Genomic DNA, 43,406 nt, shown 5'->3' with positions numbered 1-43,406 from the left:
GCACGTTTGAGCGCGGCGTACACCCCCACTCCCTGGGCGACCGGCAGCAACGCGGTCACGTACACCATGCAATCGGGGGCGGGCCGCGTCGTCACGGTCCGCTCACTGGGCGCCTTGGCCGCGCGGTCCACCACCGCCTGCGCATCCAACCGGTAGGCGATCTTCTTCGCCTCGGCCTCGATCCGACCGTCTCCCCACCCTTCGAGGCGGGCCATCTCACCGCACAATTCGGCGTCCAATTGCCTGCGGTGCTCCACCGACAGGCACGCCGACTCCCGCACGATGATCGTCGCCCGCCACTCGGTGAGCACCCCACACTCCAACGCCGCCAGCGTGCACGGCATCTCATGGACCAACGCCCGGGCCAACCCCAGATGCCGGCCACCCTGATTGGGTGACGCCCGCCGCGCCAGCGCGATCTCGGTGGCCAAACCCCGACCCCGCTTGGAGGCCGGCACCCCCTCGGCGGCCTCGCGCGCACGGCGCACAGCGTCCAGTTCAGCGGCCACCCGCGCCTGCCCCGCAGCGCACGCGGCTTTGGCCGTCTCCAACTCCGCCAACCGCGCATGCAACCGGGCCTCGTCCGCCCCGAACGGCACCGCCGCCAACTCCTCGAACATGTGTTCGATCATACTGACACCCACCGACAAGCCGGTTCCGGCTAGATTGCGGTCGTGACCCGCACCCCCGCGGGCCGGTTCGCGCCGAGCCCGTCGGCCGATCTGCACATCGGCAACCTGCGCACCGCAGTGCTCGCGTGGCTGTTCGCCCGCTCCACCGGTAGGCGCTTCCTGATGCGGGTCGAGGACCTCGACGACCGCACCCGCACCGATGTGGCGCAGCGCCAACTCGACGACCTCGCGGCCATCGGGCTCACCTGGGACGGCCCCGCGGAGTGGCAGTCACAGCACCGCGAGCGCTACGACGCCGTCGTCGACCAGCTGGCCGGCGCCGGCCGTATCTACGAATGCTACTGCAGCCGAAAGGATATCGCGCAGGCACCGAGGGCGCCTCACGCGCCGGAGGGTGCCTACCCGGGCACCTGCCGGGATTTGACCGCCGCGCAACGCGGTCGCCGACGCACCGAAACCGACCGGCCGCCTGCGCTGCGGCTGCGCACCGACGTGCACACCTACACGGTCACCGACCTGCTGCACGGCGAATACACCGGCGTCGTCGACGACTTCGTGGTCCGGCGCGGCGACGGCGTACCCGCCTACAACCTCGCGGTGGTGGTGGACGACGCCGCCCAGGGCGTCGACCAGATCGTCCGCGGTGACGACCTGCTGGCGTCCTCGCCCCGACAGGCATACCTGGCCCGACTGCTCGGTCACCCCGAACCGACCTACGCCCACGTGCCGCTCGTACTCAACGCCGACGGCGCCCGGCTGGCCAAACGCGACGGCGCGGTCACCCTTGCCGAGATCGGTGTCGACCGCGCCGTCGCGCAGATCGCGGAGTCACTCGGCCGGCCGGCAGCCACACTGACCGAGCTGGCAAGCCGGTTCGACCCGGCGGCGCTTCCCCGCGAACCGTGGATCTATCTGCCCGGGTAGCGATTTCGCTCAGCGGCCGGCGAGCTCGGCGAGGAACGCCTCCAACGCGGCCACGGCGACGGCGCTGATCTCGCGATCCGCCTCGGCGTCGGCGACCACCTGCGCGTCGACACCCGCGGCGGTGGCCGTCTCGTCGGGAGTGAGTTCGGCCTCGCGCCGTGCGGCATACAGCCGCACGCTCAGCGGCGCCTCGGGCGCACCTGCGGCACGGGAGACCAGCTGGCGGTAGGTGCGCCGCACGGCGCTGAGAACCAGCACCAGCGCCGACGTCTCCTTGGCGCCGCGGAGCGTGTCGGCGACGGACGCCTCGAGCCGGCGCAGGTCCGCCAGCAGTGCCGCGTCGTCGTCGAACGTCGCCGACGCCACGACCGACAGGGCCGCCGCCCTGGCGTTGATCGCACTCAGCGTCAGCTCGTACGAGTCGACGAGCACCGCGATACGCACACTCTCGGTGATGAATTCGGTCGTCTCGTCGGGTTCGTCCGGAACGGTCCCGCCCGAGTGCACCCGGTCGAGGGTGCCCACCGGCCACTTCAGCGTCTTCTCGATCCTGGCCCGCACGCCCTCGCCGGGCCAGGCGGCGCCGCGTTCGAAGGCGGCGAGGTCGACCGTGCCGATCACCCCGTCGTCCTCGAGGTCCTGGCGGGAGAAGCCGAGCTCTTCTCGCCGGGCCCTGACGGCGGCGCCCGCGACGGCGGTGCGCGGATCGATCTCGTCGGTGTCGATCTCCTGGTCGCCGTGCCGGGTCTGCGGCAACGTCGGTGGCTTGTTTGCGGAAACGTCGGACGGTGCGAGCTTGAAGGTGACGGCGATGCCGTCGGGATGGCCGATCCGGACGGTGAGGCCGTCGGTCACGGCGACCCGGCCCTCGATGCGTTCGCCGTCGAGGAAGGTGCCGTTGGTGCTGTGGGCGTCGGTGACCGTCCAGGCGCCTCCCGCGGGCTCGATGAGAAGGTGTGTGCGGGACACCCGCTGGTCGACGATGCGGATGTGGGCGGGCAGGTCGCGGCCGACGGTGATGGCGCCCGCGCTGGCGCGGATGGTGTGCGGGGCATGGTCGGCGCACATGATGGTGAGCTCAGGAGGCTCGCGTCCGGCCATTTCCTCCCGCTTCTTCTCGCCGCATTCTGTGCCGATGGTGATCAGGCACCGCTGACAGTGATTATGCACGCGAATTGCTGGATGCCGCGGGGAGTCCGTGCATGCCGACCCGGCCACGTCGTCATCGATGACGACGTGAGCAGAACTCTTCTTATGGCGCCGCCGGCTTGCTAGCGTCCGCCGGTGCACTCCCTACGAAGAGCCCTTCTGCCGGTGCTCCTGCTCGCCGCGCTGATGCTGTCGGCGTGCGCGTCCTCGGAGAACGAGAGCGACGAACCGATCGCCGCCGCGGGGGTGCTTCGCGTCGGCACCGAGGGCATCTACCCGCCCTACTCGTTCCACGACCCCGCGCAGGGCGGCCAACTCGCCGGCTACGACGTGGACGTGGCGCGCGCCGTCGGCGACAAGCTGGGGGTGCGCGTCGAGTTCGTCGAGACGTCGTGGGACTCCATCTTCGCCGCCCTGGAAGCCGACCGCTTCGACATCGTCGCCAACGAGGTGACGATCACCCCGGAGCGGGAGGCCAAATACGATCTCTCCGAGCCCTATTCGACCGCCGAGGGCGTGATCGTCACCCGCGCCGACGACACCTCCATCACGTCCCTGGCCGACCTGAAGGGCAAGCGCGCCGCCCAAAGCCCGACCAGCAACTGGGCGGACGTGGCACGGCAGGCGGGCGCGCGGATCGTCTCCGTCGACGGTTTCGCCCAGGCGATGGCCGTGCTCAACGACGGCCGGGTGGACGCCGTCGTCAACGACACCCTCAGCGTGCAGGCCTACCTGTCCGAACGTCCCGACGCTCCGATCAAGGTCGCCGCGAACACGGGCGAGACGAGTGAGCAGGCCTTCGCCGCCCGGAAGAACAGCGGCATGCTGCCCGAATTGAACCGCGCCCTCAACGAACTGCGCGCCGAGGGCAAGCTCTCGGAGCTGTCGCAGAAGTACCTCACCATCGACCTGTCCAAGCCGCCGCCACAGAGCACATGGCGACTGATCGCCGACAACCTCTGGCCGCTGGCCAAGGCCGCGCTCACCATGACCATCCCGCTGACGATCATCAGCTTCGCCATCGGTCTCGTCATCGCCCTGGTGGTGGCGCTGGGCCGGCTGTCGTCGAACTGGCTGCTGGCAGGTGTATCGCGCTTCTACATCTCCATCATTCGCGGCACGCCACTGCTCGTGCAGCTGTTCATCGTGTTCTTCGCGCTGCCGCAGATCGGCGTGCGGATCGACCCGTTCCCCGCGGCGGTGATCGCGTTCAGCCTCAACGTCGGCGGCTACGCCGCGGAGATCATCCGCGCGGCGATCCAGAGCATTCCCAAGGGTCAGTGGGAAGCAGCCGAGACCATCGGCTTCAACTACACCGGCGCGCTGCGGCGGATCATCCTCCCGCAGGCGACCCGCGTCGCCGTGCCGCCGCTGTCCAACACCCTGATCTCGCTGGTGAAGGACACGTCGCTGGCGTCGGTGATCCTGGTGACCGAACTGTTCCGGACGGCGCAGAACGTGGCGGCGCCGACCTTCGAGTTCTTCGCCCTGTACGGCACCGCGGCGCTGTATTACTGGGTGATCTGCCTGGTGCTGTCGTTCGCCCAGAACCGCTTCGAACGCCGACTGGAAAGGTTCGTAGCCCGATGACCGACTCCCCGACCGGATCTCAGACCGAGTCCGAGACCGACTACCGCGTCGTCGCCAAGGGTGTGTACAAAGCCTTCGGCGACAACAATGTCCTCAACGGCGTCTCGTTCACCGTCGAGCGGGGCACGGCGACCGCGATCATCGGTCCGTCCGGTTCCGGCAAGACCACGCTGCTGCGCACCCTCAACGCGCTCGATCGAGCCGATGCCGGGGTGATCAGGGTCGACGACGTCGAGATCGACTTCTCCACCCCGGTGCCCAAACCCGAGGTGCGCCGGTTCCAGTCGCGCAGCGGCTTCGTCTTCCAGAGCCACAACCTGTTCCCGCACAAGACGGTGCTGCAGAACATCACCGAGGGCCCGCTGATCGTCCAGAAGCGACCCCGCGACGAGGTCGAGGCCGAGGCTGTCGAACTGCTCGGCCAGGTGGGCCTCGCCGACAAACGCGACCAGTACCCGTACCAGCTCTCCGGCGGTCAGCAGCAGCGCGTCGGCATCGCGCGGGCGCTGGCGCTCAAACCGAAACTGGTGCTGTTCGACGAACCGACCTCCGCGCTCGATCCCGAGCTCGTCGGTGAGGTGCTGTCGGTGATCAAGGACCTCGCCGTCGAGGGCTGGACCCTGGTGATCGTCACGCACGAGATCCAGTTCGCCCGGCAGGTTTCCCAGCAGGTGCTCTTCACCGACCAGGGCATCATCCTCGAGCAGGGCACCCCCGACGAGGTGATCGGCGACCCGAAGGAGGAGCGGACCCGCCAGTTCCTGGACCGGATCCTCAACCCTCTGTAGAGAGAACCAGGTCGACGGCCCTCGCCGCGCTCTGCACCGCGCTCTCCATCGTCGCCGACCAGTCGGTGGCCGTCCAGTCCCCGGCGAGCGCGAGCGACGGCACCGACGTGCGTTGCGGCGGGCGGAGCGCATCGGTGCCGACCACCTGCGAGAAGGTCGCCTTCGGCATCTTGACCACCTGCGCCTGAACCACTTTCGCGTCCACGGCAGCTGGGTAGTAGCGACGCAGCAGCGCCAGTTGCTCGTCGACGATCTCGTCGTTGCTCTTGTGGATCTGCTCGTAGGCGCCGCTGGTGGTCAGGCAGTACAGCCACGCCCGGTCGGTGCGCCTGCCGTGCATGATCTGCCGGTCGAACACCTCGTCGATGATGCCGGTGCCGCCGATGAGCCCCTCGAACGCGGATTCGGTGCCCAGCGGGCGGTCGAGGTAGAGGTTGGTGCTGACGATCGGGGTATACCCCAGTTTGTCTGCCGCCGCGTAGATCTCGGCGTGCTCCGGAAGGTCGTCGAGCAGTCCGCCGATCGCCGAGTTGGGCACCGCGCAGATCACCGCGTCGGCCGGGACGGTGGTGCCGTCCGCCAGCAGCACCCCGGTGACGGCGCCGTCCTCGATGACGATGCGCCTGGCGACCGTGCGGTACCGCACCGTGACGCCACGCTCCTCGAACACCTTCACGGCGCCCGAGATGTACAGCGTGCCGAGATCCACGGTCGGGTAGCCGATGGTCACCGGGACGCGGTGCCGGAGGCCGAGGCGGATGCCGGTGGCCAGCACGTTGGCGAACACCCGCGCCGACTCACGCGACACCGGTTCGGCCGCGATGCCGAGGGCGAGCCAGTCCCACAGCGCTTCTCGCGCGGTGGCCGGCATCCCCACCCGTTCGAACCACTGCTCTGTGGTGAGGTCGGCGAGGTCCGCGGGCTGGCGCAGCGCCTGGACACCGAGGCGGATCGTGGCGCGGGCGGCACGCAACCGGTCGAGGACACCGGCGTCGGGATGCACACCGAACAGTGTTCGCAGCGCACCGATTCCGCTGGTCTGCACCGTGGTCTTGCGGCCGTCGGGCCAGCGCAGCGTCGAGCGCTTCGGGAACTCGATGTACTGGCGGGTGCCGACACTGGTGAGGTAGCGCCACAGGTTCCGGTATCCGCTCGCGACGACGTGCTGACCGTTGTCCGGGACGTCGTCGACGAGGTCGGCGCGCATCGCGTGCGTGCGCCCACCGAGCTGCCCGCGGCGTTCGAGCAGCGTGACGTCCCTGCCCGCCTCGGCCAGCCACACCGCGGAGGCGAGGCCGGCGAGACCGCCTCCGATGACGACGAAGCGGCGGTCGTCGTCAGGCACTCGTGCCCTCGGATGCGGCCAGCAGTTCGTCGCGGAACTTCGGGTGTGCGATCGCGGCCAGTGCCTCACCGCGCTCGCGGACGGTGAGACCTTCCAGTTCGGCGACGCCGTACTCGGTGACGATCACGTCGACGTGGTGGCGTGGCGTCGTGATCAGCGCGCCGGGGCCGAAGGCCGACACGATCCGCGAGCGGAGTTCGTCGTCCTTCGTGTACGTCGCGGGCAGGCAGATCAGCGAGCGGTCCGACACTTCGAGTCCGGCGCCAGCCACGAAGTCCTCGGCGCCGCCGATCCCGCTGAACTGGTCGCCGTTGATGGTGTCGGCGACGACCTGACCCTGGACGTCGATCGCGAGGGCGCCGTTGATCGAGATCATGCCGTCGTTGGCGGCGATGACCTCCGGCGAGTTGACGATCTCGACCGGGAGGAACGCGACGTCGGTGTTGCCGTCCAGCCAGGCGTAGAGGTCCTTGGAGCCGAAGGCGAACGTCGTGACGCTCACACCGTCGTACTGGCCCTTGCGCGCATTGCTGATCTTGCCCGCGCGGTGCAGCTTCATGCAGCCGTCGGTGAACATCTCGCTGTGCAGTCCGTAGTCGCCGCCATCGCCCTCGGCCAGCAGCGTCGCGATCTGATTGGGAATCGAGCCGATTCCGACCTGCAGGGTCGCCCCCGGTGAGATGAAGCCGACGGCGTGCTTCGCGATGGCCTGGTCGGCGTCGGACGGTTCCGCGTCGCCTCCCGGCAATTCGAGCGGCGCGTCGCTCGAGGCCACCAAGATGTCGATCTCGTCGACGTGCAGGGCGTGGCGGTGCTGCTCACCGAGGCCGAACGTGCGCGGGTAGGCCTCCGACACCTCGACCACCAGCAGCCGGTCGGGATCGGCGCCCGCGCGCCGCAGTTCGTCGATGGTCCCGCCCGCGTGCAGCGAGAGTGAGCACCAGCCGTCGCCGTCCGGCGGCGCGGCGACAGTCGTCATCACCCGCGGGCACTGACGCTCGAGCAGCGGCCCGAAGCGGCGGAAGTCCGCGGGCGCGAACTCAACCCGGGCTCCCGCGCCGAGCAGCGCCCGCTCGAGGGGGCCGTAGAACCCCGACCGGTAGTGCACACCCTCCCGGGTGAACAGGTCGGTCATCACGGCCAGCAGTGCGCCGAAGACCCGGAGATCCGTCCAGTCCTCCCGCTCCCCGAGTGCGCGCAGGAACGCGGGGGGCTGGCCGGGGCCGAGTGGGATCCCCAACGTGTCGGCGGATGTCAGTCGTGCGGCGGCCTGCTCGGCGGTGAGCTCTTGGGGCATGCGCCCGAAACTACAGTTCCTTGACGCCCCAGGGTGAGCCGTATTCGTTCAGCAGGTCGAGGAACGGTTGCGCGTCGAACGCCTCCGGCCCCAGCACGCCGCGCCCGCTCCAGGTGCCGTTTGCCAGGAGTTCAAGTGCGACAACGGGATTGATGGCCGTTTGCCACACAACACACTGGTGGCCGTACTCGGCCATCGTCTGTTCGTTGTCCACCACGTGGTACAGGTACGTCGAGCGCGGGTTGCCGTCCTTGCCGGTCCCCGTCACCCACAGCCCGGCGCAGGTCTTGCCCTTCATCTTGGGGCCGAGGGTCGCCGGGTTGGGCAGGCAGGCGGCGACGACGTCGCGGGGGCTGACATCGACGGGGCCGTTCGCACTGCCGACCGTCACCTTCTCGGTGCGGTCGAGGCCCAGCTTGTGCAGCGCCTTGAGCATGTCGATGAACTCGGTGCCGAGGCCGTACTTGAACGTGGCGCGCTTGCACTTGACCCAGCGCGGCATAAGCAGCACCTCTTCGTGCTCCACGTTCACGCACTCGACCGGTCCGATGCCGTCCGGGAAGTCGAACACCTCCGGCTCGCTGAACGGTTCGGTGACGAACCAGCCGCGGTCCGCCTCCCAGATCACCGGAGGATTCAGACACTCCTCGATCGTGGTCCAGATGGAGAACGACGGGGCGAACTCGTAGCCCTCGACGGTCAGGTTGGCGCCGTCGCGGGTGCCGAGCTCGTCGATCTCGGAGAACAGGTGGTCCGCGGCGTAGCGCGCGAACACGTCGGAGAGCCCGGGCTCCACGCCGATGCCGACCAGCGCCAGTCGGCCGGCCGCCGCCCAGTCCTGCTCCACCGCGAACTGCTCGTCGCCCAGCTTGACGCCGGTGAGCTGGTAGGGCTGGTCGGGGTGGCGCTGCGACAGGCTCATCGCCATGTCGAGATAGTCCGCGCCCCCGGCGAGGGCTCCGGTGAAGATCGGCATCACGAATCGCGGGTCGACAGCGTTCATCACGTGGGTGATGCGGTGCTCGCGAACCAGGTCGGCGACCGCGTCGGCCGAGGTCGCGTCGACCTGGGCGGCGCTGAACCGCTGGTCGCCGACCGACGCGACGGCACGCTGCGCACTGGCCTCGTTGTAGTCGCAGACCACCACCTGCTCGAAGAAGTCCCGCCGCACGGCGATCGAACAGAACGCCGCACCGACACCGCCGGCACCGACAAGAAGAATCCGCATGGGCAAGACCGTACCCAATGTGTGCGGATTTCGGCGAGCTTAGCGCCTTCCGGCGATGAAACCGTCGCATTACCGCGGAACGGCGACGGATTACGTCGTGGGGTCGCTCAGCGCGAGTAGTACCTCCCCAGCACGTGCTCACGCAGTTCGTCGAACTCACCGGCGACGATCGCCGCGCGGATCCGGTCGACCAGGCGGACGATGAAGCGTTCGTTGTGGATGGTGGTCAACGTCGCCGAAAGCATCTCCTTGGCCTTGAACAGGTGGTGCAGGTAGGCCCGGGTGTAGTGCGCGCAGGTGTAGCAGTCGCACTCGTCGTCCAGCGGCGTGAAGTCGCGGCGGTAGCGCGATCCGGTGATGTTGTACCGGCCGCCGGCCGAGTACACCGCGGCATTGCGGGCCACCCGTGACGGCGACACACAGTCGAAGGTGTCGGCGCCGGCCGCGACGGCGGCGAACAGGTCGTCGGGCTCGCTGATGCCGAGCAGGTGCCGCGGCTTGTCGGCGGGCAGCTCACTGCTGACCCAGCCGACGATGGTCGCGAGGTTCTGCTTCTCCAACGCCCCACCGATCCCGTAACCGTCGAAACCGAGGCCTTCGGCGGGGCCGGACTGCCTGCCGATGTCAGCCAGCCCGCGCGCCGCCTGCCGCCGCAGGTCCTCGTACTGTGCGCCCTGCACCACGCCGAACAGCGCCTGCCGGGGGCGCTGCGGGTGGGCCGCGGCGAGCCGGTGGTGCTCGGCGAGACAGCGCACCGCCCACGCGTGCGTGCGCTCCACCGACTGCTCCTGGTAGGCCCGGGTGTTCACCAGCGTCGTCAGCTCGTCGAAGGCGAAGATGATGTCGGCGCCCAGCTGCTGCTGGATGCCGATCGACACCTCCGGGGTGAAACGGTGGATGGACCCGTTGAGATGCGACCGGAACGTCACACCGTCGTCGTCGACGTGCGCCAGCCGCTGCTTGCCGTCGGCGATCACGTCGTCGGCCTGCAGCCGGTCGGTGTCCATGGCGAGCACCTTCTTGAACCCGACGCCCAGCGACATCACCTGGAACCCGCCACTGTCGGTGAACGTCGGGCCCGGCCAATTCATGAAGGCGCCGAGGCCGCCCGCCGCCTCGACGACGTCGGGCCCCGGCTGCAGGTACAGGTGGTAGGCGTTGGCCAGCACGGCTTGTGCACCAAGCTGTTTCATCGACTCCGGCAGCACCGATTTGACGGTGGCCTGGGTGCCCACCGCGATGAAGGCCGGCGTCTGGATGTCGCCGTGCGGGGTGTGGATGACACCGACCCGGCCGAACTGCCCCGGCAGCTCCGCCTCGACCGTGAAGAACCGCTCGTCCACGTCAGGTATTCAACACCGGCGGCCTGGGGATTTACGGCGCGACCCCACCGGCCCCCATACTCGGTGCTCGTGAACACCCGACTCGCTCTCACCGCCTGCTGCGCGGCCCTGGTCGCCGCACTGGCCGGCTGCTCGTCCGAGGCCCCGACCGGTCAGGGCAGGGTGGTGCTGGGCGGGAACGACGTCGGAGCGGTCACCGGCGTGCAGTGCGCGGTCGACGGTGCGCGCGCGACGATCACCCTGGACGGCGAGAAGAAGACGACCGTCGTGGTGGACGGAGGGGTGGTGGAGTCCGTCAACATCGGCGAGGTGGGATCGGGCGGCGCGGCACTGGCCTACCTGCAGGGCGTGGCGGCGACGCCGGCCGAGGTCACCCGCGACGAGGCCGGGTACACCGTGACGGGCACCGGCATGGGCACCGACCCGGCGAACCCGGACGTCCCGGTGGACATGCCGTTCGAGGTCGAGGCCACCTGCCCCTAGCCCGCTGCGAGGAACCTGACGATCGCCTCGGCCAGTTCCTCGCCGGCGTCCTCCTGCAGGAAGTGGCCCGCTCCGCGGATCGTGGGGTGGTCGACGCCCTGGGCGCCGCGCATCTGCTCCCGCAGGATCGGGCCCATCGCGCCGGTGATCGGGTCGCTGTCGCTGAACGCCACCAGCATCGGGGTCTCGCTGTCGCGCAGGGTGTTCCACGCCGCCCGGTTGGCTTCCGACGCGGGATCGTCGGGGGCGGTGGGCACCAGGCCCGGCATGGCACGCGGTCCCGCGCAATAGGAGTCGTCCGGGAACGGGGCGTCGTAGCCGCCGCGCACGGCGTCGTCCATCGGCCGGACGCATCCGGACTGCACGAATCGCCCGACGTCGATGGTGTCCATGCCCTGGATCGCCTCGCGGAACCGCCACCAGATGTCGGGCATCGGGACGTCGCCGGTGGGCAGCCCGCTGTTGGCGACGACGATGTGGCCGAAGCGATCCGGGTGTTCGGCGGCCAGCCGCAGGCCGATGAGCCCACCCCAGTCCTGGCCGACGAGTGTCACGCGCCGCAGGTCGAGCTCGTCGAAGGCCACCGCGCGCATCCACTCGACGTGGCGGGCGTAGCTGTGGTCCTCGATGCGGGTGGGCTTGTCGGAGCGGCCGAATCCGACCAGATCCGGGCAGATGACCCGATGCCCGGCCGCCACCAGGATCGGGATCATCCGCCGGTACAGGAAGGACCACGACGGCTCGCCGTGCAGCATCAGCACCGGATCGGCCTGTGCCGGACCGTCTTCGACCCAGGCCACCCGCAGCCGTCCGCCTTCGGTGTCGTCGACCTCGCAATACCGTGGCGGGTAGGCGAATTCCGGCAGATCGGTGAACCGCTCGTCCGGCGTGCGCAAGGCCTGCATGACGGCGAAGTTACCGGCACCCGTCCATGGCACGGCGAATTTGGAACAAACACGCACCACAGCGGTGGGGCAGGGCAATACTGCTCAGGATGGCCCGGCGTTGACGGGCCGCACAACAAAAGGAGAGCAGTGTGAATCGCGGTTTTGTGATCGCTGTGGGAGGCGCGGCGTTGGTCATCGCCGGCCTGTCGGGCTGTTCGTCGGATTCCAAGGAGAGCTCGGCGACGGAGTCGGCATCGAGCTCGTCGGGGACGGGTGAGACGAAGCTGACGGTCGACGGCCAGGAGCAGCAGCTGCAGGGCACTGTCGCCTGCACCTCGATGGGCGGCAACCTCAACATCGGCTTCGGCCAGGCCACCGGCGGCATCGGCGCGGTGATCAGCGAGGGCGACGAACCCGTCGTCCGGTCGGTCGGCCTTGGCAATGTCAACGGCGTGACGCTCGCCTACCAGGAGGGCACCGGCCAGGGCAATGCCGAGGTCGAGAAGGACGACAAGACCTACACGATCAAGGGCAACGCGACCGGCGTCGACATGGCCAACCCGATGGCGGGCCAGATCACCAAGCCGTTCGAACTGAGTGTCACCTGCCCGTAGTTCCCAGCCACAGCACGTCGGCGGCGTCCCCGATCGGGGCGCCGCCGTTTGTGTCTCCCGAGACCGGCGGAACCCGCCGAACAGCACGAGCCGAGGGCCTAGTCTGATGCGCATGAGAATTCTGGCCGCGCTGGCATTGGCCGGCGGACTGATCGCCGTGCCCGCTGCGACCGCCTACGCCGCGCCGCCGAGCACCACCTGCGACGGCGCGGACTGCGTCTCCTACGTCAACCGCGGCGTCGAACTGGGCGGCCCGTGCAACGGCGGCACCCGCTGGGTCTACGGCCTCGACGCCTCGGGCAACACGCTGAGGTGCGGCACCCCGAACACCTGGCGGGCGTCCGGACCGCTCGTCGGCATCCGTACCAACAGTTCGTCGTGCGAGGGCGAGAGCGGTGTCGCCCAGTCTCCCGACGGCCTGCCGCTGAGTTGCATCGGCGGCAGCTGGCGCCACGACTTCAACCCGTCGTTCTACTGACCTCAGGCGACCGAGTCGGAGCGCTGCAGCGCCGGGATCTCCGGCAAGGGCCGCTCGCACACCTCTCGCGCCTGCGCGTCGGTCATCCCGAACAGCCGCAGCACGTCGCGGGTGACGACGTCGGTGGCCGCAGCGTCGTCCCGCTGGGGTTGTGCCCGCAATAGATTGCCCAGCCCGAGCAGTGCCCCGCCGGCGACGGCCAGCGCCAGCTCGGGATCCTCGACTCGGAACCGGCCTGCCGCGACCCCGGCACGGATGTCGCGCAACGCCCGCGGGGCCAGGCCGCGATCCGAGCTGAGCAGCGACATCCCGTTGGCGAGCAGGACCTGGCTCTCCTGCGGCCGCGCCCGGAACAGCCGGCCCGTCAGCCGGAAACACGCTGCGAACGTCTCCGCGGGATCGTCCATCGAAGCGGTGTAGTCGTCGAGCAGGGCGCCGTGCGCGTCGAGCACCTCGGTCACGGCGGCCTCGAACAACTGCTCCTTGCTGTCGAAGTGGTTGTAGAACGAGCCCATGCCGACGTCGGCGGCCTGCGTGATCTCGAGTACCGGCGCGTTCAGCCGGCCGGCGGCGATGAACGCCTGGGCGGCCGCGACGAGTGCGGCGCGGGTGCGCTGTTTGCGGCGCTCGGAACGGCTCACCGGGGTCTCGGACCGACTCGACATGAACCTCCACCCTCCTGCGACCGCCTCACCATAGCAGCTTCAGTCAGATCTGAGGATTTCGTCAGCAACACTTGACTGAGCGTTGCGTCGCATGTGACGATTTCGTCACTAGACGAGGAGGTCGCCATGGCGCTGAAGCTCAGCCGCCCGGCTGACGTGCACAAAGAGCTGCACAGCGAGGACGGTGCACGCCGCGGCGAGCACCCCGGCCGGGCCCGCAACCCGGTCATCAAGGTGGTCGACATCGCGTGGCTCGAATTCGAGAAACCCGACCTCACCCGGGCCGAGGCGTTCGCCCGCGCATTCGGATTCCAGACGGCGCTGCGCGACCCCGACCGGTTGGAGCTCCGTGGCACCGACGCGGGCGCACCGTGCGTGCTGCTGCGCCACGGCGAGCGCACCCGGTTCGCCGGCCTGGCGCTGCGGGCCGCCGACGAGGTCGACGTGCTCCGCCTCGCCGACGCCGCCGGACGCCCGGTCCTGCCCCTCCCGGAGTCCATCGGCGGCATCGCCGTCGACCTCGTCGACCCCAGCGGCATGCCGGTCAAGGTCGTCGCAGGCATGCACGAGCTGCCCACCATGCCGCCGCAGCCGCCGCTGACCGTCAACGCGGGCCGGACCGTGCACCGGGTCAACGCGACGCAACGCCCGCCGCGGGTGCCCGCCCGGATCCAGCGACTGGGGCATGTGGTGCTGCAGTCGACCCGCTACCTGCAGACGCTGAACTGGTACCTCGACAACCTCGGGATGATCGTCAGCGACTTCCTGTACTTCCCCGGCCAGCGGGACCGCGGGCCGACGATGAGTTTCATCCGCTGCGACCGCGGCGCGACGCCCGCCGACCACCACACCCTCGCGCTGGCGCTCGGACCGTCGAACCGGTACGTGCACTCGGCGTATCAGGTCACCGACCTCGACGCGCTCGCCGCCGGCGGTGAATACCTCAGTGAGCGCGGCTATCTGCGGTCGTGGGGTATCGGCCGCCACATCCAGGGCAGCCAGCTGTTCGACTACTGGCGCGACCCCGACGGCTTTCTCGTCGAGCACTTCGCCGACGGCGACATGTTCGACGACACCCTCGAACCCGGCTGGGCGCCGTTCACCGCATCCGGGCTCTCCCAGTGGGGGCCACCGGTGACCCGCGACTTCCTCGGCACCACACCCCGGTCTGCGCGGCACGAAGCCGCGTCGATGATCACCGCCCTGCGCGACCGCAACGAGTTCGACGTCCACCGCCTGATCGGCCTACTGAAAGTTGCCAATTCATGACCACATCCGTGCTGCGCACCGCCGACGCCTGGTGGGTGAAGACCGCATCCGGCGCCGCGCGCATCGCCACCACCGCCGGGTCGACCGCCGAACTGCTGGCCGACCGGGCCGCCATCGACGCCGCGGCCGCGGGCGAATCCGTCCCGCCGGCCGACCTCGAGCTGCTCTCCCCCGTCACCGCGCCGTGCCGGGTGGTGGCGCAGATGACCAACTTCGAATCCCACGTCAAGGACTCGGGCATGGACCCGAAGACGGTGCCGCTCACCTTCTTTCGCAAGTCATCGGCGTCCATCAGCGGCCCCTTCGCCGACATCGTCAGGCCCTCGCACGTCCGGTTCCTGGACTACGAGGTGGAGATCGGCCTCGTCATCGGGCGCGACATCCCGGTCGGCACCCGGCTGTCCGAGGCCGACCTGCCCGGTGTGATCGCCGGCCTGGTGATCACCAACGACGTCTCCGCCCGCGACATCCAGCTGCCGCAGACCCAGTTCTACGAGGCCAAGTCCTACCCGACGTTCACCCCGGTCGGCCCCGAACTCGTCCTCGTCGACGCCGACGAGCTGAAGCGCTTCGGCGACCTGCGGCTGCGGCTGTCGGTCAACGGTGAGGAACGGCAGAACGCACTCGTCGAGGGCGACATGCTCTACCGCCCGCTGCAGGCCCTGCAGTCGCTGACCCGCTTCCAGAACCTGGCCGCCGGTGACCTCGTCCTGACCGGCACTCCGGCAGGCACCGCCCTGAGCGCCCCGCCGAAGCCGATCGAGATCATCGGGAGCCTGCTGCCGCCCGCGGTCAAGTGGAAGGCGTTCTTCAAGCGCCAGGCCGCCAACCCGAAATACCTGCGCGACGGCGACGTCGTCGAGGCCTCGGTCGCCACCGACGACGGCGCCGTCGACCTCTCCACGCAACGGCTGCGGGTGAGATACGCGTGACCCACGTCCCGGTCGCGGTGGTCGGCGCCGGCCCCACCGGCGTCGCCGCGGCCACCCTGCTGGCCCAGTACGGCGTCGAGGTGCTGGTGCTGGACAGGTGGACCGCGGTCTACCCGCAGCCCCGCGCCGTCCACCTCGACGACGAGGTGTGCCGGATCATCGCCCGGCTCGGTGTCGCCGACGAGTTCATGGCCCTCTCCCGCCCCGGTCTCGGATTGCGGCTCCTCGACCGCGATCTCACCGTGCTCGCCGAGTTCCGCCGCGACCCGCGCCACAGCCCGAACGGCTTCCCGCAGGCGAACATGTTCGACCAGCCCGAGCTCGAGACACTGCTGCGGGCCAACCTGGCGCGGCACCCCCGCGCGCGACTGCTCGGCGGTGTCGAGGTCGTCGAGGTCGTCGCCGGGACCGTCGGACCCGCACGCATCACCGCGGTCGACCGCACCGACGGACGCAGGCACGTGATCACCGCCGACTACGTGCTGGGCTGCGACGGCGCCAACAGCCTGGTGCGCGCGGCGATCGGCTCCGCGATGCGCGACCTGAAGTTCGAGCAGCGCTGGCTGGTGGTCGACGTCGCCACCGCCGAGGACCTGCGGCAGTGGGAGGGCGTGCACCAGGTGTGCGACCCGGACCGGGCCGCCACGTACATGCGGATCGGCGACACCCGGTACCGCTGGGAGTTCCGCCTGCGCACAGGCGAATCCGCGGCGGACTATCAGTCGCTCACCGCGCTGCGCCCGCTGATCGAGCCGTGGACCGCGGGCGTGCCCGACCACGAACTCGACGTCCTGCGCGTCACCGAGTACACGTTCCGTGCCCAGATCGCCGACCGCTGGCGCCGCGGGAATGCGTTCCTGCTCGGGGATGCCGCGCACCTGACGCCGCCGTTCGTCGGACAGGGCCTCGGCGCGGGCCTGCGCGATGCGATGAACCTGGCGTGGAAGTTGGCGGGCGTGCTGACGGACACCCTTCCGCGCGGCGTGCTCGACACCTACGAGCAGGAGCGCAAACCGCACGCCCGGCACATGATCGGCCTGGCGCTCAACGTCGGCCGCGCGATGACCGCGGGCGGCGAGCTCGGCAGTCTGGCCCGCCGTGCCGTGGTCCCCCGGCTACACCGCATCCCCGCGATCGGCGCCAAGCTGCTGGACTCGCAGACCCCGCGGCTGCACCGGTCGCCGCTCGTGCGCCGGAAGGTCCGCGGGCTCGGGGGCCGACTGTGCCCCAATCCCATTGTTTCGGACGGCCAAAGGCTCGACAGCGCGCTGGGCATTGGTTTCGCCGTCGTCTCCGCGACACCGCTGAGTGCGGCCGATGCCGCACTCGCCGAGCGGGCCGGCGCCGTCGTACACGTCGCCGAGCCGGGGGGCGAGGTCGCCGAGTGGCTGCACCGCGGCCACGCCACGGTCGCCGTCGTCCGGCCCGATCGCACCGTGATGCGTGCCGGGCGCGACACCGCAGCGCTGTTCGAATCGCTTCCCGCCCTTCGCTCGACGGCGGGGCGAACCCGATGAGCGCGACTCCCGTCTACCGGCCCGGCCTCTACACCAGGAAGGCGATCGTCAACCCGTACCCGCACTACCGGCGGATGCGCGCGCTCGGACCCGTGGTGTGGTCGGCCCGCCACCGGGTCTACGCGCTGCCGCGGTATACGGAGTGCAAGGCGACACTGCGGGACGACGCCCTGTTCGCATCGGATGGCGGTGTGGCCCTCAACCCGCTGAGCAACCGGCTGTCCAACGGAACCACGCTCGCCAGTGACGGCGAGGAGCACGCCCGGCGACGCAAGCTGGTGGCGCACCGGTTGATGCCGCGGGCGTTGCGCGACATCGGCGACGAGGTGGATCGCCGGGCCTCGACGGTGGTGGACCGCGCGGTGGCACGCGGATCCGTCGACGCCGTCGAGCTGGCGTCGACACTGCCGCTGGCCGTCGTCCCCGACCTCGTCGGCTGGCCACGCGATCAGCGTGCCCACCTCATCGACTGGGGCGGCGCGACCTTCGACATCCTCGGCCCCGTCAATTGGCAGGCGTGCAAGGCGATTCCACGAACAGTGCAGATGCTGCGGTTCGCCAGGCGGGTGGTGCGTGACCGCACCGTGCTCGACGGCAGCATGGCCGACGAACTCCTGCGCGCGGCCGACGAGGGCCTGCTGTCGCACGCCGAGTGCCCGGCGCTGCTGGTCGACTACATCGCGCCGTCGCTGGACACCACGGTCAGCGCGATCTCCAACGCGCTGTACCTGCTGGCCACCCATCCCGAGCAGTGGCGGCTGCTCAAGGAGGACCCGTCGCTCATCCCGAAGGCCGTCAACGAGGTGGTCCGCTACGAGTCGCCGCTGCGCGCGTTCGCCCGGCGGGTGCGGACCGACACCGACATTGCCGGTACCGCGATCCCGGCGGGTGCGCGGGTGCTGGTGATGTACGCGTCGGCCAACCGCGACGAGCAGGAGTGGGACGACCCGGAGACATTCGACATCCGCCGCGACGCGGGCAGGCACGTCGGCTTCGGCAACGGCGCCCACGCCTGCGCGGGCCAGGGACTGGCCCGGCTGGAGACCACCGCGATGCTGCGGGCGCTGCTCGAGCGGGTGGACCGCATCGAGGTCACCGGCGAACCGGTGTGGGCGGTGAACAACATCATCCGCCGCCACGAGCGGCTGCCGATCAGGCTGGTCCCCGCGTAGGCGCCTTGCCGGGAAGACAGGAGAACCTGTCGTCCCGTCGGGAAAGTCTGCCCTGCCGGCGATTACGCGGATGAGAAGCGAACGGGACCATCTCCTCATGACATCGTTACGCACAGGCGTGATCGCCGCACTGGTGGCCATGGCCGTCGCCGGAATCGGCTCGGCCGCAACGGCCACCGCCACACCTGCCGCCGACACCCACGAAGACGTGGCTCACAGCTCCGAGAGCCCGAGCAGCTCGAGGACCAGCGTCAGGCGCCGCGCGCTGGAATACGAGTACGAGTACGGGCTCTCCCTCAACGGCAGGTAGCCGACGTCACCGAACCAGGCGTGAAGTCGACGCCGTCCCGGCCGGGGCCTGCACGACCGCGGCGTCGGCGCCGGCCCGACGGGCGAAGAAGGTCGCGTAGAACGCGATACCGAAGACCACCAGCGCCCCGACGGTGAGTGGGCCGAACACCATCGGGTAGCGGGCCATCTCCTCGGCGAAGTACCGGCAGCACACCAACAGCACCACCAGGAACGCCGCCCCGGAAGCGACCAACTGCACCGACGACCGGCCGCGGCCCGAGACCGGTTCGCGCAGCGCCGACTCGACGGTCATGCACAGCACCGCGCCCGCGACGAGGTCGACGCCGTAGTGATAGCCGAAGCCGAGCGTCGCCGCGACGGTGCACCCCAGCCAGAATGTGCCGCCCCAGCGCAGCCACCGAGGCCCACCGCGGGAGTGGATGAAGACCGCGAGCGCCCAGGCGGTGTGCATGGACGGCATGCAGTTGCGCGGTGTCGAGCCGTCGAACGCGAAGGCCTCCGGCGTCAGGGCAGGCGGCAGCGCGTGCGGCCAGTAGTTCCCGAGCTGGAAGCCGTCACCCTCGCTGCCGAACGCAAACGCTGGACCCACGATCGGGAACAGCACGTAGATGGCCGGCCCGACCAGGCCGAGCACCAGGAATGTCCGGATCAGGAAGTGCCGCGGCCACACGCCGGTGCGGACGTTGCGCAACTGGTAGAGCGCCACGATCATCGCCGCGACGGGCAACTCGATGTACACCCAGTGCAGCACGGCGGTCAGCGGCGGGCCGCCCGCTTCGACGATCTGGCCCATCAACCACGATGGTTGCCCGAGTGCGTGATCGGCCATCAGGGCGTACTCGTCGAGCACCGCCGGCCGGAGAGTTGCGGTGATGGTCAGCCACGCGTCGCCGGCCTTCGTGGCCAGCACGAGCAGGGCGCCGCAGGCGACACCGCGCAGCGCGTTGGTGCGTTCGACGCCGCTGAACTTCAGCAACGCCACCACGGCCAACCCGGTGAGCACGATCATCGGTCCGTTGCCCACCGTGAGCACACCGCCGCGCAGCGCCCGTTCCAGAGCGAACACCACGTCGGTCGCCGCGGCCAGCGACAGCACGATGATCCGGTTGCGGTTCGACAGTCCGATGATCGCCACGCCGACGGCGACCCAGCCGACGGTGGCCGACTTCGGGGTGGCGACGTAATCGCTGATCAGGCTGTGCAGCGGACCCTGGAACCCGAGGGCTATCGCGACGACCTGCAGCCCGATCAGAAATAGGACGACCGCTGTGACGGCGATCGTCACCCAGGTGCGCGCCGACTGCACCGGCAACCGCAGTCGTCGCGCGTCGCCGAAGAACACCACATGAATGTTAGGTGGCGAACCGGCGGCAGCGTGCGCAGACCCGGAGAAAGCACCCGGACCGGATGCCTCGCCGACGGCCCCTACCCGACGGCCCCTTACCCGACGGCTAGGAAAGCCTTCCCGCCGAGGACAGAACTCTGGCTTCCGCGCGATTACCGAAGATGCGCCGCGCGAAGACCATTGACCTCAAGCCCACGCAGACGACCTGAGGAGTCCGAGATGACCACGAACCGCCGCCCGATCCTCCACTGGCTCACCGCCCGGCTCGCGTCCTACCTGGAGGTGCCGGTGACCACCATCAGCCCCATGGTTCCGCTCGCCGAGATGGGAGTCGACTCGGTGCACGCGATCAGCCTGGTCGGTGACGTCGAACTGCACTTCGACATCGACGTCGACCCGACGATGATCTTCGACTACCCCACGCTGTCCCACATCGCCGATTTCATCGGCAGCGCCGTCGCCGAGCAACAGCAGCAGGTGGCCTAGAGCGCGACAGAGTCCGCGGTGCCCGTCCGGTCGTTGACAACGGCAAGAAATTTGCCGAAATTGACTCCGCCGCAAACCGAATTTCCCGCATCAGTCCAGCAATCGGGGTTGTGGAACCGTGTTTCAGCGACGATCATCGTCACTGCACTGGTTTGCTGATTCTGGCTCACCCCGCAGGAGCCGCATGAGGACGTCGCACACCACGGATCTCGTCTCGCATCTGCGGTCGCAGTTCGAGGCCCACCCCGCTGACCGCTGTTTCACCTTCCTCAACGAGTCCGGACGACATCTCGTGCCCGAGGTGACGACTTTCGCCGACCTGGACCGTGATGGGCGCGAACTCGCCGCCTGGCTGAGTTCACAACCGGAGGCCGAGCGGCCCGTACTGCTGCTGTTCGAGCCGGGCATCGATTTCTGGCGGGCGTTCCTCGGCTGCCTCTACGCGGGCGTGATCGCCATACCCACGCCGCTGCCCGTCGACCAGCGGAGCATGAAGCGGGTCGCGGGGATTCTTCGCGACGCGGACAGCGGGCTGGCCTTGACCACGGAAAAGTTGCGCGGGCTGTTCACCGCCGGGATCGACGAACTCGACCTTGCCGGCCCGCTGCGGTGCGTGGCCACCGATGACCGGCCGCTCGCCGATGCGGACTCGTGGACGATGCCGGACCTCACCGCCGACACCGTCGCGTTCCTCCAGTACACGTCCGGTTCGACCGGCGACCCGAAGGGCGTCGCCGTCACCCACGGCAACGTGGTGCACAACGAGACCGCGATGACCCAAGCCGTCCGAGCACACACGGCGTCGGTGATGGTCGGCTGGATCCCGCACTGGCACGACATGGGGCTGATGGGTCAGATGCTGGCGTTCTTCAACGGCGCGGACCTGGTGACGATGTCGCCGCTGGCGTTCCTCAAACAGCCCGTCCGGCTGCTGACGGCGATCAGCGATCACCGCGGAACGATGACCGCCGCACCGAACTTCGCCTATGACCTGATCGCGCGCCGGGTCGCACCGGATCAGCTGACCGGCCTCGACCTGTCGTGCTGGCAGGTCGCGCTCAACGGCGCCGAGCCCGTTCGCCGCCGCACGATCGAGCGGATCACCGACCTGCTCGCACCGGCCGGTTTCGCCCCGTCGTCGATGCGCCCCGCGTACGGCATGGCCGAGGTGACGTTGATGGCCACGTTCAGCAGCGACGGCCCGCGTCACCTCGATGCGGACGTCGACGCCCTCGAGCAGCACCGGTATGTGCCCGCAACGGGCCGTGCGGTCACCCTGGTGAGCTCCGGCCCGCCTGCGCCGGGCGTCGAGGTGCGGATCGTCGATCCCGAGACCTCGCATCCGCTGCCCGAGGACGCCGTCGGCGAGATATGGCTGCGCAGCCCGAGCGTCGCCAGCGGCTACCACCGCCGCCCCGTGCAGACCGCCGAGCAGTTCCGCGCCGAGACCGCCGACGGAGAGGGGCCGTACCTGCGTACCGGCGACCTCGGGCTGCTGCACGACGGCGAGCTCTTCGTCACCGGACGCCTCAAGGACCTGCTGATCGCCAACGGCCGCAATCTCTACCCGCAGGACATCGAGGAATTCGTGCAGGACGTGCACCCGGCCGTCGCCGGATCGCGGGGGTGCGCGGTGGCGGTCGACGTCGACGACGCCGAACGCCTGGTCCTGATCCAGGCGATCAAGACCGAGCTGCTGGGCGACACGAGCTGCGCCGAACTCGCCGCCGCCGTCAGAACCGCCGTGGCACGCGGCTTCGAGATCCCCGCGCCCGGCGTGGTGTTCGTCGAACGCGGCGGCATCCACCTCACCACCAGCGGGAAGGTGCAGCGCGCGTCGATGCGGGACGCCTTCCTGAAGGGTGAGCTCACCGACATCGTCTACGAGGAGCGCCCGCGATGACCGACATCGCCGTCGTCGGCCTCGACTGCCGCTTCCCCAAGGCGGCGGATCCCGGCGCGCTGTGGCGGCTGCTGCTCGACGGCGCGGACGGCATCGACGAGATCCCGCCCGGGCGGTGGGATGCCGCCGGACTGCTCGACGACGGCGTCGTCAACCACCGGGCCGGCGGCCTGATCGATGACGCCGATGCGTTCGACAACGACTTCTTCGGCATCGCGCCGCGCGAGGCGGAGGCGATGGACCCGCAGCAGCGGCTGCTGCTGCAGACGACGTGGCGCGCGCTGGAGAACGCCACCCTCGACCCTCGGGGGCAGGCCGGTTCCGACACCGGCGTGTTCGTGGGCGTGATGGCCAACGAATGGGCTCATCTGCACATGAGCGACTACCGCACCATCAGCGCGCAGGACGGCACCGGCAACGGCTACTTCATGACCGCGAACCGGCTGTCCTACCAGTTGGACCTCAAGGGCCCGAGCCTCGCTGTGGACACCGCATGTTCGTCGTCACTGGTCGCGGCGCATCTGGCCGTCCAGTCGCTGCGCGCAGGCGAGTGCGACCAGGCGATCGCCTGCGGTGTCAACCTCAGCCTCACGCCCGCCCTGAACGTCTTCTACACGAAGGCCGGCCGGGCCGCGCCCGACGGCCGCTGTAAACCGTTCAGCGGCAACGCAGACGGCATCGGCCGGGGTGAGGGCGTCGCCGTCGTCGTCCTGCGCCGGTGCTCCGATGCGCTCGCCGCCGGGCTGCCGATCTACGCCGTGATCAAGGGCAGCGCGGTGAACAGCGACGGCCGCAGCAACGGCATCACCGCGCCGAACCGCTGGGCGCAGCAGCAGGTCGCCGCGGCGGCCTACCGCGCCGCGGGGATCCGACCCGAACAGATCGACTTCATCGAAGCGCACGGCACCGGGACCCTGCTCGGCGACATGATCGAGGCGAAAGCGCTTGCACACGCGCATCGTTCACGCCGCGACACACCGTGTGCCGTCGGGTCGATCAAGGGCAACCTGGGTCACACCGAGGGCGCAGCCGGTATCGCCGGCCTGCTGAAAGTGGTTCTCAGCCTGCATCATCGAGTGGTGCCGCCGTCGCGCTTCGCGGACTCCGAGAACTCACAACTCCGGCTCGCCGACGGCGGCCTGCGGATGCTGGCCGAGCCGATGGAGCTGGCGCCGGGCACCGCGATCGCCGCGGTCTCCAGCTTCGGCATCGGCGGCACGAACTGTCACATGGTCCTCGCCGGTGCACCGCCGGCCGAACCTGCGCCGACGGCCACCGGACCCGGAGTGCTCACCCTCTCGGCGGGCTCCGCAGAAGATCTGCGCCGCAACGCATCACTGCTGGCCCGCGACATCGAGGACAGCGACGCTCCACTGGCGCAGCTGTGCTGGTCGACCAACCGCATCAAGGCCTCCGGCAGGGTACGGCTGGCGATCGTCGCCGGCGATCGCGGCGAGGCCGTCGCAGCGCTGCGCGGGGAGTACGCCACGGGCACCGCAGGCGGCATGTCGACCGGCTGGTTGTTCAGCGGCCAGGGCACCCAGTACGCCGGCATGGCGACGGCTCTCTACGAGACCAGCACGGTGTTCGGGGACGCCTTCGACGAGGTCGATGCGGCGATGACCCCGCATCTCGGGTCCTCCATCCGCGACGTCATGGACGACACTGGCGTCGATCGCACCGAGTTCGCCCAGCCCGCGATCTTCGCGCTGCAGTACGCGCAGGCCCAGGCGCTGCGCCGGCTCGGCGCCGAACCGGCCTGGCTGCTCGGGCACAGCATCGGCGAGTACACGGCGGCCGCCGTGGCCGAGGTGTTCAGCCTCGACGACGCGTGCCGCCTGATCGCCGCACGCGGCCGTCTCATGCAGCAGCTGCCGGCCGGCGGCGGCATGCTCGCCGTGCGCGCCGGCGCGGCCGTCGCATCCGACTTCCCCCTCGACCTCGCCGCGGTGAACGGCACCGGCGAGATCGTGCTGTCCGGTGCGACGGACGCGATCGACGACGCCGCGAACAGCCTGGAAGGGGCCGGGATCACCGTGCGCCGGCTCAACGTGTCGCACGCGTTCCACTCGCGCCTGATGGATCCGATGACCACCGAGTTCGCCGCCGTCGCCGCATCGTGCTCCTACGGACTGCCCGCCGTGCCGGTCTTCTCCACACTGCACGGCCGGCTGCTCGGCGATGACGAACCGATGGACGCCGCGTACTGGACCGCCCACATCCGGGCCACCGTGCGGTTCGCCGACGCGGTCGCAGAGGCGATGCAGGCCGAGCCCACGCATCTCGTCGAGTTCGGCGCCAAACGCACGCTCGCGCAGATGATCACGCGATCGCACCAGGATTCGCCACCCGCTCTGGCCGTCGGCACCGACCTCACCGGAGCCGTCGCCGCGCTCTACCGGGACGGCCTCGACCCCGAGTGGGACCTGTTGTACCCGCCGGAGGCCCGGGCCGTCCACCGGCTCAGCGGCTACTCGTTCAGCACCGCCAACCGGTTCTGGTTCACCGAACCGACTGCGGCAGCCGCCGGGCCGGCGAATGTCTCGACGAAGGATTCGACGATGGACGATCTCATCGCGCTGTTCCGCGAGCAGGCGGCCGTGCTCGCCGCCTACGGACAGGGCAAGCCACCGGGTCCCGCTCCGACCTCGGTCGCGCCGCAGGCGAATCCGACCGTCGACACGACGGCGATCGTGCGCTCCGAGATCGCGCGGGTCAGCGGATTCCCCGAGCAGGATCTCCGCAGCGCCCAGACCATCGTCGGCGACCTCGGGTTCGACTCGATCATGGTGGCCGACGTCTTCAGCGGGCTGGCACGAAAGCTCCCCGGCGTGGCCATCGACCCGGCCGGCTTCGGCCCGGCCACCACACTCGCCGACGTGATCAGCATGGCAGGCGGGCAGGAGACCCATTCGGCGACAACGGCACCCGCAGCGGCGCCGGCCGTGCGCCCGCAGTTCCGGATCGCGGAGTTCGACGAGGTGAAGGCGCTGGCCGAGCGGTTCGCATTCGGCGCGGCCATCGGCGTCGACAACCCCTACTTCAGGGTCAACGACGGCGTCACCCGTGACACCTCGATCATCGACGGCGCCGAGGTGATCAACTTCTCCAGTTACAACTACCTGGGGATGTCGGGCCACCCCGCGGTGGCCGAGGCGGTGTCGGACGCGGTGCGCCGATGGGGCAGCTCGTGCTCGGCGTCAAGACCGATCTCGGGCGAGAAGCCCGTGCACCGCGAACTGGAGCTCGCGCTGGCCGAACTGCTCGGGACCGAGGACGCGATCGCCCTCGTCAGCGGCCACGCCACCAACGTCACGGTGATCGGGCACCTACTCGGCCAGGGCGACCTGGTGATCCACGACAGCCTCGCGCACGACAGCATCATGCAGGGCTGCATCCTGTCGGGGGCCACCCGCCGCCCGTTCCCGCACAACGACCACGCCGCGCTCGACGAACTGCTCGCCGGCATCCGTCACCAGTACCGCCGGGTGCTGGTGATCATCGAGGGCGTCTACAGCCAGGACGGCGACATCCCCGACCTGCCCGCCTTCATCGCCGTCAAGCGCAAGCACCAGGCGCTGCTCATGATCGACGAGGCGCACAGCATCGGCGTGCTCGGCGAGACCGGCGGCGGCATCGGCGAACACTTCGGCGTCGACCGCACCGACGTCGAGCTGTGGTCGGGCACGATGTCGAAGTCGCTGGCCGGCTGCGGCGGCTACGTCGGCGGCAGCCGGGAGCTGATCGAGTTCCTCAAATACACGACGCCGGGCTTCGTCTACAGCGTCGGCATGCCACCGCCGACCGCGGCGGCCTCACTTGCCGCGATCCGCGCGATGCGCAGCGAACCCGAGCACCTGCGCCGGCTGCGCGAGCTGTCCGCGCTGTTCCTCACCCTCGCCCGGGAAGCCGGCCTCGACACCGGCGACAGCGCGGGCACGCCCGTCGTGCCCTGCATCGTGGGCAGCTCGGCCATCGCGCTGAAGCTGTCCAACGCGCTGCTCGGACGCGGCATCAACGCCAACCCGATCATCTATCCGGCCGTGCCGGAGGACAAAGCGCGACTGCGCTTCTTCGTCACCAGCTGCCATTCCGACGAGCAGATCCGGTACACGGTGAAAGCGCTCGCCGAGGAACTCGCGATCCTCACGGACGCCCCCTGAAGGGCTGGTGTCACGATGCGGTTGTTCTGCTTCCACCACGCCGGCGGCGCCGGGGCGATGTTCAACGGCTGGAACAAGGCGCTGGGCCCGGCGGTCGACGTCGTCGCGGTCGAGGTCCACAACCGCGAGCGATTCACCACGCTGAGCCAACTCGTCGACCACCTCGACGATCAACTCCGGCCGGCACTCGACGGCCCCCACGCGTTCTTCGGCCACAGCTTCGGCGCCCTGCTGGCCTACCGGTTGGCCTGTGTGCGCGCCGCGGCTTGCGCCCCGATGCCGCGTGCACTCGTGGTGTCCTCCTTCCCTCCCCCGCACCTCCCGGCGCCGATCCCCCACCACCTCGACGACCACCAGATGACGGCGCTGCTCTCCGACCTCGGCGGCATCCCGCCGGAGGTCGCCGAATGGCCCGCGCTGCGCGACGGCGCCGTCAAGGCGGCTCGAATCGACCTGCGGCTCTGCAGCACCGACGATGGGAGCCGACCCGTGGTGCTCACGTGTCCCATCCACGCCTTCGGCGGCAGCGACGACCCGCTGATCACGGAATCCGACCTGCACGAGTGGAGTTCGCACACGACGGGCACCTGCTCCGTGCACATGCTGCGCGGCGGCCACTTCTATCTCGATGACGGACCGCCGCTGTTCACCGCCCTGCTGCCCGTGCTGGCCAGACTCCCGGCCGTGAGCCAGACATGCTGACCCGGCTGGCCGTTCTCACGGTGCGACGGCCGAAGCTGATCCTGCTCGCCGTCCTCGCGCTGCTCGGTGTCAGCCTCGTCTTCGGCGCCACGGTGTCCCAGAAGCTCGGCGTCGGCGGGTTCGTCGACCCGGCCGCGGAGTCGTCGCAGGTCGCCGAGTATCTCGACCAGAACTTCCCCACGACACCGAATCTGGTGCTCGAAGTGGTCGCCCGTGACGGCGCCGTGGACCGTCCCGACGTCGCGGCAGCCGCCGACCGGGTGCGCCGGATCGTCGAGACCGAACCTGCGGCGAAGGTGGTCGGCTCACTGAGCCGGCCCGTCGCGATCCTGGTCCACGTCGGCGGGTCCACTGACGAGGCCACCAAGACGGCGATCCGGATCATCGACGAACTGGCCACCGACGACGCGGCGGTCGACGTGCGTGCGGGCGGCCCGCTGGGTGTGTCGGTGGAGATCGAGGACCGGGTCAGCAAGGACCTCGTGGTCAGCGAGAGCATCGCGCTGCCCGTCCTGCTCGCCGTGCTGGTGATCGTCTTCGGCGGGCTCGTCGCCGCTTTCCTCCCGCTGGCCATCGGCATCACATCGATCGTGATGACGCTGCTGGTGTTGGCGATCATGGTGGCCGTCACCGACGTGTCGGTGCACGCGCTCACCGTCGCAACGGCATTCGGGCTCGGGTTGTCCATTGACTTCGGCCTGCTGATGGTGTCGCGGTTCCGTGAGGAGCGCGCACTGGGCAGGGACCACGAGGCGGCCATCGTCGCCACGGTCACGACGGCGGGCCGGACGATCATCTTCAGCGCCGCGACCGTCACCCTGGCCATGTCGGGACTGTTGGTGTTCCCGCTCTACTTCCTGCGGTCGACCGCACTCACCGCGAGTGCGGTCGTGATCCTGTCGGCGCTCAGCGCGATCGTCGTGTTGCCCGCGCTGCTGGCCCTGCTCGGGAGGCGCATCGATTCGCTCGCGGTCATCCGGCGGAGAGTCCCGCTCTCGGCGGAGTCGGCGTTCTGGCGACGATGCGCCGAGGCGGTGACGAAAAGACCGCTGCAGTGCGCACTCCCGGTGATCGCGGTTCTGCTGGTGCTCGGCATCCCCTTCCTCGGCGTACAACTCGCGATGCCAGACGAACGAGCGCTGCCTGCCGATTCCGATGCCCGGCTGGTGGCCGAATCGCTGCAGGAGGACTTCGCCGCGGACAGCTCACAGGCGGTGACACTGCTGGCCCGCAACGATGTTCGTGCCCTCGACGGGGTGGCCGTCTCGGCGTCGGGGATGGACGACGTGGTTCGGGTGGTCGCGCCCGGCGGCACGTACGAGAGGGGCGAGCGCATCGCCGGTCCGACGCCGGGCTTCGAAAATGACGGCGCCGCATACGGACTGGTCTATCTGTCGGTCGACGCCCAGTCCGACGCGGCTCAGCAGGTCGTGCACGCGATCCGGTCGGACGCCGCCGAGCGCCAGGTACAGGTGGGCGGACCGACCGCCACGCTGATCGACACCAGCGCGGCGGTCGGGGACCGTCTTCCGACGGCGATCCTGTTGATCGCGCTGGCCACGTTCGTGCTGCTGTTCCTGTTCACCGGCAGCATCGTCGTGCCACTGAAGGCGCTCGTCCTGAACCTGCTGATGCTGAGCGCGGTGCTCGGCACGATGGCCTGGATCTTCCAGGACGGGCATCTGACCTCGCTGTTGGGGGTCACGCCGGCGCCGCTGAACCTGTCGATGGTCGTGCTGCTGTGCTGCATCGCGTTCAGCCTGTCCGTCGACTACGAGATCTTCCTGCTCAGCCGGATCAACGAGGCTCGCGACGCGGGGCTGTCGAACAACGACGCCATCGTCGTCGGCCTCTCCCGCGTGGGCCGGATCATCAGCAGCGCAGCGCTTCTGCTCACCATCACGCTGTTGTCGTTCGCCAACGGGCTGTCGTTCATGAAGATGTTCGGCATCGGCACCGCACTGGCGATCGTCATCGACGCCACCGTGATCCGCGGTGTGGTGGTGCCGGCGTTCCTGCGCGTCGCGGGCGACCTGAACTGGTGGGCGCCGGGACCGCTGAAGCGGTTGCATGCCCGCATCGGCTTCAGCGAGGCCCCGGCACCTGTGCGGGAGGAGGACACGCAGCGACTTCCACCGGTGCGCGCACCCGAGCCGGAGACGGTGCGGCTTCCGGCGCCGCCACGCGACGAGGACACCGTGCGGCTACCGCCGAAGCGCGCACCGGAACCCGACACCGTCCGGCAGCGGGCGCCGGTGATCCGGCGCGACGAGGACACCGTGCGACTCCCGCCGGCGGGTGGGCCGGAATCCGACACGGTGCGGCACAGGGCGCCGAGGGTGCCCCGGCCGCCTCGATGAGCAGGCATGAAACAGCCCCTCGCCTGAATAATCAGGTTCGGGGCTGTGGCGGTGGCGGAGGGATTTGAACCCTTTCCTCAATCCCTCGTGGCGTCGCTTTTCTTCCCTGAAATGCGGAAATAGGCCCTGGCTGATCACGTGTGATTACGGCCGATCATGGCCAACTGGGGGCAGAAAGTGGGCAGTGCTCCCGGCAGCGCATCACGTGCAGACCGCAATTCACGTGGCCGCTCCTGCGGCCGGCCACGCGTCAAGTTCACCGAGCGCGCCGAGATGGTCGCAATCGCCACCAAGCACTGACTGCGTGCGGCGCCCTCAGGAAGCGAACGCCGCGAGCAGCGCCTCGCACTGCCGGTCGAAGAACGTACGCGACACCTCGGCGGTGCGGGCCACGATGTCGAACCCGTGAAACGCGCCGGTGACGACATAGGTGGTACAGGCAACGCCGGCCTCTTCGAGACGACGGCCGTACTCGACGTCTTCGTCGTGGAGTGGGTCGAGGGTACCGACTCCGATCCAGGCCGGCGGTAGACCAGAAAGATCGTCATGGCGCGCGGGCACCGCGGCCTTTACGTCGGCGTCGCGCAAGTAGGCGGCCCATCCCAACCGGTTGGTCTTGGCATTCCACATCCGATGGTGCCGAGAGTCGATACCGGGCCGATCGCTGGAGCGGTCGTCGAGCATGGGGTACACCAGCAGCTGGAAGAGTGGCGCAAGCTCACCGCGGTCGCGTGCCCACAGTGCCAGCGCCGCGGCCAGGCCTCCGCCGGCGCTCGCCCCGCCGATCGCGATCCGCGTGGGGTCGACGCCGGGAAGCTGAGTCAACCACACCAACGCGTCGTAGCAGTCCTTCAGCGCCGCGGGATGCGGGTGTTTTGGCGCCAAGCGGTAGTCCACCGCGGCGACGGGCACTCCGAGCCGGTCGGCAAAACGTTGACACAGCCGGTCATCCTGGGCCGCCGACCCGATGACGTAACCACCACCATGAACCCACAACAGCGCACCACTCCCGTCCCCGCCATGGGAGGGACGGTGCAGCCGAATGGTCGCTCCGCTCGACAGGACCGCCGCAGCGGCATCCCGTGGAGCCAGCCGCGCCTGCAGTCGACTGAGCGGTCGAATAATCGGCAACGTGTAACGGTTGAAGGCACCCCGCGGCAGCACACGCGCACGCGCACGCAGGTCGGGGTGGAATGGTTCACTCACCGGTATCAGACCGGGAACGTGACGCCAGTGAGTTGCTCTGCAACAGCCCATAGTCGCTTGTGTACAGTCAAATCATGCGATCTCGCACTCGATTTCACCAACGTCGGGTACCCCCTGAGCTCGAACGGTCCATCCGGCCCCCAGTACTGGCCACCGCGCACCTGCGGGCCGGTCGCCGCGAGCAGCTGCGGTAACGCTCCCATCGCAGGACTCTGGCCCACCCACGGCCCGGCCCACCTCATCAACGGAGCGACCGGCTTCCACACGTGACGTATCAACTCCGAATCGGTGAACCCAGGGTGCGCGGCAACAGCGATCGTGGCCGAACCGGCGGCGGCCAGGCGTGCCTGTAGCTCATAGCAGAACATCAAGTTCGCAAGCTTCGACTGCGCGTAAGCGGCGCCACGCTTGTAGCTGCGCTCCCACTGCAGGTCGTCGAAATGAATCGCACCGCCCATCTTGTGGGCGTTACTGCTGACGACCACGACCCGCGACCCGTCGACCGACATCAGGCGGTCGAGCAGCAGCCCGGTCAACGCGAAGTGACCGAGATAGTTTGTGCCGAACTGCAACTCGAAGCCATCGACGGTGACCTCCTTGGGCGGGATCATCACGCCGGCATTGTTGACAATCAGGTCGATACGTGGACAGGCCGCCAAGAGGGTCGCCGCCGCGTCCCGGACCGACTGCAACGAGCCCAGGTCGAGAGCCGCGACCATGACCTCGGCGCCGGGCGCGGTGGTCAAAATCCGATCCCGGGCGGCAGCGCCCTTGTCGGTATTGCGCACTGCGAGCACCACTTTGGCGCCGCGCTCGGCCAAAACGCGCGCCGTGTCATAGCCCAGACCGGTGTTGGCCCCAGTGACAACGGCTACTCGACCGGTTTGGTCGGGTACGTCCGCCTCGACCCACTTCTTCTTCCTCGACATAGACATGCCCCGCTTCGTGAACGCTTGAACTTGGGTTTCTGCGCACTTCGGGCCCTCCGCTCGTATGCAGCAGTGGATCGATGCCTCTCAGCGGGTGTGGAGGGTAACTGGCAACAGGGTAGGTCCCCGCAGGGAGCTGTTGGTCGACCACGTCGTGGGTCCGTCGGCCGAGATGCGGGTGACGCGAGCGACGAGCTCGCGCAGGACAGCATGGGCTTCCATTCGCGCCAACGGGGCGCCGACGCACATGTGCGCGCCGTAGCCGAACGCGATATGCATGCGGGGGTTACGGTCCACCCGGTATATGTGCGGGTCGTCGAAAACGAGCGGATCCCTGTTCGCGGCACCGAACGACATCAGGATTCGAGAACCCGAGGGGATCGTCACATCACCGACTTCGTAGGGAGCCCGGGTGTAGCGATACAGGTTCTGGATTGGGCTGCTGTAGCGGAGTTGTTCTTCTATGGCCATGGGGATCAGGTCGGGATTGGCGCGGATCGCGTCGTATTGCTCGGGGTCCCGCGCCAGGGTGTCGATCATGCTACCGAGGAGGTTGGTGGTGGTTTCGTTTCCAGCGATCAATAGCAGGATCGCGATGTAGAAAAGCTGGTCGTCGGTCAGACTGCCGTCGTCGCTGTGCTCGAGCAGCCGGCCCAGAACCGTGGTGGATCCCTTCATCTCGCCGGCAGCAAGGTGATCGAGGAAGTATCGGCGCAGTGCCATGGCGGCGCGTAACGCGCGAGTGGTGTTGACGACACCTTTGAGGGTGGGCGAGAAGTCGATGAGGCGCACGCTTTCCTCCGACCAACGCCTGAAGTCGGCGATGTCGGTACCCGGGACGCCCAGGATGGCGGCGATCGCGCGCAGCGGCATCGGGACAGCCATCGTCTGCACCGCGTCGCCGCCAGGATCGGCGATCATGGCGTCGACGAGCTCCACAGCGAGGTCATCGACGGTGGCATTCCAACTGTCCAACGCTCGCTTGGTAAAAGCCGGCTGGACTTGCTTGCGGAGACGGCTGTGTTCAGCACCGTCGGTAACCACGACGAGATCTGCGGCCATCCGGATCCTGGTGACTCCCTGGCTACTGGTTACTCGATCGGTGTCACGCAGGGCGGCGCGCACATCGTCGAGCCGATGCAATATCCAGGTTTGCCGTCGAGGGTTGTAGTGCACCCGTCCGCCTCGATGCAGCGCCTCGTAGGCAGCAAACGGGTGCGCGGCCGTGTTGGGATCCAGCGGATCATAGGCGGTGTTGACGGCGCCGGTCCATCCACGATATCCCAGCCGGCGAATACGGATCGCTGCCGAGACGTTCAGCCGCACTGCCGACGTCAGCGGCTTGAGCATGGACGCGGCGCCTTGGGCGGGGTTGGTCGCGGTCATCTCGGGTGGCCTTTCACGAAGAGTGGCAGACGTCGGGTTGGAGGGCGAGAGGTGGGAGGGTCACGCGTCGCGCGGGTGTTGTGAAGGCTGGGAGAGTATTCGGCGAAACAATTGTCTGTGCGACTGCAATTTTTGGTACGACAGTGCCGAACCCGCGAAAGGCGCCCGCGCCGGAACTAAGGCCGCCGATGCCGATACGGGCCCTCGCGCGCAAGTCAGGGTGATAGTCGTCGGACGACATCGTGATTTCAACGCGACCTGGCCCCGCCACGTCTCAGACTGCCGGGCCACCACGGTCGTGGCGCGCCCGATCGGGGCGGGCGGAGGTTCGGCGTCATGGGTTCAGGCTGCGAGCCAGCGTCTGAGCCGTCAATATCCATCGCCGAATGTGAGAACGGGCGAGGGTGGGGCATACCCATCTGTGTCGCGTCGTGGCCTGCGGAACTCGCACTATCGTGCAAACCGGCCGCAGAAACTTCTCATCGTGATAATGCTGATTGTCGAGACATCGTCGTAAATGAGGGAGGTGCGATGGCGCGAACGGACTGGCTGGTGGGAGCCGACCGCCGCACCGAGGCGGTCGAACGCATCTATTCCGCCGCCGCGGAGCTGGTCTCCCAACAAGGATTCGAAGCGTTCACGATCGGCGCGCTGGCCGAGAAGGTGCATTGCTCGCAGGCCACCATCTATCGCAACGTCGGCGGCAAGGCGGCGATCCTGGAAGGCGTTGTGCACCAAATGTCGATGCGCATCGTTGCCCAGGTCAGAGACGCGATCGCTGACCTCGACGGCGCCGAACGCGTCGTGACGGCCATCCTCGTCGCTTTGGACCACATCCGCGCCGAGCCGCTGGGGCCGTTGATGATGGGCACGATCCGCCCAGACCACGACAGCGGATGGCTTACCGCCTCTCCGGTGGTGACAGGCCTCGCGGGACAGATGATCGGCCGCAGCGACCCGTTGGCCGCCCAGTGGCTCATCCGCGCGACGCTGGCGTTGTGGTACTGGCCGGTCAAAGACCGGGCCACCGAGCGCGAGATCGCCGCACGATTCATCGGCCCATGCTTCGACGACCGCCGCTGACCTTCCCTCGCGACGCCCGACCGCAAGGAATTCGCCTGCTGCGACCAAGTCGGTGATCGGCGAAACCCGTTTTCGCGGAGTGAGAGAAATGGCGGACAAATTCTCACTCTTCTTCGCTGGTCGGAACGGCGCCGTCCACTTCAAACGGCTGCGTGTTCCGGCAACCGGTTGTCATCTTCCTCGCGGCGCGTTGACTCCCTCGGCTCGAGAAATTCAAGCTGGGCCGGTGGTGACCACGGTGCGACAAACCGGTGAACAAGGCTCGGCCTGAACTGTGTCCGCGCATAAGTCGTCTCGCAGGTCAGCGCTGGTTTCGCCGGCGGCGGTGAAACCTCTGGCAGGGTTGATCACCACGGTGTGTCTGGCCGCGATCGTCACGCTGTGTGTGGCGATGTTCCGTGGGGACTTCATCGCCTCCGAGCCCGTCACGGTGCTGTCCTCGCGCGCAGGATTGGTGATGGATCCCGATGCCAAGGTCAAGCTGCTCGGCGTCGAGGTGGGTCGGGTCACCTCGATCGAATCGCGCCCCGACGGCCAAGCGGCGCTGCACCTGGCTATAGACCCCGGGCAGTTGAAGCTGATCCCGGAGAACGTGGTCGTCGACATCGCCTCCACGACGGTGTTCGGCGCCAAATACGTCCAGCTGGTGTTGCCGCCTGACCCGTCGACTCGTTCGCTGCGCAGCGGGCAGGTGCTAGCGGCTCAGCAAGTGACCGTCGAAATCAACACGCTGTTCGAAAAGTTGACCTTGTTGCTGTCCTCGATCGAGCCGGGCGAACTCAACGCGACCCTCGAGGCGATCTCCACGTCTCTTTCCGGGCGAGGACAGAAAATCGGTCAGGCGTTCGCCGACCTCGACGCCTTCCTGGCCCGACTGGAACCAAGCCTACCCACCCTCGAACACGACATCGCCACAGCTGCTCCCGTATTCGGCGCACTCGCCGACGCCGCCCCGGATCTACTGACCACAGTCGCCAATACCACCCGATTGAGTTCCACTCTCGTCGAGCGCCAACAGGACCTGGACGCGGTGCTGATGTCGACGATCGGATTGGCGGATGTGGGAACCGACGTGCTGGGTGCTAACCGTCAGCCGCTGACCGACGTGCTCGATCTGTTGGTGCCGACAACCGATCTGACCAGCCGCTACCACGAGGGGATCTATTGTGCGTTAGCAGGTTTCATTCCAATTACCGAAAGCCCGCCCTCCCCGGCTCCCGGTGTGGTGGCCAGCTTGGGCTTCTCGTTCGGCATGGACCGTTACCGGTATCCGTCGAACCTGCCCAAGGTCGCTGCGACCGGCGGTCCTCACTGCGGCGACATCGGCCTACCGGATATGCCATCGGGGTTCAAGCCCAAGTTCGTTTTGGCCGATATCGGTGCCGACCCTACGCAATACGGCAACGAAGGTATCGTGCTCAATTCCGACGGGCTCAAACAGCTGCTCTTCGGCCCCATTGACGGTCCACCCCGTAACACCGCCCAGATCGGGCAACCCGGATGAACCGATCCGGATGGACCATGGTCAAGGTCGGCGCGTTCGCCGTGGTGATGGTGGTGCTCACTGCCGCGCTGTTTCTCACGTTCAGCCAGTTCCGCAGCGGCTCCACCAACAGCTATTCGGCGGTGTTCACCGACGTATCGAGTTTGAAAACAGTTGACAGCGTCCGTGTTTCGGGCATCCGTATGGGCACCGTGTCGAAAATTGCGTTGCAGTCAGACAAGACCGTGGTTGTCAACTTTGACGCCGATCGTAAGGTGGTGCTGACTAGCGGCACCAAGGTGGCCGTGCGCTACCTCAACCTCGTCGGTGACCGCTACCTCGAATTGGTCGACGCTCCAGGGGCCAGCCAGCTGCTGGCTGCCGGGGCGCAGATTCCGCGCGAGCGGACCGAGCCTGCTCTGGATCTCGATGTGCTGCTGGGTGGGCTCAAGCCGGTCATCCGCGGACTGAACCCCCAAGACGTCAATGCATTGACTTCGTCGCTCATCCAGATCTTTCAGGGCCAAGGCGGCACCTTGGAGTCCATTTTGTCGAAGACCTCGTCGTTCTCCACCGCGATCGCCGATCGCCACGAAGCCGTCGAGCGGCTCATCGACAACCTCAACACCGTCGCCGCGACGCTAGCCGATGACGGTCCTCGCTTCTCGGAGAGCATCGACCGACTGCACAAGCTCGTCGAAAGTCTGTCCGCTGACCGCGATCCGATCGGTACCGCCATCGAGGCCCTCGAAACCGGTACGGCGTCGGTGGCTGATCTGCTCACCCAGGCCCGTCCTCCGCTCAAGGGCACCGTTGATGAGCTCAACCGGCTCGCGCCGCTGCTTGATGAGGACAAAGAACTCCTCGACACCGCTCTGCAGAAGGCGCCCAACAACTACCGCAAATTGGTGCGGCTGGGTGCCTACGGCAGCTTCATCAACTACTACATCTGCGCAGTCAGCTTCCGCGCCAGTGATCTTCAAGGACGCACTGTGGTGTTCCCGTGGATCAAGCAGGACACGGGAAGGTGCGCAGAACCCTGATGTTGAAATACCGGGGCACACGTCTCATCCGTGCAGGATTCATCGGCGTCACGTTGATCATCATGGTGATCGCGGTCGGGCTCAACCCCGAACGCATCATCACCTGGGCTACCAGCGTGCGCTATCAGGCGATGTTCGCACACGTCGGCGGACTGGTCATCGGCAACGACGTCAAAGTATCGGGAGTCAAGGTCGGAACGGTATCCAACGTTGTGCTGCAGGCAGGCAAAGCGATGGTGACGTTCACCGTCGACAGCACAGTTGCACTGGGATCGGCAACCACCGCCCACATCCGCACCGGCTCCCTACTGGGGCAACGCGTCCTGACACTGGAGTCCTCCGGCTCCACCACGATGCGGCCCAACGCGGTGATCCCGTTGTCACGCACCGGATCGCCGTACTCGTTGACCGACGCCGTGGGTGAGCTCACCACCAACGCCGCCGGCACCGACACCGCCGCGCTCAACCAGTCCCTGGACACCCTCAGCGCCACCCTCGACCAGATCGCACCCCAGATCGGGCCGGCTTTCGATGCGGTGTCGCGGTTGTCCCGCTCGATCAACAGCCGCGATGAGACCCTGGCCGAATTGCTGCGCCACACCAGCACCGTCACCGATGTGCTCGCCAAACGCAGCGGTCAACTCAACGCGCTGATCCTCAACGCCAACTATCTCATCGAGGTGCTCGCCGAACGCCGTCAGGCCATTGTCGACCTGCTGGCCAACACCTCCGTGGTCGCCCAACAAGTGTCCGGACTGGTCGCCGACAACGAAGAGCAGCTGGCACCCACCCTGGAAAAGCTCAACTCAGTGACGGCCATGCTGGAAGAGAACCGCGACAACATCGCCAAAGCACTACCCGGACTGGCGAAATACCAAGTGACGCAGGGAGAGACGGTCGCCAACGGATACTACTACAACGCCTACATCCCCAACCTGGCGCTACCGGAAGTCCTGCAGCCCTTCCTCGACTACGCGTTCGGTTTCCGCCGCGGCACCAACAACGGCCAACCCCCCGACAACGCCGGACCACGCGCTGAAATCCCGTTCCCCTATAACGGGATTCCCCAGCCCGGAGATCTGCCGCCACGATGACCAGACGCCGACTTGTCACCATCGCAGCCCTCACGCTGGCGGTCGCTCTCGCCGGCGGGGTCACGCTGTTGGTTCGCCAAACGTTCCTGGGGCCCACCACCATCACCGCGTACTTCACCAAGGCCATCGCGATCTATCCCGGTGACACCGTCCAGATCGCCGGGGTAACAGTCGGGCGTATCGACGCGATCGACTCCGAAGGCACCCGCGCCAGGATGACGCTGAAGCTGGACCGGGGCGTTCCTGTGCCCGCCGATGCCAAGGCGGTCATCGTGTCACAGAACCTGGTCGCGGCCCGCTACGTCGAACTGACCCCGGCCTACGAGCCCGGCGATGGTCCGCTCATGGCTGATGGCGCCCAGATCCCGCTGCAACGCACCGCCGTACCCGTGGAGTGGGATCAAGTCAAAGACCAATTGATGCGACTGGCCACCGACCTCGGACCCCGCGCTGATGCGCCGCCGTCCATTTCGCGGTTCATCGACAGTGCCGCGGCCGCACTGGACGGTAACGGCGGCAGGCTGCGCGACGTCATCGCCCAGCTCTCCGGTGTGGCGCGGGTACTGGCCGACGGTAGCGGCGACATCGTCGACATCATCACCAATCTGCAGACCTTCGTCACCGCACTGCGCGACAGCAACACCCAAATCGTGCAATTCCAGGACCGATTCGCCACCTTGACCAGTGTGCTCGACGAGAGCCGCTCCGATCTCGACGCCGCGGTGACCCACCTGTCCTCGGCGATCACCGATGTGCAGAGGTTCATCGCCGGGAGCCGCAACCAGACCTCCGAACAAATCCAACGCCTCGCGAACGTCACCCAGAACCTTGTCGATCACCGCACCGATCTGGAGAACGTACTGCACATCGCCCCCAACGCGGTCGCCAACGCCTACAACATCTGGAACCCCGACTCCGGAGATGTCAACGGCTCCTTCGTACTGACCAATTTCTCCAACCCCGTCCAGTTCATCTGCGGGGCCATCGGTGCCGTGGAGAACATCACCGCCCCCGAGACCGCCAAGCTATGCGCCCAATACCTCGGGCCCGGCCTGGACCTGCTCAACTTCAACGGGCTGCCATTCCCGATCAACCCGTTCCTGGCTCCCGCCTACAGCCGCGACAACATCATTTACACCGATCCCAAACTCGCCCCGGGCGGATCAGGACCCGCCCCCACCGCACCTAGGCAGCCACCCGCACTGTCGGCCTACCCCGCACCGGCGGCGCCGCCGCTGCCAAGCTTGCTGTTGCCCAGCACACCACCCGAGCCCGCGCAGGGCGCCACGCCGCCGCTGCTTCCCGCAGAAATCCCCTCACCGCAAACTCCGGCGGCCGTCCCCGAGCCACACTCATGACCCTCATCCGCAGTTCACGTCGCCTCCTGTGCCTTTTCGCGGCCATTACGCTCGCCGCCTCCGGCTGTGCCTTCCAGGGAGTCAATTCCCTGCCGCTGCCCGGCGCCGTCGGCCGCGGTCATGACGCCGCCGTCTTTCACATTCAGATCAAGAATGTGGGAACCCTCGAACCCAACGCTCCCGTGCTCATCGCCGATGTCATCGTCGGCAGCATCGCATCGATGACAGTTGATAACTGGCACGCCAACGTCGACGTCTCACTGCAACCCGACGTCATCGTCCCCGCCAACGCCGTCGCCACGGTGGGTCAAACCAGCCTTCTCGGCTCGATGCACCTCGCACTGGACCCCCCCGCCGGCCAAACACCCACCGGACGGCTCGCGCCTGGTTCCACGCTCGGACTCAACCGCGCGTCGACCTACCCTTCGACCGAACAAACCCTTTCTACGCTGTCAGTGCTGATCAACTCCGGCGGTGTCGGCCAGATCGGCGACATCATCAGTAATACCAATGCCATCCTGCAGGGCCGCGAGGAGCAGATCCGTGGCGCGCTGACCCGACTCGACACCTTCATCGGCGCCATGGACAGTCAGCGCGACAACCTCGCCGCCACCATCGACAACCTCGACCGCCTCGCCGGCATCCTGGCCGGACAAACCAACACCCTCACCGACGCGTTGCGCGACATCCCACCCGCACTCGAGGTGCTCGACCGCGAACGGCCCAAACTGACCGAGGCGCTGACCAAACTCGGCAAGTTCAGCGACATCACCACCCGGTTGATCAACGACAGCCAAGCCGACCTCTTGGCGAATCTGCGCAATCTGCAACCCACCCTCAAGGCGCTCGCCGACGTCGGCCCCAAGCTCGACGCCGCGCTCGCCCTGGCACCGACATTCCCCTTCCCCCAGAACGTGATCGACCGAGGAGTGCGTGGCGACTACCTGAACCTCTACGCCGTTGTCGATCTGACCTACCCGAGGCTGAAGCGCACCATCTTCCGCGGCACCCGGTTCGAAGATATCGACGCCGACTTGATTCCGGCTCCCGGTGACCCGTACTACCTTCAATACACCTACGACCCGCTCAACGCCCCCCTGACCAAGACCGTGCCGACGGCGCCGCCAGGCACACCGGCCCCCGCCGGACCTCCGTCGGCCGGCTCGCCGACGGCGCCAGAGACCGGGCCGCCCTCGCTGCCGGCCGAAGCGCCGACGCCGCCGCTACCGACTGGGGGCGGGAACTGATGCTTCCGCGCTTCGTCCGCATCCAGCTCGTGATCTTCACCATCGCCTCTGTCGTCGGCGTCTCGGTGATGCTGGTCAACTATCTGCAACTGCCGACCATGCTGGGCATCGGCCGGATGAGCGTCACCGTCGAACTGCCCAACAGCGGCGGACTGTACCGCTTCGCCAACGTCACCTACCGCGGGGTGCAAGTCGGCAAGGTCAGCGCCGTCCTCCTTGATCCCGGACCCCCCACCCACACCAAAGCCCAACTGACGCTGAACAGCTCGGTCAAGATCCCCGCCGCCCTCACCGCCGAAGTGCACAGCATCTCCGCGATCGGAGAACAATACGTCGACCTGGTACCCCACACCGACGCGCCGCCCTACCTTCGCGAAGGCTCGGTCGTCGCCATGACCGACACCACTGTGCCCCAACAAGTCGGGCCCCTGCTCGACCAAACCAGCGCCCTACTCAGCAGCATCCCGAAAGAAAAACTCGAAGCCCTCCTCGACGAGACATTCACCGGCCTCAACGGCGCCGGTTTCGACCTCGGTTCACTGGCCGACTCGACATCGCGACTGACGGGCGACCTCAACACAGTCGCCGATCGCACCCAGGCGCTCATCGATGACAGCGCTCCGCTGCTGGACGCACAGGACGCCAGCTCCGACGCACTGCGCACCTGGAGCCGCAGCCTGGCCGGCGTCACCACTCAGTTGGTCGACAACGACCCGCACATTCGCGCCCTGCTCAGCCAGGGACCGGCGGCCGCCGACGAAATCTCAGCACTGCTGAGCCAGATCAAACCCACCCTGCCAGTCCTGCTGGCCAACCTCACCACCATCGGGCAGATCGCGGTCACCTACAACCCCTCTCTGGAGCAGGTCCTGGTGCTGCTACCGCCGTTTGTGTCCACTGTCCAAGCCGCGATGCCCCGCAACAACGCCACCGGAATACCCACCGGCGGTGAATTCGCGATCACCGCAGGCGACCCCAATCCGTGCACCGTCGGCTTCCTGCCGCCCTCTCAATGGCGCTCCCCGGCCGACCTCAGCGACATCGACACCCCCGACGGGCTGTACTGCAAGCTGCCCCAGGACTCCCCGACCACGGTTCGCGGCGCCCGCAACTACCCGTGCATCGCCCACCCCGGCAAACGCGCGCCGACCGTGCAGCTGTGCAACGACCCCAACGGCTTCCAACCACTGTCCGCGCGCCCCCACATCCTAGGTCCCTACCCGTTCGACCCCAACCTCATCGCCCAGGGCATACCGCCCGACTCACGAGTCTCCCGAGACGACAACATTTTCGGCCCCACCACCGGCACGCCGCCGCCACCAGGAGGCGTTCCCGCCGACACTCCGGCGGGAGTTCCGCCGCCGCCGCAGCTGCCGCCGCCCCCTGAGGTAGCACCGGGCACAGCCCCCACGGTCGCGCCCAGCGCCTACCAACCAGGGCAACAACCACCCGGTTTCGCTGTTGCGCAGTACAACCCGCGCACAGGCAACTATCTGGGCGCTGACGGCGCTTTGTACACCCAAGCCGATCTCGGTGGCACACCAACCCCATCAACGTGGACCGATCTGCTGCCGCATTGACTCGCGCCGAGCGGCCACAGCCCACTCCCTCACATCCAGGAACCGCCATGAAGACAGCCATCACGACGTGCGTCGTGGCCGCCGCCACCTTCGTTGCCATCAGCTCGCCGGCGACCGCCGATACCTCGGAACTGGAAGGGGCCCTCAACGGCACATTCCGCGCTCAGTCCAACGGCGACTGGGCAAAGGGCAACGAAATGTACTACGCCCAAGAAACAGTGACAGCGACCTGGATCATCACCAGCACCTGCACCAACCCGACCGATTGCACCGGACAGGTCAGCAGCGATCAAGGCTGGAGCGCAGTGATATACAAGACGTCGGGTCTGTGGAACATCAGGCACACCGTGCCGCGGTGGCTACCCTGCCCCGACGGAACGGCCGCCGATGGGCTACAGCACTACCGCTTCTACCCTGTCTCTGGCGAAACCGGACAGGTCGACAACAGTCAATACGACCTCTTCGCCGGCCTCGACGAAACCACCGGCCCCAGCGGCGCGTGCGGAATCAACAGACCCGTGCTGATTTCCTTACCGTTCAAGCTGACCCGGATCAGCTGACTGATCATGCATCCCCCGCAGACTTCGACGTCTACGGGTCCGCTACGTCGTGATCGACTGAACCACTGTTCTAGCGAACTGAAGTGGTCAATACGCTCCTGGCGTTCGTCCTCGCGTTCTCCGACGCCGGTTGCGAAGAGGCGACCCTCCCGAAGCTTGTCGAGCACATAACGCCCATCCAGATCAACGACTCCCAGCAGCTCTTCGACTCGGACATCGTCAATCGGCTGAGGGCCAGAGGCGCGAACGGGTTTGTCTGCGACCGAGGTCGCGGTCTCTCCGCTGGCGTCAATGTGTTGGCGCTTCAGCGGATGCTCGGACACAAGAGCGCCAAGGTGACCCTGGATACCTACGCGAACCTCTACGACGACGATGTGGATGCTGTCGGAGCTGCTTTTCACGCCCGGTAGTCACCGGAAGATGTGAGCAAGCTGTGGGCAAGCAGCGATGCACACCATCGACCCGACAGGGGCATAGCCGCTCCACCTGCATGATCAGGAGGAGGGCTTGTGGCGGTGGCGGAGGGATTTGAACCCTCGGACGGGGGTTACCCGTCACACGCTTTCGAGGCGTGCTCCTTAGGCCGCTCGGACACGCCACCGTGTGGCAGCTTACCGAAGCTCGTCGGACGGCCCTAATCGCGCTACCGCTGTTTCGCGAAGAACGCCTCCAGCGGCGCCGCGCACTCGCCGGCCAGCACGCCGCCGCGCACCTGCGGCCGGTGGTTGAGCCTGCGGTCGCGCACCACGTCCCACAGCGAACCGACCGCACCGGTCTTGGGCTCCCACGCCCCGAACACCAGCCGCCCCACCCGCGCCAGCACCAGCGCGCCCGCGCACATCGTGCACGGCTC

Annotated in this window: 37 protein-coding genes, 1 tRNA gene and 1 pseudogene; 25 read left to right on the top strand and 14 right to left on the bottom strand. The window is 68.0% G+C overall.

The genetic code is table 11. From position 1 onward, the window contains the following. Positions 1-620: pseudogene (locus tag Q2100_RS07275) on the bottom strand (HNH endonuclease); the annotation flags it as partial. 54 nt (positions 621-674) lie between these two features. On the opposite strand from Q2100_RS07275, the gene gluQRS reads away from it, so the two are divergent. Continuing rightward, on the top strand, positions 675-1,556 hold the full coding sequence (gene gluQRS, locus Q2100_RS07270; RefSeq protein ID WP_302913454.1) for a tRNA glutamyl-Q(34) synthetase GluQRS: 882 nt from the start codon (positions 675-677) through the stop codon (positions 1,554-1,556). A gap of 9 nt (positions 1,557-1,565) precedes the next feature. Here the strand turns inward: gluQRS and Q2100_RS07265 are convergent, their stop codons facing one another. Continuing rightward, on the bottom strand, positions 1,566-2,657 hold the full coding sequence (locus tag Q2100_RS07265; RefSeq protein WP_302913453.1) for an FHA domain-containing protein: 1,092 nt from the start codon (positions 2,655-2,657) through the stop codon (positions 1,566-1,568). A 234-nt stretch (positions 2,658-2,891) separates the two neighbouring features. Between Q2100_RS07265 and Q2100_RS07260 the strand changes: the two genes are divergently transcribed. Together Q2100_RS07260 and Q2100_RS07255 are read left to right on the top strand one after the other, a co-directional pair. Further along, positions 2,892-4,295 (top strand): ABC transporter permease subunit, encoded by a 1,404-nt coding sequence (locus Q2100_RS07260; protein ID WP_302913458.1) that lies wholly within the window; start codon positions 2,892-2,894, stop codon positions 4,293-4,295. Continuing rightward, a complete protein-coding gene (locus tag Q2100_RS07255; RefSeq protein ID WP_302913452.1) occupies positions 4,292-5,083 on the top strand; it encodes an amino acid ABC transporter ATP-binding protein in 792 nt (263 codons plus the stop codon). Before Q2100_RS07260 ends, Q2100_RS07255 begins: the two co-directional genes overlap by 4 nt. Here the strand turns inward: Q2100_RS07255 and hpnE are convergent. From hpnE to tgt, 4 genes are all read right to left on the bottom strand, one after another. Next, a complete protein-coding gene (gene hpnE / locus Q2100_RS07250; protein WP_302913451.1) occupies positions 5,070-6,428 on the bottom strand; it encodes a hydroxysqualene dehydroxylase HpnE in 1,359 nt (452 codons plus the stop codon). The genes Q2100_RS07255 and hpnE overlap by 14 nt on opposite strands. Further along, the gene (locus Q2100_RS07245) at positions 6,421-7,725 is read right to left on the bottom strand and encodes an acetyl-CoA hydrolase/transferase family protein (RefSeq protein ID WP_302913450.1); all 1,305 of its coding nucleotides are present in this window, start codon (positions 7,723-7,725) and stop codon (positions 6,421-6,423) included. The genes hpnE and Q2100_RS07245 overlap by 8 nt, the downstream gene beginning before the upstream one ends. A 10-nt stretch (positions 7,726-7,735) precedes the next feature. Continuing rightward, a complete protein-coding gene (locus tag Q2100_RS07240; protein ID WP_302913449.1) occupies positions 7,736-8,953 on the bottom strand; it encodes a saccharopine dehydrogenase family protein in 1,218 nt (405 codons plus the stop codon). Positions 8,954-9,060: 107 nt separating this feature from the next. Next, positions 9,061-10,296 carry a tRNA guanosine(34) transglycosylase Tgt gene (gene tgt, locus Q2100_RS07235; protein WP_302913448.1) on the bottom strand — a complete coding sequence of 412 codons (1,236 nt, stop codon included), beginning with the start codon at positions 10,294-10,296 and terminating at the stop codon, positions 9,061-9,063. A gap of 69 nt (positions 10,297-10,365) precedes the next feature. On the opposite strand from tgt, the gene Q2100_RS07230 reads away from it, so the two are divergent. After that, complete coding sequence (locus Q2100_RS07230; RefSeq protein WP_302913447.1) at positions 10,366-10,779, top strand: lipoprotein LpqH; 414 nt, start codon at positions 10,366-10,368, stop codon at positions 10,777-10,779. On the opposite strand, the gene Q2100_RS07225 is transcribed toward Q2100_RS07230, so the two are convergent. Then, the gene (locus Q2100_RS07225; RefSeq protein ID WP_302913446.1) at positions 10,776-11,684 is read right to left on the bottom strand and encodes a haloalkane dehalogenase; all 909 of its coding nucleotides are present in this window, start codon (positions 11,682-11,684) and stop codon (positions 10,776-10,778) included. The genes Q2100_RS07230 and Q2100_RS07225 overlap by 4 nt on opposite strands. Positions 11,685-11,815: 131 nt before the next feature. On the opposite strand from Q2100_RS07225, the gene Q2100_RS07220 reads away from it, so the two are divergent. After that, entirely contained in the window at positions 11,816-12,280 is a 465-nt protein-coding gene (locus Q2100_RS07220) for a lipoprotein LpqH (RefSeq protein WP_264011595.1), read from the top strand. 112 nt (positions 12,281-12,392) lie between these two features. Beyond that, a complete protein-coding gene (locus tag Q2100_RS07215; protein WP_302913445.1) occupies positions 12,393-12,758 on the top strand; it encodes a hypothetical protein in 366 nt (121 codons plus the stop codon). A gap of 2 nt (positions 12,759-12,760) precedes the next feature. Here the strand turns inward: Q2100_RS07215 and Q2100_RS07210 are convergent, their stop codons facing one another. Further along, on the bottom strand, positions 12,761-13,423 hold the full coding sequence (locus Q2100_RS07210; RefSeq protein ID WP_302913444.1) for a TetR/AcrR family transcriptional regulator: 663 nt from the start codon (positions 13,421-13,423) through the stop codon (positions 12,761-12,763). A 126-nt stretch (positions 13,424-13,549) separates the two neighbouring features. On the opposite strand from Q2100_RS07210, the gene Q2100_RS07205 reads away from it, so the two are divergent. The 5 genes from Q2100_RS07205 (at position 13,550) to Q2100_RS07185 (ending at position 18,623) form a co-directional block, all read left to right on the top strand. Next, on the top strand, positions 13,550-14,692 hold the full coding sequence (locus tag Q2100_RS07205; RefSeq protein WP_302913443.1) for a VOC family protein: 1,143 nt from the start codon (positions 13,550-13,552) through the stop codon (positions 14,690-14,692). Further along, positions 14,689-15,624, top strand: a complete 936-nt coding sequence (locus Q2100_RS07200; RefSeq protein ID WP_302913442.1) for a fumarylacetoacetate hydrolase family protein — start codon at positions 14,689-14,691, stop codon at positions 15,622-15,624. Before Q2100_RS07205 ends, Q2100_RS07200 begins: the two co-directional genes overlap by 4 nt. Then, on the top strand, positions 15,621-17,141 hold the full coding sequence (gene mhpA, locus Q2100_RS07195) for a bifunctional 3-(3-hydroxy-phenyl)propionate/3-hydroxycinnamic acid hydroxylase MhpA (protein WP_302913441.1): 1,521 nt from the start codon (positions 15,621-15,623) through the stop codon (positions 17,139-17,141). Before Q2100_RS07200 ends, mhpA begins: the two co-directional genes overlap by 4 nt. After that, complete coding sequence (locus Q2100_RS07190) at positions 17,138-18,313, top strand: cytochrome P450 (RefSeq protein ID WP_302913440.1); 1,176 nt, start codon at positions 17,138-17,140, stop codon at positions 18,311-18,313. Before mhpA ends, Q2100_RS07190 begins: the two co-directional genes overlap by 4 nt. Positions 18,314-18,410: 97 nt before the next feature. Further along, a complete protein-coding gene (locus Q2100_RS07185) occupies positions 18,411-18,623 on the top strand; it encodes a hypothetical protein (RefSeq protein ID WP_302913439.1) in 213 nt (70 codons plus the stop codon). A gap of 6 nt (positions 18,624-18,629) precedes the next feature. Here Q2100_RS07185 and Q2100_RS07180 read toward each other — a convergent pair whose 3' ends face one another. Then, positions 18,630-19,967 (bottom strand): phosphatase PAP2 family protein, encoded by a 1,338-nt coding sequence (locus Q2100_RS07180; protein ID WP_407667593.1) that lies wholly within the window; start codon positions 19,965-19,967, stop codon positions 18,630-18,632. A gap of 222 nt (positions 19,968-20,189) precedes the next feature. Between Q2100_RS07180 and Q2100_RS07175 the strand changes: the two genes are divergently transcribed. From Q2100_RS07175 to Q2100_RS07155, 5 genes are all read left to right on the top strand, one after another. Continuing rightward, the gene (locus Q2100_RS07175) at positions 20,190-20,456 is read left to right on the top strand and encodes an acyl carrier protein (RefSeq protein WP_302913438.1); all 267 of its coding nucleotides are present in this window, start codon (positions 20,190-20,192) and stop codon (positions 20,454-20,456) included. 184 nt (positions 20,457-20,640) lie between these two features. Then, positions 20,641-22,359, top strand: a complete 1,719-nt coding sequence (locus Q2100_RS07170) for a fatty acyl-AMP ligase (RefSeq protein ID WP_302913437.1) — start codon at positions 20,641-20,643, stop codon at positions 22,357-22,359. Then, entirely contained in the window at positions 22,356-26,522 is a 4,167-nt protein-coding gene (locus Q2100_RS07165) for a type I polyketide synthase (protein WP_302913436.1), read from the top strand. The genes Q2100_RS07170 and Q2100_RS07165 overlap by 4 nt, the downstream gene beginning before the upstream one ends. Positions 26,523-26,537: 15 nt before the next feature. Further along, complete coding sequence (locus Q2100_RS07160) at positions 26,538-27,224, top strand: thioesterase II family protein (RefSeq protein ID WP_302913435.1); 687 nt, start codon at positions 26,538-26,540, stop codon at positions 27,222-27,224. Next, positions 27,218-29,584, top strand: a complete 2,367-nt coding sequence (locus Q2100_RS07155; protein ID WP_302913434.1) for an MMPL family transporter — start codon at positions 27,218-27,220, stop codon at positions 29,582-29,584. The genes Q2100_RS07160 and Q2100_RS07155 overlap by 7 nt, the downstream gene beginning before the upstream one ends. A gap of 315 nt (positions 29,585-29,899) precedes the next feature. On the opposite strand, the gene Q2100_RS07150 is transcribed toward Q2100_RS07155, so the two are convergent. From Q2100_RS07150 to Q2100_RS07140, 3 genes are all read right to left on the bottom strand, one after another. Beyond that, positions 29,900-30,841, bottom strand: a complete 942-nt coding sequence (locus tag Q2100_RS07150) for an alpha/beta hydrolase (RefSeq protein WP_407667592.1) — start codon at positions 30,839-30,841, stop codon at positions 29,900-29,902. Beyond that, positions 30,796-31,719: an SDR family NAD(P)-dependent oxidoreductase gene (locus Q2100_RS07145; protein ID WP_302913432.1), complete on the bottom strand. Its 924-nt coding sequence runs from the start codon at positions 31,717-31,719 to the stop codon at positions 30,796-30,798. Before Q2100_RS07145 ends, Q2100_RS07150 begins: the two co-directional genes overlap by 46 nt. 87 nt (positions 31,720-31,806) lie before the next feature. Beyond that, complete coding sequence (locus Q2100_RS07140; RefSeq protein WP_302913431.1) at positions 31,807-33,105, bottom strand: cytochrome P450; 1,299 nt, start codon at positions 33,103-33,105, stop codon at positions 31,807-31,809. 531 nt (positions 33,106-33,636) lie between these two features. On the opposite strand from Q2100_RS07140, the gene Q2100_RS07135 reads away from it, so the two are divergent. From Q2100_RS07135 to Q2100_RS07095, 9 genes are all read left to right on the top strand, one after another. Next, complete coding sequence (locus Q2100_RS07135) at positions 33,637-34,188, top strand: TetR/AcrR family transcriptional regulator (protein ID WP_264011579.1); 552 nt, start codon at positions 33,637-33,639, stop codon at positions 34,186-34,188. Positions 34,189-34,531: 343 nt separating this feature from the next. Further along, entirely contained in the window at positions 34,532-35,692 is a 1,161-nt protein-coding gene (locus Q2100_RS07130; protein ID WP_328518114.1) for an MCE family protein, read from the top strand. Next, positions 35,689-36,714: an MCE family protein gene (locus Q2100_RS07125; protein ID WP_302913430.1), complete on the top strand. Its 1,026-nt coding sequence runs from the start codon at positions 35,689-35,691 to the stop codon at positions 36,712-36,714. Before Q2100_RS07130 ends, Q2100_RS07125 begins: the two co-directional genes overlap by 4 nt. Then, positions 36,714-37,808: an MCE family protein gene (locus Q2100_RS07120; RefSeq protein WP_302913429.1), complete on the top strand. Its 1,095-nt coding sequence runs from the start codon at positions 36,714-36,716 to the stop codon at positions 37,806-37,808. The genes Q2100_RS07125 and Q2100_RS07120 overlap by 1 nt, the downstream gene beginning before the upstream one ends. Next, on the top strand, positions 37,805-39,166 hold the full coding sequence (locus Q2100_RS07115; RefSeq protein WP_302913428.1) for an MCE family protein: 1,362 nt from the start codon (positions 37,805-37,807) through the stop codon (positions 39,164-39,166). The genes Q2100_RS07120 and Q2100_RS07115 overlap by 4 nt, the downstream gene beginning before the upstream one ends. Continuing rightward, positions 39,163-40,413 (top strand): MCE family protein, encoded by a 1,251-nt coding sequence (locus Q2100_RS07110; RefSeq protein ID WP_302913427.1) that lies wholly within the window; start codon positions 39,163-39,165, stop codon positions 40,411-40,413. The genes Q2100_RS07115 and Q2100_RS07110 overlap by 4 nt, the downstream gene beginning before the upstream one ends. Further along, positions 40,413-41,993 (top strand): MCE family protein, encoded by a 1,581-nt coding sequence (locus Q2100_RS07105; RefSeq protein WP_302913426.1) that lies wholly within the window; start codon positions 40,413-40,415, stop codon positions 41,991-41,993. The genes Q2100_RS07110 and Q2100_RS07105 overlap by 1 nt, the downstream gene beginning before the upstream one ends. A 47-nt stretch (positions 41,994-42,040) precedes the next feature. Beyond that, the gene (locus tag Q2100_RS07100) at positions 42,041-42,553 is read left to right on the top strand and encodes an Rv2253/PknI dimerization domain-containing protein (protein ID WP_302913425.1); all 513 of its coding nucleotides are present in this window, start codon (positions 42,041-42,043) and stop codon (positions 42,551-42,553) included. A 227-nt stretch (positions 42,554-42,780) separates the two neighbouring features. After that, positions 42,781-42,963, top strand: coding sequence for a hypothetical protein (locus tag Q2100_RS07095; protein WP_302913455.1), 183 nt, complete (start codon positions 42,781-42,783; stop codon positions 42,961-42,963). A 100-nt stretch (positions 42,964-43,063) separates the two neighbouring features. On the opposite strand, the gene Q2100_RS07090 is transcribed toward Q2100_RS07095, so the two are convergent. Both Q2100_RS07090 and Q2100_RS07085 read right to left on the bottom strand, forming a co-directional pair. Beyond that, positions 43,064-43,154, bottom strand: a tRNA-Ser gene (locus Q2100_RS07090). 42 nt (positions 43,155-43,196) lie between these two features. Continuing rightward, positions 43,197-43,406 (bottom strand): nucleoside deaminase (locus tag Q2100_RS07085; RefSeq protein WP_302913424.1); only part of this gene is annotated, 210 nt, incomplete at its 5' end.

Source organism: Mycolicibacterium arseniciresistens (assembly GCF_030519285.1).
In the GTDB taxonomy this organism is placed as follows: domain Bacteria; phylum Actinomycetota; class Actinomycetes; order Mycobacteriales; family Mycobacteriaceae; genus Mycobacterium; species Mycobacterium arseniciresistens.
This window is presented reverse-complemented; position numbering and strand designations above follow the sequence as displayed.

Coding starts and splice junctions, on each gene's coding strand:
- Q2100_RS07265 (WP_302913453.1), bottom strand. CDS start 2,657: ATGGCCGGACGCGAGCCTCCTGAGCTCACCATCATGTGCGCCGACCAT.
- Q2100_RS07260 (WP_302913458.1), top strand. CDS start 2,892: ATGCTGTCGGCGTGCGCGTCCTCGGAGAACGAGAGCGACGAACCGATC.
- Q2100_RS07255 (WP_302913452.1), top strand. CDS start 4,292: ATGACCGACTCCCCGACCGGATCTCAGACCGAGTCCGAGACCGACTAC.
- Q2100_RS07245 (WP_302913450.1), bottom strand. CDS start 7,725: ATGCCCCAAGAGCTCACCGCCGAGCAGGCCGCCGCACGACTGACATCC.
- Q2100_RS07240 (WP_302913449.1), bottom strand. CDS start 8,953: ATGCGGATTCTTCTTGTCGGTGCCGGCGGTGTCGGTGCGGCGTTCTGT.
- Q2100_RS07225 (WP_302913446.1), bottom strand. CDS start 11,684: ATGCAGGCCTTGCGCACGCCGGACGAGCGGTTCACCGATCTGCCGGAA.
- Q2100_RS07215 (WP_302913445.1), top strand. CDS start 12,393: ATGAGAATTCTGGCCGCGCTGGCATTGGCCGGCGGACTGATCGCCGTG.
- Q2100_RS07210 (WP_302913444.1), bottom strand. CDS start 13,423: ATGTCGAGTCGGTCCGAGACCCCGGTGAGCCGTTCCGAGCGCCGCAAA.
- Q2100_RS07205 (WP_302913443.1), top strand. CDS start 13,550: ATGGCGCTGAAGCTCAGCCGCCCGGCTGACGTGCACAAAGAGCTGCAC.
- Q2100_RS07200 (WP_302913442.1), top strand. CDS start 14,689: ATGACCACATCCGTGCTGCGCACCGCCGACGCCTGGTGGGTGAAGACC.
- Q2100_RS07190 (WP_302913440.1), top strand. CDS start 17,138: ATGAGCGCGACTCCCGTCTACCGGCCCGGCCTCTACACCAGGAAGGCG.
- Q2100_RS07185 (WP_302913439.1), top strand. CDS start 18,411: ATGACATCGTTACGCACAGGCGTGATCGCCGCACTGGTGGCCATGGCC.
- Q2100_RS07175 (WP_302913438.1), top strand. CDS start 20,190: ATGACCACGAACCGCCGCCCGATCCTCCACTGGCTCACCGCCCGGCTC.
- Q2100_RS07170 (WP_302913437.1), top strand. CDS start 20,641: ATGAGGACGTCGCACACCACGGATCTCGTCTCGCATCTGCGGTCGCAG.
- Q2100_RS07165 (WP_302913436.1), top strand. CDS start 22,356: ATGACCGACATCGCCGTCGTCGGCCTCGACTGCCGCTTCCCCAAGGCG.
- Q2100_RS07160 (WP_302913435.1), top strand. CDS start 26,538: ATGCGGTTGTTCTGCTTCCACCACGCCGGCGGCGCCGGGGCGATGTTC.
- Q2100_RS07155 (WP_302913434.1), top strand. CDS start 27,218: ATGCTGACCCGGCTGGCCGTTCTCACGGTGCGACGGCCGAAGCTGATC.
- Q2100_RS07150 (WP_407667592.1), bottom strand. CDS start 30,841: ATGGGCTGTTGCAGAGCAACTCACTGGCGTCACGTTCCCGGTCTGATA.
- Q2100_RS07145 (WP_302913432.1), bottom strand. CDS start 31,719: ATGTCGAGGAAGAAGAAGTGGGTCGAGGCGGACGTACCCGACCAAACC.
- Q2100_RS07140 (WP_302913431.1), bottom strand. CDS start 33,105: ATGACCGCGACCAACCCCGCCCAAGGCGCCGCGTCCATGCTCAAGCCG.
- Q2100_RS07135 (WP_264011579.1), top strand. CDS start 33,637: ATGGCGCGAACGGACTGGCTGGTGGGAGCCGACCGCCGCACCGAGGCG.
- Q2100_RS07125 (WP_302913430.1), top strand. CDS start 35,689: ATGAACCGATCCGGATGGACCATGGTCAAGGTCGGCGCGTTCGCCGTG.
- Q2100_RS07120 (WP_302913429.1), top strand. CDS start 36,714: ATGTTGAAATACCGGGGCACACGTCTCATCCGTGCAGGATTCATCGGC.
- Q2100_RS07115 (WP_302913428.1), top strand. CDS start 37,805: ATGACCAGACGCCGACTTGTCACCATCGCAGCCCTCACGCTGGCGGTC.
- Q2100_RS07110 (WP_302913427.1), top strand. CDS start 39,163: ATGACCCTCATCCGCAGTTCACGTCGCCTCCTGTGCCTTTTCGCGGCC.
- Q2100_RS07105 (WP_302913426.1), top strand. CDS start 40,413: ATGCTTCCGCGCTTCGTCCGCATCCAGCTCGTGATCTTCACCATCGCC.
- Q2100_RS07100 (WP_302913425.1), top strand. CDS start 42,041: ATGAAGACAGCCATCACGACGTGCGTCGTGGCCGCCGCCACCTTCGTT.